Origin of the sequence: Mesorhizobium sp. B2-7-2 (assembly GCF_006440775.1) — a bacterium.
Taxonomy (GTDB): domain Bacteria; phylum Pseudomonadota; class Alphaproteobacteria; order Rhizobiales; family Rhizobiaceae; genus Mesorhizobium.
This window is the reverse complement of record NZ_VFTZ01000014.1, coordinates 113756-167950: the sequence shown is the minus strand read 5'-3', so window position 1 is coordinate 167950 and position 54195 is coordinate 113756. Positions and strand designations below refer to the sequence as shown.

Sequence of the window (54195 nt, the reverse complement as noted above, 5' to 3'; positions counted from 1 at the left end):
GACGGCGCAACTGGCGGCCGCGCGCGTGCCGGGCTTTCTCGATGCCGGCCTGCTCAAGGGCTCGCTCTATGAGGCGTTGGAGCGTCAGTACGGCATCGTGCCGGTCGAGGCGCGCGAGAACTACCGCGTCGGCGCGGTCAGCGCCGCCGATGCCGAGCTGCTCGACCTGCCCGCGGGCAGTCCCGCCTTCGTCGTCGAGCGCATCACCATCGACGAGCGCGGCCCGTTCGAATTCACCGTCTCGGTCATGCGCGGCGACCGCTACGAGATACGCTCGACGCTGCGCGCCGGCCGCCTTCCAAACACCAGAAGCTGACACGATCAACAGGAGTACCGAAGTGTCCGATCTCTACATTCCCCGTCTCGCCGCCCTCATCGAGCAGGCATCGAAGGCCAATGAAGAAGCCTTCGGCCAGGCGGCGAGCCGCTTTGCCGACACGCTGCAAAATGGCGGGCTGGTCCATCTCTACGGTTCGGGCCATTCGGTGCTGCCGGCGCAGGAGATGTTCCCGCGCTATGGCAGCTTCGTCGGCTTCAATCCGCTGACCGACCCGCGCGTGATGTGGCACAACGTGCTCGGCGCAGGCGGCGTGCGCGAGCTTTTGTGGCTGGAGCGGACCGAGAAATATGCCGAGAAGTTCCTCGACCATCAGCCGCTGAACAAGGGCGATTCCATCATCATCTTCGGCCATAGTGGCCGCAATTCCTCCGGCATCGACACCGCGCTCTATGCCAAGAAGCGCGGCATCTTCGTCGTCGCGGTCACCAGCAAGAACAATCTCGACAAGCCGGCCACGCATTCCTCCGGCAAGCGGCTGGCGGACGCCGCCGACCTCGTCATCGACACCTGCTCGCCGATCGAGGACGCGGTGGTGCCGATCGAAGGCTGGAGCCGCCCGGTGTCGGGCTCGTCGACGGTGCTGGCGATGATCATGGCGCATGAGCTGCTTGCCCGCACGGCCGAGCAATTGTCGAAGCGCGGCATCGAGCTGCCGGTCTTCGCCTCGCCGACCATTGCGGGCGTGACGCTGCATGACACCGACGTCATCTACGGCGTCTACCGCGAACGCATGATCGAGGCGCAGAAGAAGCACCTGCCGACCTTCCAGGCGACGATGCGCGGGGAATGATCAGGCGGCGGGAGGCGCATCAGGCGCCTCCCGCGAGCCGTTCAAATCCGGCGCCGCCTGGTTGCGGAATGCCTGGGCGGCGCGTCATTCTCATCGGGATTGGGGATCGGCTCCTCGTCGGGCAGCCGGTCCGGCTCCGGCTCGCGCACCGGTTTCGGTTCCGGGATGGGCGGCGGCGTGGGCACGGGCGTGGGAGATGGGTCCGGATTGGGGAGAATGGCCATCGCGTTTTCCTTCCGTTCGATGCCTTGGCAAGGCCTGCTGCGAATCCCAAAAACCGGGATGTCCTGCCCGACCTGAACTGATGGAGGTGACCGCTGCATTCGGAGGCTTCGTCTGGAGCGATCGGCGGCGCAAGCTGGCAGAACGGCCACGCCCGCGGATGGTTCCAACACGATCGCGGCGCGCGACGGCGGCAGACAATGATCAAATGATTCCACCTGCCTGTTTCGGCTCTTGCCGGCGTCGGTCGGCGCCTTAAATCCCGTTGTGGACGGGGGCCATCTGCCGACACAGGAGACGGCCGTGAAGCACCAAACCCTTGATCAGATCAACGCCGTTGCCGACGTTCATGCCGAAGCACCGGCTCTCATCGCCAATCGCGGCCAGCGCCTCGAGCGCTGGGCGCAGCTTCTTGAACAAAATCCCGGCCGCCGCCTCACGGCGCTGGCGGGCACCGAATACGCCTCTGCCGATGTGCGCCAAAGAATGCGTATCGACGGCTCGGCGATAACCATCGCTTTCGAGGACCCGATCTTCCGCGCGCAAGGCCTGCGGGACGACACTTACGGCGAAGCCAAGCGCTTCTTCGAAATGAGCGACTGGCAGCTGCATGAAGTCGTCTGCCATTGCCATGTCGGCGCCAACATGCCGGCCCGCTGGGCGGCCTCGCGCGTGCGCGCGGCGATCTCCCCGGGCGCCGGCATCTTTGCCTGGCTGAGGGCGGTGTTCATGCGTTAGAGCGGTTCCGTCGGCGGGATCGCGTCGGGCTCGACGGTTGGCGGAGACGAAGGAGAGGCGCCGGGCTCTCCTTCGCGTCAGCGATCGATCTCGCCGAAGACGATGTCGAGCGAGCCGATGATCGCCGCGACATCGGCCACCATATGCCCGCGCGACAGGAAATCGATCGCCTGGAGATGGGCGAAGGATGGCGCGCGTATCTTGCAGCGATAGGGAACGTTGCTGCCGTCCGAGACCAGATAGACGCCGAACTCGCCTTTCGGCGCCTCGACCGCGGCATAGACCTCTCCGGGCGGCACGCGGTGGCCTTCGGTATAAAGCTTGAAATGATGGATGGTCGCTTCCATCGAGCGCTTCATGGTGGCGCGCGGCGGCGGCGTGATCTTCTGGTTCGGCACGGCGACAGGACCCTGGCCATCGGATGAGCGCAGCTTTTCCAGGCACTGCCGCATGATCCGCACCGACTGCCGCATCTCTTCCATCCGCACCAGATAGCGATCGTAACAGTCGCCGTGCTTGCCGATGGGGATGTCGAAATCCATTTCGGGATAGCATTCATAGGGCTGCGCCTTGCGCAGGTCCCAGGCGGCGCCCGAGCCGCGTACCATGGGGCCGGAGAAGCCCATGGCCCAGGCGTCGTCGAGCGAGATCACGCCGACATCGACATTGCGCTGCTTGAAGATGCGGTTGTCGGTGAGCAGGCCCTCGAGATTGTCGCAGGCCTTCAGGAACGGATCGCAGAAATCCCAGATGTCGTCGAGCAGCTTTTCCGGCAGGTCCTGATGGACGCCGCCGACGCGGAAATAGTTCGCGTGCATACGCGCGCCTGAGGCGCGTTCATAAAACACCATCAACTTCTCGCGTTCGGCGAAACCCCATAGCGGCGGCGTCAGGGCACCGATATCCATGGCCTGCGTGGTGACGTTGAGAAGATGCGACAGGAGCCGCCCGATCTCGCAAAACAGCACGCGGATCAGTTGGCCGCGCCGGGGGACGGACAGCTCGAGCAGCTTTTCAGCGGCAAGGCAGAAGGCATGCTCCTGATTCATCGGCGCGACGTAGTCGAGCCGATCGAAATAAGGCAGGGCCTGCAGATAGTTCTTGTATTCGATCAGCTTTTCGGTGCCGCGATGGAGCAGGCCGATATGCGGATCGGCGCGGTCGACGATCTCGCCGTCCAGTTCCAGCACCAGCCTGAGCACGCCATGCGCCGACGGGTGCTGCGGCCCGAAGTTGAGCATGAAGTTGCGGACCGCGGCTTCGGTCATGACGGCCTCCGCAAGAGTGAGGATCGAAGGCGAACCGCGGCCCGTCGGCCGCCGTTCGGCTGGGTCATGCCCCCAAAGGTCAGGCCGTCGTCTGGATGATCAGCGTCAGGGTGCCGTCACCGTCGATGTTGGCGGCAACGACCTGCGAGGAATTCAGTCCGTTCGCATGCAGAACCGACGTCGCCTCGGGCGAGGCGTCGACCGAGTTCTGCAGCTTGGCCAGTTCCTTGGCGGTCGTCCTGGTGACTATGGCTTCGGCCTGCGCCTTCACTTCCGAGGGCAGGTCCTCCATCGCCACCACGACGATGTTGGTGACGTTCTGGGCGGCATCGTCTTGGCCGGGTTGGGACTGGCCGGGCTGCGGCTGGCCGGGGATGGGCTCCTGGGCTGGCGGCGTCGCTTGCGGCGGCTGCGGATCGGCGCGTTGAGCGGAAGCGGGTTGCGCCAATGCCATTGCCGACAGCGTCAGGACCATCGTCAACATGCGCATCGTCTTTCCTTTCCATCTGGAAAACCTGACGACACAACCCTGGCGCCCCGCGATGGTTCCCGGATAATCGCCGGCGCGGCTGCTTAAAGAGCCCGCATTGTCCGCAACGTCACCGAATAGCGATGGCGTTCGACTGGCGGGATGCTGTGCTCCCACTCGTTCCTGGCCGGCCCTGCCATGAGGTAGAGCGATCTGGGCTCGACCTCGATCGTTTCACGGTCCCATGCCGCGCCGTTCTTGCGGCGCAGCCGGAAGCTGCAGGGCGCGAGCAGGGAAACGCCGGCGACCAGCTCGAAATGCGGCTTGTCCTGATGCCAGCCTATGCCGGCGCCCGGGCGATATTCGTTGATCAGCATTTGCGCGAACTCTGTTGCGGGGATGCACGCGAAAGCGGCGACCTTGGCGCGAAGCGGCAGCAGGAAGTCCGGTATGGGCGGCGCCTCCACGACCTGGCGGCGTTCGTAATCGTAGCGCAAGCCGAAGCCGACGATTTGCCTGTTGGCAAGATGGCCGTGAAAATCGAACGGCTTGAAGGGCAGGCCCCGGATATGACTGACCAGCTCGTGTTCCTCGTCGCGGGTAATCAGGTCCGGCAGGTAGGAGAAGCCTACGGGCATGGGCGGCTGGCTTTCAGGCGCACCGAAGAGATCGCCCTGGAAAGCGTCGCCGGCAGCTCGGTTTTTCAATGATGTCATGCGGCTCAGATAGGCAATCGGGCCCCTTGTGCAAGCCGGCATGGCGGAACCTCGCGGCGCAGGAAGGATTAAGCGTTGGAAGCAGGAGACGGCACATGCCTTCCACCGCGATCCGGACTATCCATTACGATCCGTCGAGGCGGGTCCTCTCGGTATGGTTCGTCCCGACCGGCAAGCGCTATGACTATGAGGACGTAGGACCCGAGGTCTACACCGCTTTCAAGGCGGCCTTCTCAAAAGGACAGTTCTTCAACGAATTCGTGCGCGACCGTTTCAGATATCACCTGGTCGAGCATGAAGGCTCGGCCTGCTCCGAAAAAATATAGAAATCAATCAAGTTGGCTGGCGGAGAGAGCGGGATTCGAACCCGCGTTACGGTTTCCCGTAAACACACTTTCCAGGCGTGCGCCTTCAACCACTCGGCCACCTCTCCGTCTTGGCATCTCGCGTCGGTCGGTTTCGCCGCGCGGGTTGGGGAGATGCTCCCTTGGGAAGTCCTCAACGGATGTCTGGTGTGCCTTCAACCGGCAGGCAACCCTTCCCGGCACCGCTAGCCGTCTAGGCAAACAGGCGCGGGGCTCATCTAGTCGATCCTAAAGCGAATGCCAAGCCATATTGGCATTGCCGCGGCTTTTGCCGTGTATGGGCGCAAAGACAGGGTCAGGGGCGATGCGTTCGAATGATGTGCACAGGCCGATCGCGACGCGCCGGTGATGCTTGACTTCGCCTCCGCCCGGCTGTCGACTGCGCCAAATCTTTGTTTTCATGCAGTCCCGGTGGACGGTTGCGAGCTTTCCCTGGATTGCCGGTTCGGTTTTTTGCAATTCCCGCCGGAAAGCCGCGAGGTGGCTTTCCCGGAATTGCCTGGGCGAGGGGCATCGTCCCGACATGGCATCGATCGACCAGCAACCCGCAGGGCGGCCGGACGGCGGGCTTTCCCTCATCCCGGTGGCGTGGCTCGTCATCGTCATGGGGCTGTCGGCCTACGGGCTGATCTCCTCCTGGCGGCTGATCGGCGACTTCAGCCTGCCCGACAGCGTGTTCTTCCTGGTCTATGGCGGCCTTACCGGCGGCGTCATCACCATCCTGTGGGGGCTGTACCTGCTTGGCCTTGCCTTCAACCGCTCGGCCCGCTTCCCGCGCCATTACACGATCTGGCAGATCGCCATCATCATCTGGCTCCTGGTGCGCCAGGCCTATGTGTTGCTCGTGTCCGACTTCGTCTTCTCGGCCGAGGCGCTGGGCTTCACCGTCGCCGAGATCGCCATCGGCCTGCTCTGCATCTACCTGCTGCGCAACGGGGCCGGTGCCGAGACGATCTACGCCAATCCGGAGACCGAACGGCCGCCGGTCTTCGTCTCGATCCTTGCCGCGCTGCTCGGCATCATCCTTGGCGGCGCGATCGGCGCCTGCGCCGGTTTCTTCGCCGGTTCGCTGATAGCGGACCTGACGCATATGAGCTGCTTCGAGGGCGCCTGCGGATTTTTCGCGGCTTTTGTCGGCCTGGGAGGCCTGATCGTCGGCGCGATCGCCGGCGGTATTTTGGCCGTCTGGCGGGTGAATCGGCGCAGACCGGCGCGGGCTCGCTAATTTCACAGGTCGCGATTGCGCGGGAACCACGCAGGCTCTATGTCGATTGCGGGGTAGACGGGAGCTTTCCCGGGGAGAGCGTCGATGTTGCGTTTCATCTTTCGGCTGGCAGCCATGGTTGCGCTGTCGATCTCCGTGATCATGGCGGTGATTGACACGACACGCTCGGTCGCAGCCTCCTCACTGGTGATGACGCCGCTCAATGCAAGCTGGCTCGCGGTCTCGCCCGATACCCGTGCGGCCTTCGAGACTTTCGTGCGCGCCAAGGCAAGCCCGCTGGTCTGGGACGGCGCCGTCGCCTGGGTGCTCGCGCAACCAGGGTTTGCTGTTTTCGCGGTGCTGGCCTTCCTGCTCTACGCCATCGGCTACCGGCGCAAGCGCCGCGGCGCGGAATTCGCCCCAAGTCCCTGAAGGCCCTTGTTTTGATGCTGTTGCGGCCGGTCGGCCACGGCGAAACCGCCGAGCCCTGCGCCGGTAACCGCTTTTTCCAACAGGTCAAAATTCCACGTGAATTTTGTTTCGCGCCGTGCCAGATTGACCGCGAGCGGGAGGGGCAAAACACTTCCTGCCTGGCGCCGCAAGCCTGCCGGAGAACCGGGCGGGCAGGCGGCGCATAACGGAAAAATAACCGACAGGGTGTGGATCACATGAAACGTATCGTTCTCGGCCTTCTGGCCGCAACTGCAATGGTTCTTCCGGCTTTCGCCGCGGACGTGCAGCCCGCCATTCTCTACGATCTGGGCGGCAAGTTCGACAAATCCTTCAACGAGGCCGCCTATAACGGCGCCGAGAAGTTCAAGAAGGAAACCGGCATCGCCTATGTCGAATTCGAAGTCTCCAACGCCTCGCAGCGCGAGCAGGCGCTGCGCCGCTTCGCCGAGGACGGCCGCAACCCGATCGTCATGGCCGGCTTTTCCTGGGAAGATGCGCTGAAGAAAGTCGCAGCCGAATATACCGACCTCAACTTCGCCATCATCGACGATGCCGTCGACCTGCCCAATGTCCGCTCGCTGGTGTTCAAGGAGAACGAAGGCTCCTATCTCGTCGGCATCCTGGCGGCGATGGCTTCGAAATCGAAGAAGGTCGGCTTCGTTGGCGGCATGGACATCCCGCTGATCCGCAAGTTCGAATGTGGCTATGTCGGCGGCGCCAAGTCGGCCGGCGCGACGGACGTCATCCAGAACATGACCGGCGACACGCCGGCCGCCTGGAACGACCCGGCCAAGGGCGGCGAGATCGCCAAGACGCAGATCGACCAGGGCGCCGACGTGGTCTACGCCGCTGCCGGCGGCACCGGCGTCGGCGTGCTGCAGGCGGCAGCGGATGCCGGCAAGCTCGGCATCGGCGTCGATTCCAACCAGAACGGCCTGCAGCCGGGCAAGGTGCTGACCTCGATGATGAAGCGGGTCGACGTCGCCGTCTACAACACCTTCATGGATGGCAAGAACGGCACCTTCAAAGGCGGCCTCGAAAATCTCGGCCTCAAGGAAGGCGGCGTCGATTACGCCATGGACGACAACAACAAGGCGCTGGTCACCGACGAGATGAAGGCGGCCGTCGAAAAGGCCAAGGCCGACATCATCTTGGGCAAGGTCCAGGTGCACGACTACACCACCGACAACGCCTGCCCGTATTGATCTGCGGCTGAAGCAAGGTTTGAACCGCCGGGCCAACGCCCGGCGGTTTCGCTTTGGAGATGGAACTATGCGGCCGACGATCGAGGCCATGGCGGAAGGCGACGTCGAAGCAATCGCGAGGCTTCGCCTAGCGGCTTTCTTCGAAGGCACGGATCGGACACTCGACGAGGACATGGCCGGGTTGCGCGGGCTGATCGCCGGCGACGGCTCCGAGGCAGCCTTCGTTGCGCGCGACCGTGGCCGGCTGATCGGGAGCTGCCTGCTCGTCCGCAGCGAAATCAGTTCGCCGCACGACTTCTCGCCATGGCTGGCTGGGCTGATCGTCGAGGATGGATATCGCGGCAGCGGCGTCGGCACGGCGCTGGTCAGAACCGTCGAAGCTCGTGCCGTCTCGGCCGGTGTCGGCAAGCTCTATCTCTACACCTGGCAGGCGCGCGGCTTCTACGAGGCGCTTGGATGGACGGCGGTCGAGACCTTCGAGCAGGACGGCGCGCCGATGCTTCTGATGTCGCGTGAGCTATAGCGTGCCGGCGAGATAGCCGAGCGCAAAGGCGGCCAGCAGGGCAAGCGCAATAACAAAGCCAAGCCTGCCGCCACGCGAATGCAGGCCGACGCCGTAGGACTTGCGCTCAAGCCGATGGATCATCACCGGCGGCGGTTCCGTCTCGGAGGCGGCGACGCCGGCAAGGCGTGTCTGCATCTGCGGCAATTCGGCAAGGCGCCGCGTGACCAGCTCCCAGCGATTGTCGCGCCCTTCAGGTGCCGCGGGATCGAATGCGCGCAAGCGCTCGGCCAGCCGCAGCACCGTGTCGCGAAAGGCGGGATCGATCTCGAGGTCGCGCTCGGCGCGAGCGCGTTCCCTGTCGTTCATCAGGCCAAAGACATAGTCGCCGGCCCTGGCGACACGGTCGCTTTCACCGGACATGGCCGTTTTTTCCCATGCTCCTCACCAGTGGGGCGGCTTGGTCACCGGAACATCGGAGGCGGTCTGCTCCTCCAACTCCAGGAACCGGTCGGTAAGCGCTGCGAGCTTGCGCTCCATGCGCTCGATCACCTTCCACTGTTCGGCGATCTGCCCGGACAGTTCCTCGATGGTGTTCTCCTGCTCGGCGGCGCGGATTTCCAACGCCGTCAGCCGATCGTCAGGCATGGTCATGCAAACCGACCCCTTGCGAGTGTGAAGCCTCCGCCTCAGCAGATGTTCGTGGATGCCCGAATATATCTGCTTAGGCCCTATTGGTTCCCGCAGGTCTGATCGCAAAACCGTGGACAGTTTTGCGGAACCTGCTCAGGTTCGAAATTGACAAGGGCGCTGCGATTTGTCGAGAGTGCACCGCCGATTGGCATAAGCGGGGCATCATGCTAGGCCTTTTGACCAAGCGATAAAAAATAACAGTGGGAACAGGCTGCATGGCGCAAGCCGCAATCGAGCTCATAGGCATCAACAAGAGCTTTGGCGCAGTGCGCGCCAACCGCGACATCAACCTGGAAGTGGCGCGCGGCACCATCCACGGCATCGTCGGCGAGAACGGCGCCGGCAAGTCGACGCTGATGTCGATCCTTTATGGTTTCTATCAGGCCGACAGCGGCGAGATCCACGTCGGCGGCAAGCCGGTGTCGATCAACACCTCCAACGACGCCATCGCGCTCGGCATCGGCATGGTGCACCAGCACTTCATGCTGGTCGACAATTTCACGGTGCTGGAAAACATCATCCTCGGCGCCGAAAACGATGTGTTGTTGAAGAGCAGCATCGCCAAGGCACGCTCGGAACTCGACCGGCTGGAGCGCGAGTACGGCCTCGAGGTCGATCCGGATGCCGTCATCGAAGAGCTGCCGGTCGGCCTGCAGCAGCGTGTCGAAATCCTCAAGGCGCTTTACCGCGGCGCCGAGATCCTGATCCTCGACGAGCCGACGGGGGTGTTGACGCCGGCCGAGGCCGACCACCTTTTCCGCATTCTCAAGCAATTGAAGGAGCAGGGAAAAACCATCGTCCTCATCACGCACAAGCTGCGCGAGATCATGGCGATCACCGACACGGTCTCGGTGATGCGCCAGGGCACGATGGTGGCAACCCGGGTGACCAAGGAAACCACGGTCGGCGAACTGGCCGAGCTGATGGTCGGCAGGCGCGTGCTTCTCAGGGTCGAAAAGGGCCAGTCGGAAGCCGGCGCGATAAAACTCTCGGTCAAGAACCTGACGGTCAAGGATTCGCGCGGCGTCACCATGGTCGACAATGTCTCCTTCGACGTGCGCGGCGGCGAGATCGTCGGCATCGCCGGCGTTGCCGGCAACGGCCAGTCCGAGCTGCTGGAGGCAATCTCCGGCATCCGGCATGCGGTTTCCGGCGAGGTGATGCTGGAAGGCAAGCCGATCGATCTCACCGGCAAGGCCGATCCCGGCGAATTGCGCGACCGTGGGCTTGCCCACGTGCCCGAGGACCGCCACCATGTCGGGCTGGTGCTCGCCTTCGAGGAAAACGAGAATTCGATCCTCGGCTATCACGACGACGAGCGCTACCTGAAGGGGCCGTTCCTCGACGTCGATGCCATCATGGCCGACGCGAAGGACAAGATCGAGAAATACGACATCCGCCCCGGCAATCCGCGGCTGAAGACGGCGAACTTCTCCGGCGGCAACCAGCAGAAGATCGTGCTGGCCAGGGAGATGGAACAAGATCCCGGCGTGCTGATCGTCGGCCAGCCGACGCGCGGCGTCGACGTCGGCGCCATCGAATTCATCCACAAGCGGCTGATCGCCATGCGCGACCAGGGCAAGGCCGTGCTGGTGGTATCGGTCGAGCTCGACGAGATCCGCTCGCTGTCCGACCGCATCCTGGTGATGTTTGCCGGCCGTGTCGTCGGCGAGCGCGGCCCGGACGCGACCGAAGGCGAGCTCGGGCTGCTGATGGCCGGCGTCGAGCACCAGGAGGCCGCCGAATGAGCACGCCCTACACCAAGCTGCCGGCCTGGGCCGACTATGGGTTGATTCCGCTGATCAATCTGTCGGTCGCCTTCATCGTTGCCGGCTTCGTCGTCATGCTGGTCGGCGAAAACCCGTTCCGCGCCGCCGTCATCCTGGTCGACGGCGCCTTCGGCAAGGGCACGGGCATCGCGTTCACCCTGTTCTATGCCACGACCTTCATCTTCACCGGGCTGTCGGTGGCGGTGGCGGCGCATTGCAGCCTGTTCAACATCGGCACCGAGGGCCAGGCCTATATAGGCGGCCTCGGCATCGCGCTCGTTTGCCTGAGCCTCGACAGCGTGCTGCCCTGGTGGGCGATCTTTCCGATCGCGATCGTGGCCGCGGCGGCATTCGGCGCGCTGTGGGGGCTGATCCCGGCCTATCTGCAGGCTAAGCGCGGCTCGCACATCGTCATCACCACCATCATGTTCAACTTCATCGCCGCCTCGGTGATGGTCTATCTCTTGGTCGGTGCGCTGAAGCCGGCCGGGTCGCAGGCGCCGCAGACGCGCAATTTCCTCGCCGGCGCCGAACTGCCGAAGCTCAACTGGATCATCGAATTGTTCGGCGCCAAGATCCGCTCGGCGCCGCTCAACATCTGCTTTCTGCTGGCGCTCGTCATGGCCTTCCTGGTCTGGCTTTTGATCTGGCGCACCAGGCTCGGCTACGAAATGCGCACCTATGGCCACAGCCCGAAGGCGGCGCGCTATGCCGGCATTTCGGAAACCCGCATCATCATCACCGCGATGATGATCTCGGGCGCGCTTGCCGGCATGATGGCGCTCAACCCGGTGATGGGCGACCAGCACAATGTCGCGATCGATTTCGTGTCCGGCGCCGGCTATGTCGGCATCGCGGTCGCGTTGATGGGCAGGCTGCATCCGGTCGGCATCGTCCTGGCGGCGATCCTGTTCGGCATGCTCTACCAGGGCGGCGCGGAGCTTGCCTTCGAGATGCCGGCGATCAGCCGCGACATGATCGTCATCATCCAGGGGTTGGTCATCCTGTTCGCCGGCGCGCTCGAACACATGTTCAGGCCCTACATCCAGGCGCTGTTCGCCTCGGTCAGTCCGAAATCGGTCGGCATGCAGGCAGTGAACGGTAAGGGGGCCTGAGATGGATATGTTCAACGCCATCATCCAGGTGCTGGATTCGACCATCCGCCTTTCGGTGCCGCTGCTGCTCGCTTGCCTGGCGGGTCTTTATTCGGAACGGGCCGGCATCTTCGACATCGGCCTGGAAGGCAAGATGCTGGTCGGCGCCTTTGCCGGCGCTTCGGCCGCCGCCGTCTTCCATTCGGCGCTGATCGGCCTCGGCACGGCCGTGCTGATCTCGGTCGCTTTCGCCCTGGTGCACGGCTTCGCCTCGATCACGCATCGCGGCAACCAGATCGTGTCCGGCGTGGCGATCAATTTCATCGCTGCCGGATCGACCATCATCCTCGGCCAGGCGTGGTTCCAACAGGGCGGACGCACGCCGGCCCTGCAGCCGGCCGAACGCTTCGAGGCGATCATCTGGCCCGGCGCCGAGGCGATCAAGGACGTGCCGATCATCGGCCCGATCTATGCCGAGCTGATCTCCGGCCATTCGATCTTGGTCTATTTCGCCTTCGCCATGGTGCCGTTCACCTGGTGGGTGCTGTTTCGTACCCGCTTCGGGCTCAGGATGCGCGCCGTAGGCGAAAATCCGGCAGCGGTCGACACCGCCGGCATCTCGGTCGCCTGGCTGCGCTACCGCGCGCTGATCTGCACCGGCATCCTCACGGGCGTTGCCGGCGCGTATCTTTCCATGGTGCAGAATGGCGGCTTCGTGAAGGACATGACTGCGGGCAAGGGCTATATCGCGCTGGCAGCGCTCATCTTCGCCAAATGGAAGCCGGTCAACGCCATGTTCGCCTGCCTGTTGTTCGGTTTCCTCGATGCTGCGGCGATCCGCCTGCAGGGCTCGCCGCTGCCGATCATCGGCAAGGTGCCGGTGCAATTCATGCAGGCGCTGCCCTATGTGCTGACCGTCATTCTGCTCGCAGGCTTCATCGGCAAGGCCATCCCGCCGCGTGCCGGCGGCGTGCCCTATGTGAAGGAACGCTGAGGTCGGAGAATGCAGCGGCGGGATTTTCGTGCGGCGGCGACCGGTATTTGAACAAGATCGTGGGAGAGAAGAACCGGATGTCGCATGATCTTTTCGAGGCGGCGAAGACGGCGATGGCAAAGGCCTATGCGCCCTATTCGAAGTTCCCAGTAGGAGCAGCGCTGCGCACCGAGGACGGGCGCGTCTTCACCGGCGCCAATATCGAAGTGGCGTCCTATCCGGAAGGCTGGTGCGCCGAGACCACGGCGCTCGGCCATTACATCATGGGCGGCGGCGGCAGGATCATTGAGATCGCGGTGATCGCCGAACGCATGGCCAAATGCTCGCCATGCGGCGGCTGCCGGCAGCGGCTGGCGGAATTCTGCCGGCCGGACACGAAGCTCTATCTCTGCGACAACGCCGGCGTGGCCGAAACGGTGACCATGGGCGACATGCTGCCCTACGGCTTCAGGGGCGACATCTTGAAATGAGGAGCGGGTTGAAATGAAGGAAGCGCTGGATCATCTGGTCGAGAAGCTGGACGGACTGGCGCCGGCCGCGGCGCTCGTGCTGGGCTCGGGCCTGGGCGGGCTGGTCGACCAGGTCAAGGATGCCAGGCGCATCTCCTATGCCGAACTGCCGGGCTTCCCGCGCAGCGGTGTTTCCGGCCACGCCGGCGAGGTGGTTGCCGGCCATTTCGCCGGCACGCCGGTGCTGATGCTGTCCGGACGCGCGCATTATTACGAGCATGGCAATGCCGCGGCGATGCGGCCGGCGCTGGAGGTGCTTGCCGGCATCGGCATCTCGCATTTGATCCTCACCAATGCCGCCGGCTCCGTCGATCCTGAAATGGGGCCGGGTTCGGTGATGCTGATCACCGACCACATCAATTTCGCCGGCTCCAACCCGCTGATCGGCGAGCCGAGCGACCGCCGCTTCGTCGGCCTCACCGAGGCCTATGACGCCGGCTTGCGCGGCGCGATCGAGAAAGCGGCGAAGGCAACGGGAACTGCGCTGCATCAGGGCGTCTATATGTGGTTTTCCGGACCATGCTTCGAGACGCCGGCCGAGATCCGCATGGCCCGCGTCATGGGGGCGACGGCGGTCGGCATGTCGACCGTGCCGGAAGTCATCCTCGCCCGCTTCCTCGGGCTCAAGGTCGCCGCCTGCTCGGTCATCACCAACCTGGCGGCCGGCATGACCGGAGCGGAGCTCTCGCACCAGGAAACCAAGGATATGGCGCCAATCGGCGGCGCGCGGCTGGCGACGATCCTGCGGCGCGTCTTCCAGGACGGCTTGCCCGACTGATGCTGCCGCAGGAGATCATCCGCCGCAAGCGCGACGGCCACAAACTCTCGGCCGACGAGATCGGGGCCTTCGTCGCGGGGCTGACGGCCGGCACCATCTCCGAGGGCCAGGTCGGCGCTTTCGCGATGGCCGTGTTCCTCAACGGCATGAGCCGCGAGGAAGCGGTGGCGCTGACGATTGCGATGCGCGATTCCGGCGATGTGCTCGACTGGTCCGACCTGCCGGGCCCGGTCACCGACAAGCATTCCACGGGCGGTGTCGGCGACAATGTCTCGCTGATGCTGGCGCCGATCGTCGCGGCCTGCGGCGCCTGTGTGCCGATGATCTCGGGCCGCGGGCTCGGCCACACCGGCGGCACGCTGGACAAGATGGATGCCATCCCCGGCTATGCCAGTCAGCCGGATGTGGCGCTTTTCCGCAAGACGGTGCTCGAGACCGGTTGCGCCATTATCGGCCAGACCGCCGATCTCGCGCCGGCCGACCACAGGCTCTATGCGATCCGCGACGTGACCGGAACGGTCGAATCGGTGCCGCTGATCACCGCGTCGATCCTGTCGAAGAAGCTTGCCGCGGGCCTGGGCTCGCTGGTGCTCGACGTCAAGGTCGGCAACGGCGCCTTCATGGAGAAGTCGCGCGATGCCGTCGCCCTGGCGAACAGCCTGGTCGAGGTCGCCAATGGCGCCGGCTTGAAGGCCTCAGCGCTGGTGACCGGCATGAGCGAGCCGCTGGCCTCGGCCGCCGGCAACGCGGTCGAGGTGAAGAATGCCGTCGATTTCCTCACCGGGCGATATCGTGACCGGCGGCTGGAGGAGGTGACGCTGGCGCTGGCGGCCGAGATGCTGCAGTCGGCGGGGCTCGTATCGTCCAACCAGGACGGCATCAGGCGCGCCACCGAAGCGCTTGCCGGAGGCCGTGCGGCGGCCGTCTTCGCGCGAATGGTGTCGGCGCTTGGCGGTCCCGGCGATTTCATCGAGAATGCGGAAAAATATTTGCCGACTACGCCGGTCGAACTGGCCGTGAAGGCGGAACAGGACGGGTTCGTGACCGGCATCGCGACGCGCGATATCGGGCTTGCCGTCGTCACGCTCGGTGGCGGGCGTACCCGTCCGGACGACAAGATCGATTATGCCGTCGGCTTGACCGGGCTGTTGCCGGTCGGCGCCGAGCTGCGCCCGGGCGAGGCACTGGCGCTGGTGCATGCCCGCACCGACGCACAGGCTGCGGCAGCAGCTGCCGCTGTGCGTGCCGCCTATACGATCGGCGCGTCGAAGCCGCCTGCCGAGAAGACCGTGTTGAGGCGGATACTGCCGCGCTGATCGGACTTACTGCACGAGCAGCAGCGAGCCGTCCTGGACCTGGTATTTCTGCAGCCGCTGCAGGAAGCTCATGCCGATCAGATTGGTCTGCAGCGCCCTGTCGTCGAGCACCATCGCCTGGACGTTGTCGACCGAGATCTTGCCGATCTGCAGGCGGTCGACCGTCACCACGGCGGCCTTGATCGCGCCGTTGGCGGTGTTCACCGGTCGATTGAAGTCGGACGGATTGAGCGAGATGCCGATCCTGCGCGCCGTCGAGGTGTTGATGGCGACCAGCGTCGCGCCGGTGTCGATCATGCCGTCGATCTGGCGGCCATTGAGCTTGAACTGCGACGTGAAGTGGCCGCGCCCATCGGCATTGACCAGCACCTGACGGCCGAGCGGCACCGGCGTCGCCGGCTTGTCCGGAACCGAGGCGAGATTGACCTGCGGTTCTATCTCCGGGGCAGCCGGTTGCGGGGCGACGGTCGATTTCAGCAGGCCGTCCATCAGATGCGGGTTAGCCTGATAGACGATCGGAATAGAAGCCGAGGTTCCGGCAAAGATGCCGAGGATGAGAATTTTGCGCAGCATGGATGCCCCTGGAGCGTTTCACCGTTTCAAGGAAACGTCGACCCGCTCTATCCCTTGTCTTGGAGCAATTCCGAACGAAAAACCGCTTCACACTTTCCTGGAATTGCTCGCGAAGCAGCCTCCTTAAGCCCGACATGGTGTGTACGACTTTAACGCGTGCGGGAACCGCAAGCTTGCGTAAACGGCCAGTTAAGAACGGCGCTCACTTTGTGCCGTACATGCGGTCGCCGGCGTCGCCGAGGCCGGGCATGATGTAGCCCTTGTCGTTCAACTGCCGGTCTATCGAGGCGGTGAAGATCGGCACGTCCGGATGCGCCTTGGTGAACCGCTCGATGCCTTCGGGGGCGGCAAGCAGGCAGAGGAAGCGGATGTTGGTGGCGCCGCGCCCCTTAAGCTTGTCGATCGCGGCGATCGCGGAATTGGCGGTCGCCAGCATCGGATCGACGACGATCACCAGACGGTCGGCAAGATCGCTCGGCGCCTTGAAGAAATACTCGACCGCTTCAAGCGTCTCGTGGTCGCGGTAGAGGCCGATATGGGCGACGCGTGCCGCCGGCACCAGGTCGAGCAGGCCCTCGAGCAGGCCGTTGCCGGCGCGCAGCACCGAAGCAAAGACCAGCTTCTTGCCTTCCAGCGTCGGCGCTTCCATCTCCTCGATCGGCGTCTCGATCATGGTCGTGGTCAGTTCGAGATTGCGGGTCACCTCATAGCCGAGCAGCAGCGAAATCTCGCGCAGCAGCCGCCGGAAGCCGGCCGTCGAGGTCTCCTTCTTGCGCATGATGGTCAGCTTGTGCTGGACGAGGGGATGGTCGACGACGGTGACGCCCTGCATGATGTGCTCCAGTGAGTGGTGAATAGTGAATAGTGAATAGTAAGCAGGTTTGCGAGTCCTGACGGTTCTACGATTGCCTTGACATGCCGAAGCGCGCCGGCAGACCAACCATTCACCATTCACCATTCACGATTCACCATTCACCGGCCTCTGGCGTCGAGGCGGCCTAGCAGCATCGCCTTGGTCTTCTTGTCCACGAAGGCCGCTTCGATGGCCGTTCTGGTGATCCCGGCGAGCGCCTTGTCGTTCAAGGCGAAATGCTCGGCGGCGATATCGTATTCGCGCTTCAGCGAGGTCCAGAAGTAGGGCGGGTCGTCGGAGTTGAGCGTCACCTTGCAGCCGGCTGCGCGCAGCGCCGGAAAGGGATGGTCGGCGAAGCTGTCGAACACTTTCAGCGCGATATTGGAGCCCGGGCAGCATTCCAGCACCACGCCTTCGGCGGCGATGCGGCGGACCAGGTCCGGATTCTCGATGGCGCGAACGCCGTGACCGATGCGGGAGGGGCGGATGTGGTCGAGCGCCGCCGCCACACTTTCCCAGCCCATCAGCTCGCCGGCATGGATGGTGATGCCGAGGCCCGCTTCGCGCGCGATCTCGACGGCGCGCACATAGTCCTCGAAATCGCCGATGCGCTCGTCGCCGGCGACGCCGAAACCGGTCACCAGCGGATGGCCGCAGCGCGCCGCGAAGCGCGCCGCCTGCTCGATCGCCTCGACCCCGACATGGCGCACGCCGGTGACGATCATGCGGCCCTCGATACCGGTCTTGGCCTTGGCGCGGGTCATGCCTTCGCCCAGCGCATCCGTATAGGCTTTTGGCGACAGGCCGGCCTTTTTGGCATGGTCCGGGGAGGTGAATATCTCGGAATAGATGGCGCCGTCGCGGGCGAGGCTGGTCAGATAATAATCGGCGAGACGGGCATAGTCCTCTTCCGTGCGAAACAGGTCGGATGCGAAATCGTAAGCCGCGAGAAACGAGGTGAAGTCCTGCCAGACGAATGAGCCGTCCTGGATGTAGGGCGAAGGGTCCTTGCCGTATTTGCGGGCCTGGGCGACGACGAGCTCGGGCGCCGCCGCCCCTTCGATGTGGCAGTGCAGTTCGGCCTTCAAAATCATGCGGTCATCCCGTCCGATTTGCTGCTCTCGCGCAGATTCTGGCCGGAAAATCATGCGTGGCCTTTCCCTGCCGGGTTTTGAAGGCGCGGCCGAAAACCGCGCCTTGGACAATAGCGTCGGCACCATCGATCGGCTATGGTCCCGCCGGTTTTATGGCGGATCAAAATAATGTCAGTTGAGAGAACCACGGCCGCGGGCGGCATGGAAACCTCCTATGGTTTCAGGAAGGTCGGGGAAGGCGAGAAGCAGCCCCTGGTCAACGACGTCTTCCATAAGGTGGCCAATCGATACGACCTGATGAACGACCTGATGTCGGCTGGGTTGCATCGGTTGTGGAAGGACGCGATGGTCGCCTGGCTGAACCCTCCCAAAAAGGTGGGCTGGAAGGTGCTCGACGTTGCCGGCGGCACCGGCGATGTCGCCTTCCGCATCGTGGAGGCCAGCCAGCGCCAGGCCCATGCCACGGTGCTCGACATCAACGGCTCGATGCTGACCGTCGGCCGCGACCGCGCCGAAAAGCTGGGGCTTGCCGCGAACACCGACTTCGTCGAGGCCAATGCCGAGGAATTGCCTTTCGAGGATGACAGCTTCGATGCCTATACGATCGCTTTCGGTATCCGCAACGTGCCACGCATCGAGGTCGCTCTTGCCGAAGCATATCGGGTGCTGAAGCGGGGCGGTCGGTTGCTCTGCCTCGAATTCTCCGAGGTCGACATGCCGCTGCTCGACAAGGCCTATGAGGCCTGGTCGTTCAACGCCATCCCCAAAATCGGCAAGGCGGTGACCGGCGATGGCGAGCCCTATTCCTATCTCGTGGAATCGATCCGCAAGTTCCCCAACCAGCAGAATTTCGCGGCGATGATCACCCGCGCCGGCTTCGACCGCGTCACCTTCCGCAACTATTCGGGCGGCATCGCCGCCCTTCATTCCGGCTGGAAGCTTTGAGGCGCGGCCCCTTGCAGCAGGCGGCTTTGAAACAGGCAGGGCTATGACCAGCGTCGGCGCAGCCTTCAGGCTCGCCAGGGCCGGCTGGGTGCTGGTCCGCGAGGGCGTCGTCGCGGCGCTGCCGGGCGAAGAACTCTCCGGCATGCCGAAATTCGGCTGGCGCGTGGCGCGGCTTTTCACCCGCCGCCGGGCGCTGAGCTATCAGCGGGGCGACAGGCTGGCACGGGCGGTGGTGCGGCTCGGACCTTCCTACGTCAAGCTCGGCCAGTTCCTGGCAACACGCCCGGATGTCGTCGGCAACGACATGGCGCTGGACCTCGCGCTCTTGCAGGACAAGATGCATACCTTCCCGAAAGCGGCGGCGGTCCATGCGATCGAAGCCTCGCTCGGGCGCAGGATCGACGATCTCTATGCCAGCTTCGGGGACCCCGTCGCCGCCGCTTCGATCGCGCAGGTGCACGGCGCCGATGTGGCACGTGATGGAACGACGTCGCGTGTCGCGGTGAAAGTTATCCGGCCCGGCGTGCGGCACCGCTTCTTCCAGGATCTCGAAAGCTATTTCCTTGCCGCCCGCCTGCAGGAGAAATACATCCCCTCGTCGCGCCGGCTGCGTCCGGTCGAGGTGACCCAGACGCTGGCGCAGACCACCAAGATCGAGATGGACCTGAGGCTCGAGGCAGCCGCGCTTTCCGAACTCGGCGAGAACACCAAGGACGATCCGGGTTTTCGCGTGCCGGCGGTCGACTGGGAGCGGACCGGCCGCGACGTGCTCACCATGGAGTGGATCGACGGCATCAAGATGAACGATCTCGCCGGTCTTGCCGATGCCGGCCACGACCTCAAGGCGATCGCCGCCAATCTGGTCCAATCGTTCCTGCGGCACACGTTGCGCGACGGCTTCTTCCATGCCGACATGCATCCTGGAAATCTGTTCGTCGAGGCGAACGGCACAATCGTCGCGGTCGATCTCGGCATTGCCGGCCGGCTCGGCAAGAAGGAGCGCCGCTTCCTGGCAGAGATCCTCTACGGCTTCATCGTGCGCGACTATCAGCGCGTCGCCGAAGTGCATTTCGAGGCGGGCTACGTGCCGCGCCAACACAATGTCTCGGCCTTCGCGCAGGCGATCCGCGCCATCGGCGAGCCGATCCACGGCCAGTCGGCCGAGACCATCTCGATGGCGAAGCTGTTGACGCTGCTATTCGAAGTCACCGAGCTCTTCGATATGGCGACGCGGACCGAGCTGGTGCTTTTGCAGAAGACCATGGTGGTGGTCGAAGGCGTCGCCCGCACGCTCGATCCGGCCTTCAACATGTGGAAGACGTCCGAGCCTGTGGTCAGCGACTGGATCGCGGGCAATCTCGGCCCGCGCGGCATGCTCACCGACGCGCGCGACGGCGCCAAGGCGCTGCTGGCGCTCGCGCGCCAGGCACCGGACCTCGCCGCCCGCACCGACCGACTGTCGCGTGAGATCGACCTGATGGCCGAGAAAGGTCTGCGCTTCGACGAAGCGACCGCGCGCGCGATCGGCAAGGCCGAAGCGCGCCATACCCGTTCCGGCCGCGTGGCGCTCTGGGTGATCGCGCTGACGCTGGTCTACATTGCGTGGAAATTGCTCTGACCGCCATGCGGCTTGTCGCCGATTGATTGCATTGCTATCATTGCAAGCGCCACCTGAAGTGAGTGCAATCACATGGCCAGCATCACGATCCGCAATCTGGATGACGAGGTCAAGGACCTGCTCCGGCAACTCGCGGCCGAGAATGGCTGCTCGATGGAGGAGCAGGCGCGGGCGATGATACGCGCCGCGGTCGAAGGCCGGGCAGGGCAGGCCGACCGCATCGGTCAGATCGAAGAAAGGCTGCGTGCGCTGACGGGCTCAAAGGTGCAGGCGGCGCCGGTTGTCGCTGCATCCGCCAAATCAGTTTCGCGAGGTTCTCTCTCCGGCAAGCGCATCCTGCTCATCATCGGCGGCGGCATCGCCGCCTACAAGGCGCTCGACCTGATCCGGCGGTTGCGCGAGCGGGGCGCCTCGGTGCGGGTGGTGATGACGTCGGCCGCGCAGGAATTCGTCACCACGCTGTCGGTCGGCGCGCTTTCGGCCGATCATGTCTTCACCGGGCTGTTCGACCGCAAGGACGAGCACGATGTCGGCCATATCAGGCTGTCGCGCGAGGCCGACCTGCTGGTCGTTGCGCCAGCAACCGCGGACCTGATGGCGAAGCTCGCCAACGGTCATGCCAACGACCTTGCCTCGACGGTGCTTCTGGCCACCGACAAGAAGGTGCTGATGGCGCCGGCGATGAACCCGAAGATGTGGGCGCATCCGGCAACGCGGCGCAATCGGGCTACCTTGCAGAAGGACGGCGTCGCCTTTGTCGGTCCCGCCAAGGGCGAAATGGCCGAGAGCAACGAAGCGGGCGAGGGCCGCATGGCCGAGCCGCTGGAGATCGTCGCCGCAATCGAGGCCATGCTCGACCAGAAGCCGAAGCCGCTTGCCGGGCGCCGGATCATCGTCACCTCCGGTCCGACGCATGAGCCGATCGATCCGGTGCGCTACATCGCCAACCGCTCCTCGGGCAAGCAGGGCCATGCCATCGCCGCCGCGCTGGCTAAGCTCGGCGCCGATGTCAGGCTTGTCTCCGGCCCGGTCACCCTCGCCGATCCGGCCGGTGTCGCGACCACCCACGTCGAAACGGCCGCGCAGATGAAGCAAGCGGTCGAGAGCCTGTTGCCGGCGGATGCCGCCGTATTTGTTGCCGCCGTCGCCGACTGGCGCACGGAAAACGCCGCCGGCGAGAAGATCAAGAAGGTGGCGGGCAAGGGACCGCCTTCGCTGCGGATGGTCGAGAACCCCGACATCCTCGCGGGCATCGGCCATCACGTGCAGCGGCCGGGCCTCGTCGTCGGCTTTGCCGCCGAGACACAGGACCTCATCGCCAATGCCGAGGCGAAGCTCAAGAAAAAGGGCGCGGACTTCATCGTTGCCAACGATGTCTCGCACGAAAGCGGCATCGGTCCATCCGGCGTGATGGGCGGCGACCGCAACAAGGTGCGCATCGTCTCCAGGACCGGCGTCGAGGAATGGCCGGAAATGGGCAAGGACGAGGTGGCGGCGCGGCTCGCCGCGCTGATTGCGGAGCGGCTGCAGCAGACTATTGAGGTCTGACCCGAGCGGCAAGCCGGCGCCTCGGCCGCGGCCGCCATGACATCCCCGTCAACCCGCTGCCAATCTCGGCCGGTTTGTCGCCGAAAATATCCTCAATGCCGCCAGGCAGCCGAACACGCCGAGGGGCACGAAGGCCAGAAACAGCCAGCCGGCGACGCCTGCGGCCGCTTCACGGTTCAGGCCTTCCGAGAAGCCGCTGCCATTGGCGACGATGCCGGCGAGCGCTGCGCCTACCGCATAGCCGATGCGCTGCATGGTCGGCACGGCGGCTGAGGCGATGGTCTGCTCGCCGTCGCGGGCCGAGGCGACGATGACGCGCGTGAGGAAGGGCCAGCAAACGCCAAAGCCGCCGCCTTGCAAAAGGGCGCAGAGCAGGATCAGCGGGATCGAGCCTGCCGGGATTGTGTAAGCGAAACCGGCGAGGCCGGAGGCGATCATCAGCGCGCCGACGAGGATGATCAGCCTCTCGCGCTCCAGCGGCGCATTGGCGATGAGGATCGACAGGATCGACCAGGCGATCGATTCTGCGGCGATGATGTAGCCGGTGGTCAGGATCGGAATGCCGTGCAGCGTGGTCAGAAGCAGCGGCCCGTAAATGGTGAAGGTGCAGGTCGCCACGGAGAAAGCCGCAACCATGGTCATGCCGCTGCCAAGCGGCGAGCGCCATGAAAACAGAGGCGACGGGAAGAGCCGGGATTGCGGTCTAAGCGCGTCCACGCGGAAGAAAAGCGCCAGGCCGGTCAGGCCGAGGAAGAGGAGCAGCGACGAGCGCAACAGGGCGACGTCGATGCCGGCGGCGGCGATCAGCACGACGCTGAGGGCGAGACAGGCAAGCGCGGGATAGGGGAAGGGCGGTGCCTTGCCGCCGCTCGCCTGCGGCTTCCTCGCTTCGGGGGTGTCGAGCACGACGAAGCTTGCCAGCGCCATCGCCGCGCCACCCAAGGTGAAGACGCCGAAAGCCCAGCGCCACGACAGGAATTCGGTCATGAGAGCGCCAAGCATCGGGCCGCTGAAGGCTGCGACGCCCCAGATTGCGGACATGATGCCGAAGAGCTGCGGCCAGATGTTGCGTGGAAACAGACGCTCGACCGAGACGAAGGCCAGCGATACCAGCGCGCCGCCGCCAAGCCCTTCGACCAGACGCCCGATGAGGAACAACGGCATGGAAGGCGCCGTGGCGCAGATCAGCGCGCCGGTCGCGTAGAGCAGGGCGGCGACCATCATGTTGGAGCGTAGGGCGACATAACTGACCAGCCGGCCCGCAGCGGCGCCGGCGACGATTGCGCCGAGCTCATAGATCGCCAGCGACCAGCCGACCAGCTGCACGCCCGCCAGTTCGCCGACCATGGCCGGCATCACCGTCGCCACCATCGTCTCGTTGGTGGCATGCAGCAGGATGCCGAGGCTGACGAAGCAGAAGCGCGCCAGATCGCCGCTCGCCCACAGCGTCCGCCAATCCACCCTGTTGCTGGCCAGCCTGTTGCTGGCCAGCTTGTTGCCGCTCGCTGCCGTCACGCCGATCTCCTGCTTGTTTTGCGCACCTCATCCGCGTTGCGAACGAGGGGCAAGATCCAGTTCGGCAGGGCTTGTAGAACCTCAAGCGCAGTTGAGCTCAAGAGGCTTTTTCGCGGATTTCGAGGCAAGCCATTGGCGCCGAAGGGATCCGGCTTTCCAAAGCACTCGGCCCGGAACAGATGTTCCGGGCCGAGTGCGGCGCGATGAATTGAAAAGCCGAAGGCTCACTTGTAGGAGTGGACGAGGTCCAGCGACGCCACGGTGACGGCCAGGTTGAGGCCGGTCTGCGCCTGGACGCTGAGCGGCTCCAGCATGAAGGCGCTGTCCAAGCCGCCGACCAGGACGTTGGCGCCGCCGCCGGTCACCACGCTCGCCTCGGCATTGACGCCGTAATAGCTGCCGGCGAGATCGCCCGCATCATGGCTGCGGGTGGCGGCAAGCACCGCCCAGACGAGCTGGCCCTGATGCGTCTTGCCGACGTCGACGCCGAGCTTGGAGATCATCCCGGTATAAATTTCGGCCGGGCCCTGATGGGAGGGGCGGAAGACGCAGGAGACGCCCTTGTTCGACGTGATGACGTAGCCGACGCCGCCGTCGATCGTGCAATCGAGCGTGCCGAGCCGGAGCGTGCCGGCGCTGACCGGAGAAGCGAGCACCGTGGCGGCAAGCGCGGCAGCGGCACAGGCAAGTGTCTTGATCATTGGAAAGGTCCCTTTCGCGAAAATCTTGGCCCCGGCTTAAACGATCGAGGTGCACGGAGCGTTCCGCCGAAACTTTGACGCGAACATGGCAAGGGTTAACGCATTGTCCTGGGCGGTTAACGGATCGCTATCGGCGTCTCCGCAGCGCAACATCGCGGCCGCCGACGGCGACCGGGCGACCGTGAACGACGCTTAAGCGTCGTCCCTTCCGGCGTCGGATCAGCTGGCGTTGCCGCCTGTGCGCGACAGGCCGTCCTTGGCCGGCTGGTAGTTGGGGTCGAGGTGGATCGCCTCGCGGTAGGACTTGGCAGCCCTTCCCTTGTCGCCGCGCTTTTCGTAGATCAGTGCCTGGTTGGCCCAGGCCTCGGCGTTCTTGCCGTCGAGCTTGATGGCCATATTGAAGTCGGAGAAGGCGTTGTCCTCGTCGCCTGTCGCCAGGTAGGAGAGGCCGCGGCCGTTGTAGGGCTCGGCGGCGTCCGGCGCCAGCGAGATCGCGGTCGAGAAATCCTCGATGGCGAATTTGTGCTGGCCCTGGCTTTGATAGATCAGGCCGCGATTGTGGTAGGCGCGGGCATCGGTGGTGTCGAGTTGGATCGCCTTCTGGAAGTCGTTGAAGGCATCCTGGGTGCGGCCCGCCTTGCGGTAGAGATTGCCGCGGCCGATATAGGCTGCGTCGTAGTTGGCGTTGATCTGGATCGAGCGGTTGTAGTCGGCCAATGCAGCTTCCTGATTGCCGAGAAAGCGCTGGATCAGCGCGCGGTTCGAATAGGCCTGGTAGAAGTTCGGATTGAGCTGGATCGCCTGGTTGAAGTCCTTGAGCGCCGCCTGGTACTGGCCGCCGCGGCCATAGGCCGAGCCGCGCACGTTATAGCCGTCGGGATCCTGCGGATTTCGCTGGATGACCGCCGAAAGCGAGGAGATGTTCTCGCTCGACCCCTGCGCCTTGTCGATCGAGTTGAACTCACCCGTCGGGGTCGTCTGGCATGCTGCGAGTGTCAGACCCGAAAGCAGGGCCGCCGTCAGGGCGAAGCCGCGAAAAGCGGTTTTGCGCTCCACGGTAATTGCGTTCATCTTTGTTCCTCACTGCCGCAGCGCCGTCAGTCCGTTCCCTCTCCGAACCGGCTCTAATACATAAACAAAAGGGTGGCGGCGATTCCGCATCGCGCCACCCTCGGTATCCTTCGAAAAGGACGAAAAATAGGCGTTATGAGCGCGGCGAGCGCGATGCGCCGGCAGCACCAGCCGGAGCCGGGCGTGGGGTCATCGGCAGCAGGCCTTCGCGCTGGGCGCGCTTGCGGGCCAGCTTGCGGGCGCGGCGCACGGCCTCGGCCTTCTCGCGGGCACGCTTCTCCGACGGCTTCTCGTAGTGACCGCGCATCTTCATTTCGCGGAAAATACCTTCGCGCTGCATCTTCTTCTTCAGCGCGCGAAGCGCCTGATCAACGTTGTTGTCGCGGACGAGTACCTGCACGGGCAATCCTGTCTTCGGGTTTGAAATCATTAGGCAAACAGCCATAGCTGACATGCCTCCGCGGCGAATTGCACCGCGAATTGTGGCGGCTGATAGCAGAATCAGGCTGGGATGTCCACCTTTGATTGCGCGAAACGGCATCAAAAACCCGAGCACTGCGCCCGCATGTTTGCTCGCGCTACGCGGTCGTCAGATGGTGGCGCGCAAAGTCCTCGAAAAACTCACCATAATCGCAGGTGATTTCCTCGCCGGCAGCGATGTCGCGAATGGCCGTGGCGCCGCCATATTGCGAGAAATCGGTATTCGGCCGCTCGGAGTGATTCATGAAGCGGCCATTGTCCACCTCATAGACCATGAAGCCGGGCTTGTCCGGGCTCGGATAGGCGTAGCGGTCGAGCAGTTCCTTGAGATGCAGAGATGCGGCTTCATATTTCTCCAGCGGGATCAGCCGGTCGAAATCCGGATCGAGGCGCCAGATCGAAGCGCCCTTGCGGATCGGCTCGGCGGCGAAGACCCCGACCCCTTCGATGGCACTCTGGGCAACATAGGTTCTGATCAGCAGCATCGTTCCGGTCCGATTTCGACGGGAACGAAAATCGTCAAATCGGAGCGGATTGCAAGGCCGCCCCGCGACTTTTTCGGTTGGCCGGCAGCGGCATGCCCCGTCAAATCTCCTCACGTCCGGTTGATCGAGACACCGCCATCGGCAAACAGCGCGGTTCCGGTGGTGAAGCTCGACGCATCCGAGGCAAGGTAAAGCGCGGAGCGGGCGATCTCTTCCGGCTGCGCCATGCGCTTCAATGCATGAATGCCTTCGACGAAAGCGCGCGCCTCGGGCGTGGTCGTGGTTGCGCCGGGCGTGTCGGTGCCGCCGGGTAGCAGCGCGTTGACGCGCAGTCCTCGCGGACCGTATTCGGCAGCGAGCACCTGCGTCAGGCCGATCAGTCCGGCCTTGGCAGCGGCGTAGGCCGCCATGCCCGGCATGCCGGCGGTGTAGCCGACGAAGCTCGAGGTGAAGATCAGGGAGCCGCCGCCGCGCTCCAGCATGGCCGGTATCTGGTGCCTTGCGGCGAGGTAGGCGCTGGTCAGATTGGTGTCCATCGTCTCGTGCCAGGTGGCTGGCGCCATGTCGGTCACCGGCCCCATCACGCCGACGGCGCCGGCATTGTTGAAGGCGATGTCGAGGCCGCCAAATCTCGCGACGGCGAATTCGACGAGCGCCTTCGCGTAGGCCTCGTCCCTTACATCGCCGGCAAGCGCGGCTGCCGTGCCGCCGGCCGCTTCTATCTCGCCGACGAGCGCGTCGAGCTCGGCCTGACGCCGGGCCGCGACAACCAGGGTTGCGCCTTGCTCGGCAAACAGTTTGGCAGTGGCGCGGCCGATGCCGGAGCTCGCGCCGGTGACGATGGCGACCTGGTTTGTAAGCGTGAACATGTCTTTGCATCCTTCCTTTGTACCGGGCTTGCCGGCGGTTGGATGCTTGGTCGCAGATGAGGATTACGGCGGCCACCCGAAACCGGCAAAGGCGCCATTGCCTTACTGCCGCAACAGCCAAGCCAGCCGGTCCAGCGAGAAGGCGTAGCTGAAGGCAATCAGCAGAGCCATGACGATGCCAATGGCCGCGTGACCGGCCAGATAGAATCCCGCGGCGCCGCCGCACAGGATGACAAGTTCCAGCGCCAGCCTGAGGGCGCCGGGCACCGGCACCGGAGCTCGACCCGACCGGCTCGGATCATTGAGCACGGCGAAAGTGCCCCACAGCACCGCCGCGACGAGCGGCAAGGCGACGGCAAGAATCCAACGGCTGAACCCGACGGCAAAGCTCCAGCCGACCATGCCGAGTCCAAGCAGCGCTGCAAGTTCCAGCAGGAAGCGCAGGGTCAGATTCCACCAGGCATTACCCATTGTCATCCCCCCAGCATCACGCGGCAGGAGTGTCGCCGAACGGAGCCACGGAAGCCAGAGCAGACGCTTCGTTTTTGACCGTGGCGCAAAACGGCAAGCGCCGTCGCAAACAGCGCAAGGATGGCGACGCGGTTTCGCTAGTGATACACCTCGCAAGCCGGGGCAGGGATGCCCGGCCGCAAATCCGCGAAAGCTACTGGCGCGAGGCTTAACGTGAAGAAATACTCGGTATTCGCCATTGCCCGCGAGGCGATGCGCGGCCACAGAGGCTGGGAAGAGCAATGGACGTCGCCCGAGCCGAGGAAGGAATACGACGTCATCATCGTCGGCGCCGGCGGACACGGCCTGGCGACGGCCTATTATCTGGCGAGCGAGCACGGCATTACCAACATCGCGGTGCTGGAAAAGGGCTGGCTCGGCGGCGGCAACACCGGCCGCAACACCACCATCATCCGCTCCAACTACCTCTATGATGAGAGCGCCGGCATCTACGACCATGCGCTGAAGCTGTGGGACGGGCTCAGCCAGGAGCTCAACTACAACGTCATGTATTCGCCGCGCGGCGTCATGATGCTGGCGCACAACGTGCATGACATCCAGGTGTTCAAGCGCCACATCCATGCCAACCGCCTCAACGGCATCGACAATGAATGGCTGACGCCCGAACAGGCGAAGGAATTCTGCCCGCCGCTCAACATCTCCAGGGAGGCGCGCTATCCGGTGATGGGCGCCGCGCTGCAGCGCCGCGGCGGCACGGCGCGCCACGACGCGGTCGCCTGGGGCTATGCGCGCGGGGCTTCGGCGCGCGGCGTGCACATCATCCAGAACTGCGAGGTCACCGGCATCAAGCGCGCGGCCAATGGCGCGGTCAGCGGCGTGGAGACGACGCGCGGCTTCATCGGCGCCAAGAAGGTCGGCGTGGTCGCCGCCGGCCATTCCTCCGTCATCATGAACATGGCGGGCGTGCGCATGCCGCTCGAAAGCTATCCGCTGCAGGCGCTGGTGTCGGAGCCCGTCAAGCCGGTGGTGCCCTGCGTGGTGATGTCGAACACGGTGCACGCCTATATCTCGCAGTCCGACAAGGGTGAGCTGGTGATCGGCGCCGGCACCGACCAGTATGTCTCCTATTCGCAGACCGGCGGCCTGCACATATTGCAGCACACGCTCGACGCCATCTGCGAGATGTTCCCGATCTTCACCCGCATGAAGATGCTGCGCTCCTGGGGCGGCATCGTCGACGTGACCCCCGACCGCTCGCCCATCCTGGCGAAGACACCGGTCAAGGGGCTTTACGTCAATTGCGGCTGGGGCACGGGCGGCTTCAAGGCGACGCCCGGCTCGGGCAACGTCTTTGCGCACACGATCGCCAAGGACGAGCCGCATCCGATCAACGCGCCTTTCACGCTCGAGCGTTTCCGCACTGGACGTCTCATCGACGAGGCGGCCGCGGCGGCTGTGGCGCACTGATGATGGTTCAGCCGATTTGCTTTCACTTAGCCGGCGCGTGCGCCGGTCACGACAAGTTTTAGGATACCCAGATGCTTCTCATCCGCTGCCCCTATTGCGAGGAAGAGCGCCCGGAACTCGAATTCCGCAATGCCGGCGAGGCGCATATCGCGCGCCCGACCAACATTGCCGCCGAGAGCGACGACGATTTCGAGAAATTCTTCTTCATCCGCGCCAACCCCAAGGGCGTCATCTATGAGCGCTGGCGGCACATCCATGGCTGCGCGCGCTTCTTCAACGCGGTGCGCGACACGGTCACCGACAGGTTCGTCATGACCTACAAGGCCGGCGAGCCGAAGCCCGCGAAGCTGCCCGGAGCCTCGAAATGAACGCCGCCTTCCGCATTTCCGGTGCCGGTCGCCTCAGCCAGGCGAAGACCGCCTCGTTCAGCTTCGACGACAAGCCGTATATCGGCATCGAGGGCGACACGCTGGCCTCGGCGCTGCTCGCCAACGGCGTGCACCTGGTCGGCCGCTCGTTCAAATATCACCGTCCGCGCGGCTTCCTGTCGGCCGGCGCGGAAGAACCCAACGCGCTGGTGCAGATCGTGCGCGACGATGCGCGCAAGACGCCGAATGTGCGGGCGACAGTGCAGGAGCTCTATGACGGGCTGACGGCCAACTCGCAGAACCGCTGGCCGTCGCTTGCCTTTGATGTCGGGGCCCTCAACGACATTGCCTCGCCGCTGTTTTCGGCCGGCTTTTACTACAAGACCTTCATGTGGCCGAAATGGGCCTGGAAGGATCTCTACGAGCCGAAGATCCGCGCTGCCGCGGGTCTCGGCGTTTCGCCGGACAAGCCGGATCCCGACCACTATGCGGCGCGCTACGCGCATTGCGAGGTGCTGGTGCTGGGCGGCGGCGCCGCCGGCATCGCGGCCGCGCTCGCCGCGGCTGAAACCGGCGTGCGGGTGATCCTCGCCGACGAGCAAGCCGAGTTCGGCGGCAGCCTGCGCTTCGAGAGCGGGGCCAGGATCGACGGCCAAGGCGGCTATGCATGGGCGCAAGCGGCGATCGCGAAGCTCAAGGCGATGGACAATGTGCGCGTGCTGTCGCGCACGACTGCCTTCGGCTATTACGCGCAGAACTTCGTCGGACTGGTCGAGCGGGTCAGCGACCATCTCAAGAGCCCGGGCCGGGAGCTTGCGCGAGAACGCCTGTGGCAGGTTCGCGCCAAGCGCGTCGTGATCGCCACCGGCGCCATCGAGCGCCACATGGTGTTTGCCAACAACGACCGTCCGGGTGTGATGCTCGCTTCAGCGGCGCGCACCTACCTCAACCATTATGGCGTCGCGGTCGGCAGGAATATCGGCGTCTATACGGCGAATGACTCCGCTTACGCCGCCGCGATCGACCTCAAGAAGGCCGGCATCAACATCGCGGCGATCGTCGACCTGCGCGATAACCCGGCCGGTCCGGTGATCGACGAGGCAAGGGCGCTCGGCATCGAGATCAATTTCGGCCGTGCGGTGGTCAGCGCCGGCGGCAAATTGCGTGTGTCGTCAATGACCGTGCAGCCGAAGAATGGCGGCGGCGAGCGCACCATCCCGGTCGACGCGATCCTCATGTCGGCCGGCTGGACGCCGTCGGTGCATCTGTTCTCGCAATCGCGCGGCAAGGTCGCCTTCAACGACGCGACCAAGCGCTTCGTGCCCGGCACCTATGCGCAGGACTGCGTCTCGGTCGGCACCTGCTGCGGCACCGACGGGCTGGCCGCTTCAGTCGACGAGGCCTATGCGGCCGGCGCGAAGGCAGCGAAGGAGGCCGGCGGCAAGGCTGGCAAGGGCGCCAAGCCGAAGGTCGATGCCGGCGAGAGCTGGTCGCGCGGCATGCTGGGCGCCGCGCCTGGCGCCGGCCCGGGCACAACGGTCAAGGCCTTTGTCGATTTCCAGAACGACGTCACCGCCAAGGATATCCGCCAGGCGGTGCATGAAGGCATGCATTCGATCGAGCACGTCAAGCGCTTCACCACCAACGGCATGGCGACCGACCAGGGCAAGACGTCGAACATGCACGGCCTGGCGATCGCCGCCGAGACGCTCGGCAAGCCGATCCCGCAGGTCGGCCTCACCACCTTCCGCGCGCCCTACACGCCGGTGACGTTTGGCTCGATCGTCGGCCACGCGCGCGGCGCCTTGTTCGACCCGACCCGGCGCACGGCAACGCATGGCTGGGCGGCGTCGCATGGTGCCGTGTTCGAGGATGTCGGCCACTGGAAGCGCGCCTGGTATTTCCCCAAGGCGGGCGAGGACATGCATGCCGCCGTCGACCGCGAATGCGTCACGGTGCGCAAGGCCGCCGGCCTGTTCGACGCGTCAACGCTGGGCAAGATCGAGGTGGTCGGTCCGGACGCGGCGAAGTTCATGGAACTGCTTTACACCAATCCGTGGGAGAAGCTGGAAACCGGCCGCTGCCGCTATGGCATCATGCTGCGCGAAGACGGCTTCATCTATGACGACGGCGTCGTCGGCAGGCTGGCGCCCGATCGCTTCCACGTAACGACGACCACCGGCGGCGCGCCGCGCGTCATGAACCACATGGAGGACTACCTCCAGACCGAGTTCCCGCACTTGAATGTCTGGCTGACCTCGATCACCGAGCAATGGGCTGTCATTGCCGTGCAAGGTCCCAAGTCGCGCGACATCATCGCGCCGCTGGTCGACGGCATCGACATGTCGGACGAGGCGATGCCGCATATGTCGGTGCGCGAGGGCAAGATCTGTGGTGTGCCGACAAGGCTGTTCCGCATGTCCTTCACCGGCGAGCGCGGTTTCGAGGTCAACGTGCCGGCCGACTACGGCGAGGCTGTCTGGGAAGCGTTGTGGGCCGAAGGCCAGAAGCATGGCGCGACTGCTTACGGTACCGAGACGATGCACGTGCTGCGCGCCGAAAAGGGCTACATCATCGTCGGCCAGGATACTGACGGCACGGTGACGCCGAACGATGCCGGGCTCGACTGGGCGGTCGGCAAGAAGAAGACCGATTTCGTCGGCATCCGCGGCCTGACCCGGCCGGACCTTGTAGCCAAGGGCCGCAAGCAGTTGGTCGGCTTAAAGACCAAGGACCCGAAGGTCGTGCTGGAAGAGGGCGCGCAGATCGTCGCGGACCCGAAGCAGGCGATCCCGATGAAGATGATCGGCCACGTCACCTCCAGCTACTGGTCGGAGAATTGCGGCCGCTCGATCGCGCTGGCGCTCGTCGCCGGCGGCCGCGACCGCATGGGCCAGACGCTCTACGTGCCGATGCCGAACGGCACGATCGAGGTGGAAGTCACCGGCATGGTGTTCGTCGACGAGAAGGGAGAACGCCTCAATGGCTAAGGCCGCCGCCAAGACAAAAGCCGCTGCTGTGTCCGCCTCCGTCGAGCGTCGGCCGGCGCTTGCCGGCCGCACGCTGTCGGCATCGGGCGTCAAGGTCGAGGTGCTGCCGCCGGCCGAACGCATCTCGCTGCGCGCGCCGCAAGCTTCGCTTGCCGCGCTTTCCAAGGCGCTCGGCCTCACGCTGCCGACAAAGCCCAAGACTTCGGCGACCAAGGACGGGCGCACGGCGCTGTGGCTCGGGCCCGACGAATGGATGATCATCGACGAGGCGCGCAAGGATCCGCTCGCCGACTGCGCCAAGGTGACGGTGCTGCATTCGGCGGTCGGCATCTCGCACCGCAATGTCGCGATCTCCGTTGTCGGGCCGGCGGCCGCGGCGACGGTCAATTCGGGTTGCCCGCAGGACCTATCGCTCGAGGCGTTCCCGGTCGGTGCTGCCTCGCGCACCATTCTCGGCAAATCCGAGATCGTGCTGCTGCGCAGCGCGGCCGATGCGTTCCGGGTGGAATGCTGGCGTTCCTTCTCGGACTATGTTTTTACTCTGCTGTCGGAAGCGGCAGGCGACGCGGCGAACTGAGCTTCGCGGCGTCGGTTCCAAGGAACCATCGCCAGTCCATGCCGTTTCTGCGGCTTGCGAGGGAGATTGCCGATGCCGTCCAAATCCGCGCCGAAGTCATCCAAGAAGACAGCTGCAGTCCGTTCGCTGGAGCACGAGCGGCGCCACGAGGTCGAGGAAGAGGAACTCGAGGAAGGCCTCGAGGACACATTTCCAGCCAGCGATCCGGTATCGATCACCGGCACTTCCATCCCCGGCGGGCCGGCAAAGCAGAGTAAGGCCAAGACTGCCGCAGGAACGAAACCGCGCAAGAAATAGGCTCGAGCAGGTCCTCAGGGGCGCGGGCAGAAACGAAAAAGGGCGGCCAAATGCCGCCCGTTTTCGTTCGAAGTCTTGCCAACAGTGCTCTAGAGGCCGGGCACGAACCAGGGGCTGACATCGATGCCGAGCCGCGGGCTCTTCGTCGTCTTGGCGGCGTCGGCCTTTTCGACCGAACCGGTCGAGGTGCAGTCGAGCTTCACGCTGGCGTTGGTCTGAGCGCAAGCCGCGGGGGCGTGCTTGGCCGGCTGGCTTGCGCCAGCGAAAGCGGTACCCGAGAAAGCCAGCACGGTGGCGAGTGCAAGGATGGTCTTCTTCATTTTCCGTCTCCAGTCAATCTTTTTCGTACACGTACGATACAGCGTACAAATACGGTTAATGAAGTCGGAATTCAAGGAGGAATCTGTACGCGTACGACAAATTTTTTTGAACACAGCAATTCGCCGCCGCAAATCAGGCGAAGCGATGCGAGCCGATGATCAAAGAGATCAGCAGTTGATGGGCGTTGCGGTCAGTGGCGGAATATCCTGCGCCTGCAACCCCGCCAGCGTGAAATCGCACATGCGCCTCACATACGCCTGGGCGTCGCCGAATGGATAGAAGGGAAAGGTGATCAAGAGCGAAATCGTGCCGTGGCCCACGGTCCACAGCATGGTGGCAATGGCGCGCGGGTCGCCCTTGAGCCTGCCGGCGGCAACGCAGGCCTCGACGCGTTTGATCAGCACCTTCATGGCCGGATTGCCTTCTTCCATCTCCTCGTAGCTGCGTCCTTCGGGCAGCTTGGTCTTCTCGGTCATGAAGACGGTGCGGTATTCATTTGGGTTGCCGAGCCCGAAGGCGGCATATTCGGTCATCACCGCCTTGAGCGCCTCGATCGGATCGTCGGCGGGATGCTCCTCAATGCGGCGGGCGAGCGTTTCGAAGGCGTCTTCGGCGAGCGCGAACAGGATGTCCTGCTTGTCGGCGAAATAGGAATAGACCGACATCGGCGCGTAGCCGACCCGCTTGGCGAGCTTGCGGATGGTCAGGCCCTCATAGCCTTCTTCCTGGACCAGCTTGTGAGCCGCCGCGACCAGTTCGGAGCGAAGCTCCGCCTTCTGTTTTTCGCGGCGTTTCTGAACGCTCAACGCCAATATGCGCCTGCCTTTGTGATTGGTTGCCTGACGAAATTATATACGCTGTACGGAAACGGACAAGAGCGCCCCCGATTCCCTTGCGTACGCTCTCCGTTTTAACGCAATCCGGATGGAAAACCGCCAAGGCACTTTTCCTGGAATTGCTCAGATGGCGCCAATGCCGCCGTCGAGCGCCAGAGCGTGGCCGGTCATGAAGGAATTGGCCGGGTCGGCGAGGAACAGGATGCCGGTGATGATCTCGTCGACCTCGCCGACACGCTTCATCGGTACGCCGCGCGCGAGCTCGGCCAGCGCTTCAGCTTCGGGCGCTCCGGTGAAACGCACGAAGCCGTCGACCATCGCCGTGCGGGTGTGGGCCGGGCAGACCGCGTTGATGCGTATGCCCTTGCTGGCATATTCCACGGCAGCCGAGCGCGTCAGCCCGACGACGCCGTGCTTGGCGGCGGCATAGACCGACAGCTTCGGCGCGCCTGAGAGGCCGGCGACCGAGGCGATGTTGACGATGACGCCGCCCTTGCCGCTTTCCCTGAATTGCCGTTCCAACTGAGGAATCTGATGTTTCATGGCATAGAAGACGCCGAGCAGGTCGACCTCCACCACGCGGCGCGCTTCCTCCGAGGTGACCTGCGGCAGGCGTACGAAGGAGTGCACAATGCCGGCATTGTTGACGGCGATATCGAGCCGGCCGAATTTTTTTGCACGGCAAGCTCCACCAAACCCTCCGAGAGTTTTTCGTCGGCAATGTTGCCGGCAAGGTGAGCCGTCTCGGCGTCGAGCGTTGCGGCGAAATCGCCAAGCGCAGACTTGTCGAGGTCGGACAGCACGAGCCGTGCCCCTTCCGCGGCGAAGGCCTTTGCCGCGCCGCTGCCGAGACCACCGGTCGCGCCGGTGATCAGCACCGTCATCCCATCGAAACGGCCCATTGCCCGGCTCCTCCGCGTTCAGCTGTTCTCGTCAATCAGTTCCACCGCGAGCGCGGCGAGCAGTTTTACCGCCTGGCCGTAGGTCCTTGCCTTTTCCGGATTGGAGGCGTTGCCGTCCAGCGCGCGGCGGTAGACGCCCTGGCAGATCGCCGCCAGCCGGAAGAAGGAGAAGGCGAGGAAGAAGGTCCAGTTGTCGATCTTCTCGATGTCGCGTCGTTTGCGGTAGGCCGCGACATAGGCCTCCTCGGAAGGCAGGCCGGCAGCGGCGCGGTCGATGCCGCCGAGGCCGCGAAAGCCCGAGGCGTGCGGCAGCCGCCATTGCATGCATTGATAGGCAAGGTCGGCGAAGGGATGCCCGAGCGTCGACAGCTCCCAGTCGAGCAGCGCGATGATCTTCGGCGCGCCCGGCGCGAACATCATGTTGTCCAGCCGGTAGTCGCCATGGACAAGCGAGACACGGCCGTCATCGGCCGGCATATGCGTTTCGAGCCAGGCAATCAGCCTGTCCATGTCGGTTATGGTTTCGGTTTCGGAGGCCTTGTACTGGCTGGTCCAGCGCGCGAGCTGGCGCTCGAAGTAGCTGCCGGGCCGGCCGAAATCGCCAAGACCGACGGCGTCCACATCGATATCGTGCAAGGCGGCGAGCGTCGCATTCATCGCATCGTAGATCGCGGCGCGCTCGTCATTGCCGGATGCGTCCGGCAGTGATGGATCCCAGAAGATGCGGCCCTCGAGGAACTCCATGACGTAGAACATGCGGCCGATCGGGGAGTCCTCGCGCGAAAGATGCAGCATGCGCGGCACCGGCACCGCCGTGCCGGCGAGCGCCTGCATCACCCGGAATTCCCGGTCGACCTGATGCGCGGATTTCAGCAACTGTCCCGACGGCTTGGCGCGCAACACATAGCGGCCGCTGGCGGCGGTCAAAAGATAGGTCGGATTGGACTGCCCGGACTTGAATTTTTCAATCGCGGACAGGCCGGCAAAACCCGGAATATGCGCCTCGAGGTAGGGCGCAAGCGCCGCCTGGTCTATGGCACCGGCCTCGCCGCTCATGCGTTCTCGGGTTGGCGCTCGATCAGCGTCAAGGTCAGCCAGCGCGCCGTCAGCGCCGGCTTCTTCGAGCCCTCGATCTCGATGGTCACGTCATGTGCCGTCTGCACCCAGCCGGACGGCCGCACCTTGACGTCCGCCAGCACGAAGCGGGTGCGGATGCGCGAACCCGTCTTCACCGGCGCCAGGAAACGCAGCGTGTCGAAGCCGTGGTTGACGCCCATCTTGGTGTTTTCCAGTGGCGGCATGGTCTCGAAGGTCATTGCCGACAAAAGCGACAGCGACAGGAAGCCATGCGCGATGGTGCCGCCGAACGGCGTCTCGCGCTCGGCGCGCTCCGGATCGCAATGGATGAACTGGTGGTCGTCGGTCGCATCGGCGAACTGATCGATCATGCGCTGCGTCACCGTTCGCCAGGGCGAGACGCCGACCTCCTTGCCGACGCTTGCCAGAAGCGTATCGAGACTGATCGGTTCCACACTGATGTCCTCCGCACCCCGCCCGGATCGCGATTCCTCGAACCGGGCACCTTATTCCTTGAACAAAGTCATGCCATGCTGCACCGACTGGCCGCCGTCGATAGGCAGGATGGCGCCGGTGACAAAGCTTCCGGCTCGGCTGCACAAATAAAGCGTTGCGCCGGCAATGTCATCCGCCACGCCGATGCGGCCGAGCGGAACATGGTTACCAACATGTTTCGTCTGCTCCGCGGTCGCGGTGGCAAACGCGGTCATCCGGCTCTGGAAAGGCCCAGGCGCAAAGGCGTTGACGGTGATGCGGCGGGCGGCGAACTCGATCGCCAGCGTGCGCGTCAAATGATGCACCGCCGCTTTCGAGGCGGCGTAAGAATAGGCGTCGTCGGCCAGCGGCTGGGTGCCTATCACCGAGCCAAGATTGATGACGCGGGCAGGATCCTCGTCGCTCGCGGCGGCATCGAGAAGCGGCAAGAGCTCCCGCGTCAAATGGAAGACGGCGGTGACGTTGACGCCGAACACCTTGGCCCAGGCGTGGTAGGGGAAATCCTGCAGCGGCGCGCCCCAGGAAATGCCGGCATTGTTGACCAGGATGTGCAGGCGCTCCGTGCGCGCCTTGACCTCGGCGACCAAGGCGGCGATGCCCGTTTCGCTGGACACGTCGCCGGCAAAGCCCTCGGCATGGCCGGAGCCGCCAAGCGCGTTCAATTCATTGGCGACTTTCGCGCAATCCTCGCCCTTGCGCGAGGCGATCATCACCTGCGCGCCGGCGCGTACCAGCCCGGTCGCCACCATGCGGCCGATGCCGGTCGCCGCACCGGTCACCAGCGCGGTCTTGCCGGCGACCGAGAACAGCTTGTCCAGATAGCTCATCGTGTTTCTCCGCATCCGGCCGGCCGGGACTCGCCCAAGGACTCGCGTTGACAAGGCTAGCCGAAGTACGGTCATCCTTGCCACGCGTAAAGATTTATCTTCGGAAAGGCCGGAAGCGATGACCGACATGAATCTCGGCATGACCGAGCGGCTGAAGCCAATCCATCAGCGCGTGGCGGCGATGGTGAGCGACGAGATCGCGCCGCTCGGCGAAGAGTTCCTCGCCGAAGTCGGCAAGAATGGCGACCGCTGGGCCTATACGGCTAGGCAGACGGAAATCCTGGACGGCTTGAAGAAGACAGCGCGCGAGCGCGGCCTGTGGAACTTCTGGCTCACCGATTCCAAGCGCGGCTACGGCCTTTCCACCGTCGAATACGCCTATCTGGCCGAAGAGATGGGCAAGGCACATCTCGGCGCCGAGACCTTCAACTGCTCGGCGCCCGACACCGGCAACATGGAGGTGCTGGAGCGTTACGGATCGGAAGCGCACAAGCGCGACTGGCTGGAGCCGCTGCTCGAGGGGAAAATCCGCTCGGCCTATTTGATGACCGAGCCGGACGTCGCGTCCTCTGACGCGACGAATATTTCGATGCGCTGCCAGCGGCAAGGCGACGACTATGTGCTGAACGGCGAGAAATGGTGGGCTTCCGGAGCCGGCGATCCGCGCTGCGCCATCTATATCGTCATGGTCAGGACCGGCTCGGACGAGGAGTCGCAACATCGCCGTCATTCGATGATCCTGGTGCCCTCCGACAGCAAGGGCATCGCCAAGCTGCGGCCCATGCAGGTCTATGGCGATGACGACGCGCCGCACGGCCACATGCATCTGAGATTCGACAATGTTCGGGTGCCGACGGCGAACCTGATCCTCGGCGAGGGCAGAGGGTTCGAGATCGCGCAGGGGCGGCTGGGGCCTGGCCGCATCCATCACTGCATGCGCGCGATCGGCCAGGCCGAGATGGCGCTGGAGATGCTGTGCCAACGCTCGGTGCGGCGCGAGGCCTTCGGCCAGCCGCTGGCAAAGCTCGGCGGCAATTTCGACATCATCGCCGAATGCCGGATGGAGATCGAGATGGCGAGGCTCTTATGCCTCAAGGCTGCCTGGATGATTGATCAGGGGGACGCTCGCGCCGCCGCGCCCTGGATCAGCCAGATCAAGGTGGTGGCGCCGCGCGTCGCGCTGAAAGTCACCGACGAGGCGGTGCAGATGTTCGGCGCGCAAGGCATCAGCCAGGACACGCCGCTCGCCCGCTCGTGGACGCATTTGAGGACGCTGCGGCTGGCCGACGGGCCGGACGCGGTGCACCGGCGGCAGGTGGCGCGCACGGAACTGAAGAAATACACGCAGGAGAAGGTCTGACGGCCATGACGCTTCCTTCGCAAATGCAGGGCTTGCTGCTTGTCGGCGACAGTTACACCAGGACGCCCTCGGCGGCCGCGTTGGAGGCGATGGAGCCTTACCTCCAGCCCGGCAGCATCGCGGTGCCGGCACCCGGTCCGTCGCAGGCGCTGATCAAGGTCAGCCTCGCCTCGATCAACCCGTCCGACATCGCCTTCATCAAGGGCCAGTACGGCCAGCCGCGGGTAAAGGGCCGGCCGGCGGGCTTCGAAGGCGTCGGCATCGTCGTCGCCACGGGTGACGATCCCTATGCAAGGAGCCTTGCAGGGAAACGCGTCGCCTTCGCCACCGGCGTGTCGAACTGGGGCGCATGGGCGGATTATGCGGTTGCCGAGGCCGCGTCCTGCATTCCGCTTCTCGACACCGTGCGCGATGAGGACGGCGCCGCGATGATCGTCAATCCGCTGACGGCCTTGGCCATGTTCGACATCGTCAAGGAGGAGGGCGAAAAATCCTTCATCATGACCGCGGGCGCCAGCCAGCTCAGCAAGCTGATCATCGGGTTGGCGAAGGAGGAAGGTTTCCGGCCGATCGTCACCGTGCGTCGCGACGAGCAGATCCCGCTTTTGAAGGAGCTCGGCGCCGCTCGTGTGCTCAACGAGAAAGCGGCGGATTTCGAGGCGGCGTTGCGCGAGGCGATGAAGGCCGAGCAGCCGCGCATGTTCCTCGACGCGGTCACCGGCCCGCTGGCTTCGACCATCTTCAATGCCATGCCGAAACGCGCGCGCTGGATCGTCTATGGAAGGCTCGACGCCGAGCCGACGGTGATCCGCGAGCCCGGCCAACTGATCTTCCAGCACAAGCGCGTCGAAGGGTTCTGGCTGGCCGAATGGATGCGCCAGTTCCGCGACAGGCTGGGCCCGGCGGTGCTGGAAGCGCAGAAGCGCTTTTCCGATGGACGCTGGTCGACCGACGTCACCGCGGTCGTGCCGCTCGACGAAGCGATGGCGAGGCTGCCGGCCGAGCTCGCCAAGCCAAACGGAAAGGTGTTCATCAGGCCGTGAGGCAATCCGAGCGCCGACCGCAGCCGTTCAGACCAGACCAATGCCTTGAACACAAAGCTGTGATCGACCAGACGGCGGCGGAAAAAAGCCGCTGTTGCGCCGTCCTTGCCTTGCGCCGGTAACAGCCACGTTCGGATGTTTTATTCCATTCGATGTGATATCTCGCCGGCGGTGGAAAACCAGGCGGCGATGGGAAAGCCGTCCTGGTCGGAACGCGGGGTGCGCTATGATGGTAACCAAGCCGGTTTTCGACCGTTTGGGGCTTTGGCTTTGGGCCGGGTCGTTTCTGCTTGTGCTTGGTCTGGCGCTATGGTCGCCCGATGCGCGTTCGGTGGTCCATATCTACAGGCATGGCAGTGAAGCTTTTCTGGATCGCCAGCCGCTGTATCAGGTCGAAGTTGCCATGGGGTATCTATACGCTCCCGCCTTCGCCGTCCTCTATGTTCCTCTGCTGAAGCTCGGGCCCTATCTGGGCAATATTTTGTGGCACATGCTGGGCTTCGGCGTCCTGACCGTTGCCGCGATGCGTCAGGTGCGCAAGCTTGGCGGCGAGGAGCAGACATGGCTGCTGTCCTTCGGTCTCTTCCTCGCCTTGCCGGTGGCGCTGGCAGCGCTTCGCAATGGCCAGGCGACGATCCTGCTCACAGGGGCGTGCTGGTTTCTCACGCGGTCGACAGTTGAGGGGCGCCGGGCCGAAACCTTCTTCTGGGCCATGCTTGCGATCATTGCCAAGCCGACCGCGATCATCATGCTGCTTCTGGCGGGGGCGCTGCGTCCCCGGCTGATACCGGTGCTGGTGCTGGCGGTGCTCGTTGCGCTCGCCATACCCTATGGCTTTGCGTCGACCGACTACGTCAACGCGCAATATCATGATTTCTTCCGGCTTCTGACTTCGATGACGGTGGACCCGACCGGCCCCTTCGTTCCGGCCGACTTCACGGCGCCTTTCATGCGATTTGGCATCCCGATTTCCGAGTTTGACGCGACGATCATGCGCGTCGTCGCGGGTTTGCTCACGCTTTGGCTGGTGCTCCAGCTCGATCGCAGGCTGGACGCCAACATCAGCGGACTCGCCATCTTCCTCGCCGCGGCATTCTACATGTGCGTCTTCAATCCGCGGGTCGAGCAGAACACCTACGCCATGGTGGCGGTGCCTGCCGGTCTCTCCATCGCCTTGCTTTGGCGGGAGAAGGGAGCCAGGGCCATGTGCTGGTTTTTGGCCACGCTTCTCTTCGTCACCGGACTGACCAGTGTCGACCTGCGACTGCACGATTTCTTCCACCTATGGTTCCGGCCGATCAGCATCAGCATAATTGCCTGCGTGCTCGTCGGCTGGTTCTGGACGCAAGACAAACAGAAGGCGCCTGTCGCCGGAGCCGTCGCGCATGGCTGAGATGCTCGACATCATCGCGCCGTTCTTCAACGAGGCCGAATCCGCCATCGCGTTTGTTGGGCTGCTCGACAGGCTGGAAGTGGCTGTGGCGGAGCGCTTCGGCATGACGGTCCGCAAGATACTCGTCGACGACGGCAGCCGCGACGGCAGCGCCGAGACGTTCGCGGCCGCGCTCTCCGGCTCCTGGGAGATCGTGCGGCTCAGCCGCAATTTCGGCAAGGAAGCGGCGGTGCTCGCCGGGCTCGATCATTCCCGTGGCGACATGGTCCTGATCATGGATTCCGACCTCCAGCATTCCATGGATATCAGCCTGAGGATGATCGGCGAGCTGGTCGAGCATCCGCAGATCGATGTCGTCTACGCGCAGAACGACCGGCGCGAGGGGAGCTGGCGGCGCAGCCAGCTGGCGCGGCTTTTCTACAGGCTGATCAACAGCAGCCAGCGCTTCGATATTCCCGAGAATGCCGGAGATTTCCGTGTCATGCGCGGCGCGGTGGCGCGTGCCTTGACCAGCGTGCGCGACAAGCGCCGCTTCAACAAGGGTCTGTTCGCCTGGGCCGGCTTCCGCCAGAAGGCTGTGCTTTACTCGCCGGAAAACCGCGCAAGCGGCAGGTCGAAATGGACAAGGTTCAACCTGATCGCGTTCTCGCTTGAAGGGTTCACCTCGTTTTCCGTGATCCCGCTGCGCGTCATCAGCCTGATCGGATTGCTCGCGGCATTCGCAGGCCTGGCCTATGGCGTGAAGGTGCTCTTCGAGGTGCTGTTCTATGGCATCGCCGTGCCTGGCTACCCCAGCATCATGGTCGCCGTCGTGCTTTTTGGAGGCCTCAACCTGGCGCTGCTCGGCCTGATCGGAGAGTATGTCTGGGTCACGCTCAGCGAAAGCAAGGACCGGCCCGTCTATATCGTGCGCGACGTGCTGCATGGCAATGCCGCCGAGCAGGTTGCTCCCGGCAAATGACCCGGCCGATCCGCCTGATCGCCGATGATTACGGGCTTGCGCCGGGGGTATCGAGCGCGATCCTCGACCTCATCGAGCGCGGCCGCCTGACCGGGACCAGTTGCATGACCGGGTTTGCCGAATGGGAAGAGGCGGCGGCGCGTATCAAGCCGTTGCGTCGACGGGCCGCCATCGGGCTGCACCTGACCCTCACCGATCAGATAGCCGCAACCGGTTCGTCCAGCCTGGCGCCGGAAGGCAAGTTGCCCGGGCTTGCCTCTCTTGCGCTGCCGGTGCGGCGCGGGCGCATCGATGAGCGGGACGTTCATGCCGAGCTCGACGCCCAGTACGACCGCTTCACCGAAGCGCTCGCCGGCCCGCCCGATCACATCGACGGGCACCAGCACGTGCATTTTCTTCCCGTGGTACGGAATTGGTTGCTCGCCCGGTTTGGAGGCAGCGCACACAAGCCGGCGCTGCGCGGCGCGCCCAGCCTTGCCGGCCTGGACGCGGCGGCCAAGATCGCGGCGATCGCCGCTCTGGCCGCGGGCTTCAACAGGTCGATGCAACGGGCGGGCTTCAGCGTCATGACGCCGCTCTGCGGCATCTATGACTGGCGGCAGCCGCAAAAATTCGGTCCGACGCTGCGCGCCGCGGTCGACACCTTGCCCGAACACGGGGTGTTCATGTGCCATCCGGGTCAAGTCGATGACATTTTACGGGCGCGAGACCCGATGCAGGGCGCGCGTGAGGTCGAGTTCACGGTTCTGAGTTCTGAGGATTTCGGCGCCAGCCTCGTACGGGCCGGAATGCGCGTCAGGGACGGCAAAGCATGAGCGCAGGCCAGCCGCGTCGTTCGACCGGCAACAAGATCGTCCGTTTCGCCTTGGTCGGGCTGGTCAACACCGGCATCGATCTCACCGCATTCTTCGTGCTGCTCAAGCTCGCGGTGCCGGCTTTGGCCGCCAATGTCGGCGCATGGTTCGTCGCGGTGCTCTTCTCCTTCGTGGCGAACGGCTTCTGGTCGTTCGAGCGGGACCCGGACATCCGGCTGCACCATTCCTTCCTGCGCTTCGTCTCGCTCGGAGCGCTGATTTCGCTCGGCGTTTCCAGTCTCTCGATCGCCGCCCTTGCGGGGGCTGTCGGCGTCTGGCCGGCCAAGATCATCGGCGTCGTGGTCGCCGCCGTGCTGAACTTTTTGGCAGCACGCTGGTCGATCGAGGGCAGGATCGTAAAGTAGCTGCTCGGCTGGTCCCGCGTTGATTTAGGCGGCTTAGAGACGGATTCAGATTTCAGGTTTGTCCGACCTGAAATCATCCCGCTCTAGCGCAAGCTCTCCAGGTCTCGCATGCGCTTGGCGCCGGCGGCTTCCAATTGCCTCGTCACGGCGCCGATCAGCGTTTCTACGACGACGAAGAGTGCGGCGGACGAATCCCAGGCCGAGGGCACGGCGGTGCGCCCGGCGATCACGTGGCGGGCGAAGCGGGCGATCGGCGAAAGCCACTGGTCGGTAAAGAGAATGATCTGCACGCCGCGGTGATGGGCCTTCTCGGCGAAGCGGACGAGACTTTCCTGGTAGCGGCGGATGTCGAAGATCACCAGGACGTCGCGCTTGCCCATGTCGATCAGCCGGTCGCGCCAGATGCTCTCCTGGCCGGCGAGGTGATAGACATCCGGCTGGATGATGGCCAGGTGAGCGGCCATGTAGCGCGCCAGCGGATCGGTGAAACGGCCGCCGATCAGGAAGGTCTTGCCGCGCCGCTCGGCAAGTCTCGTGGCAATGTCTGCCAGTTGTCTGTCGGTGAGGTGCCGGAAGGTCTCGCGCATGTTGTCGAGCGTTGCCTCGAGCATCGGCGAGACGGCGCCGCCGGCCGAGCTTGGATTGAGCGTGCGCGAAGCGGGCGACTGCAATTGCGCCGCCAACTCATCCTGCAGCGCCGACTGGAATTCAGGGTAGTTCTGGAAGCCGAGCCTGGCGACGAAGCGCAGGATCGTCGGCGAGGACACGCCGGCCGCGGCCGAGAATTCGGCGACTGTCTTCAGCCCGGTCAAGGGATAGTTGGCAATCAGCGTCTGGGCGGCGCGGCGCTCGCCGGCCGGCATCGTCCCGATGCGGTCCGAGATCAGTTCGGCAATGCTGGAAACCATGGTTTTCCCCCGCCTGTTCGCCCGTCGCCGCCGTTTTCCCGAATTCGCGTTTGACAAAGCCGGTCAAACTGTATGAAATCATTCATAGGGACGCAATGAGACAAAATACGTAACATTCGATACAGCGCCCCCCCCAGGGGACGGCAGTATGGAGAGAGCACGGCCCACCAGCCTTGCACCGTCTGAAACCGTAAGGGTGACGAACCCCGGCGGTTCAAGCCCCTTCGTCTTCACCTGCGACCACGCTTCCAACGTCCTGCCCGCCGAATTCGGGACGCTCGGCCTGCCGGCTGAGGACCTTTCGCGCCACATCGCCTGGGACCCCGGCGCGCTTCCCGTCGCCCGCCGTATGGCCGAAGCGCTCGATGCCACCTTGATCGAGACCCGCGTGTCGCGGCTCGTCATCGATTGCAACCGGCCGCTCGACGCGCCGGACCTCGTGCCGCCGATTAGCGAGACGACAGCCATCCCGGGCAACACAGATCTATCCGACAAGCAGCGCGCCGCGCGCGTCGACCTGGCCTGGCGCCCTTTCCACGATACGATCGCCCAGATCATCGACGAGCGGTTGGCGCGCGGCCAGGAGACGCGGCTGGTGTCGGTGCACTCCTTCACGCCGGTCTATAAGGGCAAGAGCCGGCCATGGCATATCGGCATCATCCATGACGAGGATCGCCGGTTGGCGGCGCCGCTGATATCGGCGCTGCAGCGGCTCTCCGGCGTCACCGTCGGCGTCAACGAACCCTATTCGCCGGCCGACCGCGTCTATTTCACGCTGGAGCGGCACGCGCGTTCGCGCGGCCTTGCCTGCGCGATGATCGAAATCCGCAACGACGAAATCTCCGGCGAGACCGGGCAGCGGAAATGGGCGGATCTGCTCACCGGCATATTCTCGAATCTGGAGCCCGACGAGGCCAGGGGCTCCCGACAACGCGCAATGGGAAAGTCAGTACAATCGGCCAGCTAAGAACCAGATAGGGGACTTCCAAAATGAGACCTGAAGAATTCGACAAGTCCGAGGACGTAAAAGTCCTTCACAGCATGGGATACGCCCAGGAATTGGCTCGCCGCATGAGCGGCTTCTCCAACTTTGCCATTTCCTTCTCGATCATTTGCATCCTGGCGGGTGGCATCACCTCGTTCCCGCTGGCCATGGCCACCGGCAGCGGTTTCGAGGCGACTATCGGCTGGGCCATCGGCGGCGTCTTCGCGCTCGTCGTCGCCGCCTCCCTCGGCCAGATCGGCTCAGCCTATCCGACCGCGGGCGGTCTTTACCACTGGTCCTCAATCCTTGGCGGGCGTGGCTGGGGCTGGGCCACGGCATGGATCAACCTGCTTGGCCTGATCTTCGTTGTTGCCTCGGTCAATGTCGGCGTCTATGCGCTCTTTAAGGACCTCGTCTGGGCCGGTGTGTTCGGCCACGATGTGTCGGCCTGGGGTTATCAGGAGCAGGTGATCGGGGTCGTGATCATCACGGTGACGCAGGCGCTATTCAACCATTTCGGCATCAAGTTGACCACCGCGTTGACCGACTTTTCGGGCTATCTCATCCTGGTCGTCGCGGTGGTGTTGACCGCGATGTTCCTGATCTGGGGCGCGAGCTGGGATTTCTCGCGACTGACCACCTTCGTCAACAACACGGGCGATGCGGGTGGCGGCTATGTGCCGACTGCACGGACGGCGCTGGTCGCCTTCCTGATCGGTCTTCTCTATCCACTATACACCATCACCGGTTTTGACGCCTCCGCCCATACCTCGGAGGAGACCCACAACGCCCGGGTGGCAGTGCCGCGCGGCATGATCCATTCGGTTCTCTGGTCATTGATCTTCGGCTTCGTCATGGCCGTCTCCTTCGTGCTGGCAAGCCGGGACCTGGCCGCTACCGCCAAGGATGGTGGCAACGCCTGGTTCAACCTCTTCAACAACCTGCCGGCGCCGTTTTGGTTGAAGAGCATCATCGCCATCGCGATCGTGGTAGCAAACTACATCTGCGCGCTGGCCGGACTGACCTCCACCTCGCGCATGATATTCGCCTTCGCGCGTGATGGCGGCTTGCCCGGCTCCTCCATGTGGAAAACCGTCAGCCCGACATGGCGCACGCCGGTGGCGGCGATCTGGCTTGGAGCCGTCCTCTCGATCGCAGCGACGCTTTACTCGCCGGCTTTCGCGGCTTTGGCGGCCGGCTGCGCGCTGTTCCTCTATGTGTCCTATGCGATGCCGGTGGCGGCCGGCCTTTTTGCGGAAGGCAAGAGCTGGACCGAATTCGGTCCGTTCCGTCTGGGCATGTGGTCCAAGCCGTTCGCGATCATCACCATCCTCGGCGTGCTGATCCTGATGTATGCCGGTATCCAGCCGCCCTTCGATATCTTGATCAACTATGCCATCGGCTTGATCATCCTTCTCGCGGTGCTGTGGTTCGGCATAGAATCCAAACGGTTCAAAGGCCCGCCGATCGGGGCCGATATTGCTCGCCGTCAGGCGGAAATTGCGGCAGCCGAAGTGGCGGTCGGCGAGACCGGCCACTGACACTTCGCTTCATGATCATGGCCGGCGCAATGCCGGCCATGGTTTTGTTTCTCCCTTTCAATCGACAAGCGCTGGAGTGCCAAAGGAATGGCCGGGAATTTCTCGTTCGATCAATTGAAGAAAGCGGTCTCGAACGGCGAGATCGACACGGTGCTGGCCTGCATCGTCGACATGCAGGGCCGGCTCTCGGGCAAACGCTTCCTGGCTCAGTATTTCGTCGATTCCGCGTATGGCGAGACGCATGGCTGCAACTATCTCTTGGCCTGCGACATCGATATGGAGCCGGTGCCGGGTTACAAGGCGGCGAGCTGGTCGAAGGGCTATGGCGACTTCGTCATGAAGCCGGACCTGTCGACGCTGCGGCGCATTCCGTGGCTGGAGAAGACGGCGCTGGTCATCTGCGACGTGCTCGACCATCACGACCACGAGGATTTGGCGCACTCGCCGCGCGCGATCCTGAAGAAGCAGGTCAAGCGCCTGCAGGAGCGCGGCTATATCGGCTATTTCGCCTCCGAGCTCGAATTCTACCTGTTCAGCGAAACCTACGATTCCGCGCGCAAGAAGCACTGGCAGGGGCTCGACAGCGCCTCGCCCTATATCGGCGACTACCAGATCGGCATCACCAGCAAGGAAGAAGGCGTCATGCGCCGGCTTCGCAACGAGATGGAAGCGGCGGGCATTCCGATCGAGAATTCCAAGGGCGAGTGGGGTCCCGGCCAGGAAGAGATCAATGTGCGCTATGCCGAGGCGCTCGAGATGGCCGACCGCCACGTCATCCTGAAGAACGGCGCCAAGGAGATCGCCGATTCCGAGGGCAAGGCCATCTCCTTCATGGCCAAGTACAATTACGGGCTGGCCGGCAATTCCAGCCACATCCACAATTCGCTGTGGAGCGCGGACGGCAAGACGCCGCTGTTCTTCGACAAGAAGGCCGACTGGACGCTGTCGAGCCTCGGCCAGCAATGGGCGGCCGGCCAGCTCAAATACGCGAAGGAATTCACCTGGTTCCTGGCGCCCTACATCAATTCCTACAAGCGCTTCCAGGCCGGAACCTTCGCGCCGACCAAGATCATGTGGAGCGAGGACAACCGCACCGCCGGCTTCCGGCTGTGCGGCGAGGGCACCAAGGGCATCCGCATGGAATGCCGCATCGGCGGCGCCGATCTCAATCCGTATCTCGCCTTCGCCGCTCTGATCGCGTCCGGCCTCGCCGGCATCGACGAGAAGCTGGAGCTGCAGAAGCCGTTCGTCGGCGACGCCTATCAGGCCTCGCGCCTGCCCGAGATTCCGAAGACTTTGCGCGACGCCACCGAAACGCTGGCCAAGTCGAAGATGCTGAAGCACGCCTTCGGCGACGACGTGATCGAGCACTATGTGCACACCGCCCGCTGGGAGCAGTTCGAATATGACCGCCGCATCACGGATTGGGAGCTGCACAGGGGCTTTGAGAGGTATTGACGTTGTTGTGATTTTCGCAATATGTCGCGGTTATAGTACCGCAACATGGAGGCGACGTTGTCGGAAAGCAGGCCTGGCATCGACAAGGCGTGGTTCATGAGCAGGATGAGGGAGCGCAAACTAACGGTTCGCAGCATGGCCGTCCGCTTGGGCATGCACTACAGCGCGCTGTCGCGAACCTTCAACGGCGAACGGCGTATGCAAGTCGATGAAATACGCAAGATCGCGGAAGTTTTCGATCGGCCCGTCAGCGAGATATTGGTCCACCTGGGTTCTTCATCCGACCCTGCGGACGCAAAGCCTCGCCCTGCGCTGGAAAGCGAACCGGGTTTCATGGAGGGGCATGTGGATTTCAACAACGATACCGACGTGAAGGAAAACTATGTCGTGCCGCCTCCAGGCGCAGACCCTTTGTTTGGATGCATGGCCGGAACGCTGAAGCTGCTTCCCGAAGTTGACTACACCGCCCCCGCGGATCCCGACTGGGGCAAAGTGTATGACAGATGACGGGCTGCTGCTTGATACCTGCTTCGTGCTTTGGTCGTCGGCGCGGCAGCCGGTCACCAAAACGGCGATTGAAGCGGTGAACCGTGCACGAAAGAACGCCTGTACGATCGCTGTCTCGGTCATGTCGGCTTGGGAAATCGGAATGCTGGTCTCAAAAGGCAGGCTGCCCTCCATCAGGACTCCCGAACGCTGGTTCGAAGAGTTCGTGGAGACGGCGGCCGTTACGGTGGAAGGCGTCACTCCCCGCATCCTTGTGGCTGCGTCCCATCTTCCTGGCACGGTGCACAACGATCCCGTCGACCGGATGCTCATAGCCACTGCAAGAGAGCGCGATCAGACGATCATAACGCGAGACCGGGCCATTCTGGCTTATGCAGCCCAGGGCCACGTTCGAGCCATTGCCTGCTGACAAACTGGAGAGCGTTTAATTGGAAACCGTGAAACTCAAATCCCCCATCGACGGCTCGATCTATGCCGAGCGGCCGGTCGCGAGCTACCAGGCGATCAACGCGGCGGTCGAGCGCGCGAGGGCGGCGCAAGAAAAATGGGCCGAGACGCCGGTCGTCGAGCGCGGCAAATACATGTTGGCGATGCTGGAAGCCCTGGTTGCGATGACAGACGAGATCGTGCCCGAGATCGCCTGGCAGATGGGCCGGCCGGTGCGCTATGGCGGCGAGTTCGGCGGCGTCAAGGAACGCACCAACTATATGGTCGAGATCGCCGAAGCCGCGCTGAAGCCGGTGCTGGCTTCCAACCCGAAGGACGGCTTCCGCCGCTATGTGAAGAAGGTGCCGCTCGGGGTCGTCCTGGTGATCGCGCCTTGGAACTATCCGTATCTCACCGCGGTCAACACGATCGTGCCGGCCTTGATGGCGGGCAGTGCCGTTATCCTCAAGCATGCCGCGCAGACGTTGCTGGTCGGCGAGCGCTTCCAGCAGGCTTTCGATAAGGCCGGCCTGCCAAAGGGGCTGTTCCAGAACCTGGTCATGAACCACGCCCAGACCGAGAAGCTGCTCAGCTCCGGCAAGATCGACCATGTCAATTTCACCGGCTCGGTCGGCGGCGGCCGCTCCATCGAGAAGGCCGCGGCCGGCACCTTCATGACGCTCGGTCTCGAGCTCGGCGGCAAGGACCCCGCCTATGTGCTGCCCGACGCCAAGATGGATCATGCGGTCGCCAATCTGGTCGACGGCGCCTTCTTCAATTCCGGCCAGTGCTGCTGCGGTATCGAGCGCGTCTATGTGCACGAAAAGATCTATGACGAGTTCGTCGAGGGTTTTGTCGCCGAGACCAGGAATTATGTCGTCGGCAATCCGCTGGAACAGGCGACGACCATGGGGCCGATGGCGCAGCCACGCTTCGCCGACCTGATCCGCGAGCAGAAAGCCGAGGCGCTGCGCAAGGGCGCCAAGGCGCATATCAACATGAAGGTCGAGAACGACAGGCCAGGCTCGCCCTATCTGGCGCCGGAAGTGCTGACCGGGGTCGACCACCAGATGAGCGTCATGCGCGAGGAAAGTTTTGGGCCGATCGTCGGCATCATGAAGGTGCGCAATGACGAGGAGGCGATCGCGCTGATGAACGACAGCCCATACGGGCTGACCGCCTCGATCTGGACGCGAGACACGGAGCGCGCGGTGGCCATCGGCGACCGCGTTGAGACCGGCACGGTGTTCATGAACCGCTGCGACTATCTCGACCCGGCGCTGGTCTGGACCGGCGTCAAGGACACCGGCAAGGGCGCCGCGCTCTCGGCCATCGGCTATGACAATCTGACCCGGCCGAAATCCTATCACCTGCGCGAAGCAATCTGACTTTTGAAAGACAAGACATGTCCAAGCTGATCTCCAAATGGAACTACCCCACCACCGTCCGTTTCGGCGCCGGGCGTATCAAGGAACTGCCGGACGTGCTGGCTGCCACGGGCATCAAGCGCCCGCTCTTCGTCACCGACCCGGGCCTGGCAAAACTTCCGGTCGTCGCATCGACGCTGAAAATCCTCGACGAGGCCAAGGTCCCCTACGGCGTGTTTTCGGAGGTAAAGCCGAACCCGGTCGAGTCCAATCTCACCGCCGGCATCGCGGTGTTCAAGAAGGGCAAGCATGACGGCGTCATCGCCTTCGGCGGCGGCTCGGCGCTCGACCTCGGCAAGCTGATCGCCTTCCAGGCCGGGCAAACGCGCCCGGTATGGGATTTCGAGGATGTCGGCGACTGGTGGACCAGGGCCAACTCGGACGCGATCGCGCCGATCATAGCGGTGCCGACCACGGCGGGAACCGGCTCCGAGGTCGGCCGCGCCGGCGTCATCACCAATGAGGAGACCCACACCAAGAAGGTCATCTTCCATCCGAAGCTTCTGCCGGCGATCGTCATTGCCGATCCGGAGCTGTCGGTCGGCATGCCGGCCTTCATCACCGCCGGCACCGGCATGGATGCGCTCGCGCATTGCCTAGAGGCCTATTGCGCGCCGGGCTACCATCCGATGGCCGACGGCATCGCGGTGGAAGGTATAAGGCTGGTGTTCGAGAACCTGCCCAAGGCTTTCGCCAACGGCAAGGATCTGGTTGCCCGCGCCCATATGATGAGCGCCGCCGCCATGGGCGCCGCCGCCTTCCAGAAAGGGCTGGGCGCAATCCATTCGCTGTCGCATCCGATCGGCGCGCTCTACGACACCCATCACGGCATGACCAATGCCGTGTTCATGCCTTATGTGCTGGCCTTCAACCGCGAGGCGATCGACGAGCGTATCGCCAGGCTCGCCGCCTATTGCGGCATCAAGGGCGGCTTCGACGGCTTCGCCAAGGCGATCGTCAAGCTGCGCAAGGAGCTCAAGGTGCCGCATGCGCTGCCCGGCCTGATCAAGGGCCTCGACATGGACAAGAAGCGCAAGACGCTGATCGCCGACATGGCGGTAGTCGACCCGACCGCCGGCGGCAACCCGGTCAAGCTCACCAAGAAGGCGGCGCTGACGCTGCTCGACAATGCGATCGCCGGCTCCGTCTGAGAGCCGGCTTTCAATGCCGAAGAGTTGACTGAAGAGGCGTTCCAAAGGGGAAGGGAGAAGGCAAAGGGCAAGGTGAATAACCATTAGCCGGAAAATTAAGCGCGGGCTAATTGCTACAGTCCGTTAAAAAGAGTTAACTTTTTTCGCCGCGGGGATCGGGTTTCAAAAAGCCTTCATCCGGCTGTCACACGAAAACGATACCCGCATCGCAGGCGCTTAAACGCGCCAGTTCAACGGAGAGAACACATGTTCAAGTTCACGGGGAAAGTGCTTTCCCTCTCGGCCGCGGCGCTCTTTGCGTCGACGGTGATTTCGTCCGCGGATTCGCTGGACGATCTCGTCAAGGCCGCGAAGGCTGAAGGCCAGCTCACCACCATCGCGCTTCCGCATGACTGGTGTGGCTACGGGGCAGTGATCGACGGTTTCAAGGCTAAGTATCCGGGGATCACCATCAACGAGCTCAATCCCGACGCCGGCTCGGGCGACGAGGTCGAGGCGATCAAGGCCAATAAGGACAACAAGGGCCCGCAGGCGCCCGACGTCATCGACGTCGGCCTGTCCTTCGGCCCGACCGCCAAGGCCGACGGCCTGCTGATGCCTTACAAGGTGTCGACCTGGGACTCGATCCCGGACAGCGCCAAGGATGCCGATGGTGCCTGGTATGGCGATTATTACGGCGTGCTGTCGTTCATGGTGAACAAGGACCTGGTTAAGGAATCGCCGACCGACTGGGCCGACCTGCAGAAGCCGGAATTCGCCAATTCGGTCGCGCTCGCCGGTGATCCGCGCGCGTCGAACCAGGCCATCCAGGCGGTCTATGCCTCCGGCCTGTCGTCGGGTGCCGCCGCTGGCGAAGCTGCCGGGAAAGCCGGCCTCGAGTTCTTCAAGAAGCTCAACGCCGCCGGCAACTTCGTTCCGGTCGTCGGCAAGCCGGCGACGCTGGCCCAGGGCCAGACGCCGATCCTGATCAACTGGGACTACAACGCGCTCGCCGGCCGCGACACGCTGAAGGGCAACCCGCCCGTCGACGTGATCGTGCCTAAGACCGGCGTCGTCGCCGGCGTCTATGTGCAGGCGATCAGCGCCTTCGCGCCGCATCCGAATGCCGCGAAGCTGTGGATGGAGTACCTCTATTCCGACGAAGGCCAGGTCGGCTGGCTGAAGGGCTATTGCCACCCGATCCGTTTCAACGATCTCGCCAAGAACGGCAAGATCCCGGCGGACGTGCTGGCCAAGCTGCCGCCGGCTGAGTCCTATGCCTCGGCGGCTTTCCCGACGCTCGACGAGCAGGGCAAGGCCAAGGAAGCCATCAGCAAGAACTGGGACGCCACTGTCGGCGCCAACGTCAAGTAGGACTTGAAATGCACCGGGCGGCCGCCTGGCCGCCCGGGTTTCCCTCGAAGACGGTGCCCGGGCATGACCGATCTATCGCTTTCAAATCAGTCTATTGCCACCAAGCCCGCGCCGCCGACCGAAGCGACTGCTTTCCGCCTGCCGACGCAATGGATCGGCGTGGCGCCGTTCTTCGTCTTCGCCCTGATGTTCCTGATCATGCCGACGCTGTATCTCGTCATCGGCGCGTTTCAGACCGGGGAAGGCGGGTTCACGCTCGACAACGTCCTGCAGTTGGTCAGCGATCCTTCGATCGCCAATTCCTATTGGGTTTCGATCAAGATCAGCTTCTGGTCGGCCATCGTCGGCGCCTTCGCCGGACTGGCGATTGCCGTGGCCATCGTGCGCGGCGGCCTGCCCAGCTGGGTTCGCTCCGCGACGCTGACCTTCTCGGGCGTCGCCTCGAATTTTGCCGGCTTGCCGCTTGCCTTCGCGTTCATCGCAACGCTCGGCCGCGTCGGCATCGTGACGGTGCTGCTGCGCGACATATTCAACCTCAACATCTATGCGCTGGGATTCAATTTCCTGACCACGTGGGGGCTGATCGTGGTCTATCTCTTCTTTCAGATCCCGCTGATGGTGGTGATCATCGTGCCGGCGATCGACGGCTTGAAGAAGG

The 54195-nt window shown here is 64.0% G+C and carries 61 protein-coding genes and 1 tRNA gene (2 of these 62 only partly in view); 37 read left to right on the top strand and 25 right to left on the bottom strand.

Annotated elements, in window-relative coordinates:
- Nucleotides 1–316: the 3' end of a GntR family transcriptional regulator gene (locus FJ425_RS19925; RefSeq protein ID WP_140632631.1), read on the top strand. Its footprint begins 452 nt before the window's first position; only the last 316 of its 768 coding nucleotides appear in the window; the start codon falls outside the window, past its left edge; it ends in the stop codon at nt 314–316.
- 22 nt (nt 317–338) lie between these two features.
- On the top strand, nt 339–1130 hold the full coding sequence (locus FJ425_RS19920; protein ID WP_095766248.1) for an SIS domain-containing protein: 792 nt from the start codon (nt 339–341) through the stop codon (nt 1128–1130).
- Between the two features lie 41 nt (nt 1131–1171).
- Here the strand turns inward: FJ425_RS19920 and FJ425_RS19915 are convergent, their stop codons facing one another.
- Nucleotides 1172–1354, bottom strand: coding sequence for a hypothetical protein (locus FJ425_RS19915; RefSeq protein ID WP_095766249.1), 183 nt, complete (start codon nt 1352–1354; stop codon nt 1172–1174).
- Nucleotides 1355–1655: 301 nt separating this feature from the next.
- Between FJ425_RS19915 and FJ425_RS19910 the strand changes: the two genes are divergently transcribed.
- Complete coding sequence (locus FJ425_RS19910) at nt 1656–2090, top strand: hypothetical protein (RefSeq protein ID WP_140546328.1); 435 nt, start codon at nt 1656–1658, stop codon at nt 2088–2090.
- A 77-nt stretch (nt 2091–2167) separates the two neighbouring features.
- Here the strand turns inward: FJ425_RS19910 and FJ425_RS19905 are convergent, their stop codons facing one another.
- The 3 genes from FJ425_RS19905 to FJ425_RS19895 form a co-directional block, all read right to left on the bottom strand.
- Nucleotides 2168–3358, bottom strand: a complete 1191-nt coding sequence (locus FJ425_RS19905) for an NADH-quinone oxidoreductase subunit D (protein ID WP_140725533.1) — start codon at nt 3356–3358, stop codon at nt 2168–2170.
- A 79-nt stretch (nt 3359–3437) separates the two neighbouring features.
- Nucleotides 3438–3848 carry a hypothetical protein gene (locus FJ425_RS19900; RefSeq protein WP_140546330.1) on the bottom strand — a complete coding sequence of 137 codons (411 nt, stop codon included), beginning with the start codon at nt 3846–3848 and terminating at the stop codon, nt 3438–3440.
- An 83-nt stretch (nt 3849–3931) separates the two neighbouring features.
- Nucleotides 3932–4543 carry an alpha-ketoglutarate-dependent dioxygenase AlkB gene (locus tag FJ425_RS19895; protein WP_181164933.1) on the bottom strand — a complete coding sequence of 204 codons (612 nt, stop codon included), beginning with the start codon at nt 4541–4543 and terminating at the stop codon, nt 3932–3934.
- 95 nt (nt 4544–4638) lie between these two features.
- Here FJ425_RS19895 and FJ425_RS19890 point away from each other — a divergent pair, with 95 nt between their 5' ends.
- Nucleotides 4639–4869, top strand: coding sequence for a KTSC domain-containing protein (locus FJ425_RS19890; protein WP_140546332.1), 231 nt, complete (start codon nt 4639–4641; stop codon nt 4867–4869).
- Between the two features lie 17 nt (nt 4870–4886).
- Here FJ425_RS19890 and FJ425_RS19885 read toward each other — a convergent pair.
- Nucleotides 4887–4976: transfer RNA gene (locus FJ425_RS19885), tRNA-Ser, on the bottom strand.
- A 455-nt stretch (nt 4977–5431) separates the two neighbouring features.
- Here FJ425_RS19885 and FJ425_RS19880 point away from each other — a divergent pair.
- The 4 genes from FJ425_RS19880 (at nt 5432) to FJ425_RS19865 (ending at nt 8293) form a co-directional block, all read left to right on the top strand.
- A complete protein-coding gene (locus FJ425_RS19880) occupies nt 5432–6133 on the top strand; it encodes a DUF2569 family protein (protein ID WP_140632625.1) in 702 nt (233 codons plus the stop codon).
- Nucleotides 6134–6217: 84 nt separating this feature from the next.
- Complete coding sequence (locus tag FJ425_RS19875) at nt 6218–6544, top strand: hypothetical protein (RefSeq protein ID WP_140632622.1); 327 nt, start codon at nt 6218–6220, stop codon at nt 6542–6544.
- Nucleotides 6545–6780: 236 nt separating this feature from the next.
- Nucleotides 6781–7770 carry a BMP family ABC transporter substrate-binding protein gene (locus tag FJ425_RS19870; protein WP_140632619.1) on the top strand — a complete coding sequence of 330 codons (990 nt, stop codon included), beginning with the start codon at nt 6781–6783 and terminating at the stop codon, nt 7768–7770.
- A gap of 67 nt (nt 7771–7837) precedes the next feature.
- Nucleotides 7838–8293 (top strand): GNAT family N-acetyltransferase, encoded by a 456-nt coding sequence (locus tag FJ425_RS19865; RefSeq protein ID WP_140632616.1) that lies wholly within the window; start codon nt 7838–7840, stop codon nt 8291–8293.
- Here the strand turns inward: FJ425_RS19865 and FJ425_RS19860 are convergent.
- Entirely contained in the window at nt 8288–8695 is a 408-nt protein-coding gene (locus tag FJ425_RS19860; RefSeq protein WP_140632613.1) for a hypothetical protein, read from the bottom strand. The genes FJ425_RS19865 and FJ425_RS19860 overlap by 6 nt on opposite strands.
- A gap of 21 nt (nt 8696–8716) precedes the next feature.
- Nucleotides 8717–8926 (bottom strand): SlyX family protein, encoded by a 210-nt coding sequence (locus tag FJ425_RS19855; RefSeq protein WP_140546338.1) that lies wholly within the window; start codon nt 8924–8926, stop codon nt 8717–8719.
- A gap of 254 nt (nt 8927–9180) precedes the next feature.
- Here FJ425_RS19855 and FJ425_RS19850 point away from each other — a divergent pair, with 254 nt between their 5' ends.
- From FJ425_RS19850 to deoA, 6 genes are all read left to right on the top strand, one after another.
- Complete coding sequence (locus tag FJ425_RS19850) at nt 9181–10713, top strand: ABC transporter ATP-binding protein (protein ID WP_140632610.1); 1533 nt, start codon at nt 9181–9183, stop codon at nt 10711–10713.
- Entirely contained in the window at nt 10710–11849 is a 1140-nt protein-coding gene (locus FJ425_RS19845) for an ABC transporter permease (protein WP_140632607.1), read from the top strand. Before FJ425_RS19850 ends, FJ425_RS19845 begins: the two co-directional genes overlap by 4 nt.
- 1 nt (nt 11850) lies before the next feature.
- Nucleotides 11851–12822, top strand: coding sequence for an ABC transporter permease (locus tag FJ425_RS19840; RefSeq protein WP_095766261.1), 972 nt, complete (start codon nt 11851–11853; stop codon nt 12820–12822).
- A 77-nt stretch (nt 12823–12899) separates the two neighbouring features.
- The gene (gene cdd / locus FJ425_RS19835; protein ID WP_140632601.1) at nt 12900–13292 is read left to right on the top strand and encodes a cytidine deaminase; all 393 of its coding nucleotides are present in this window, start codon (nt 12900–12902) and stop codon (nt 13290–13292) included.
- A gap of 13 nt (nt 13293–13305) precedes the next feature.
- The gene (locus FJ425_RS19830) at nt 13306–14109 is read left to right on the top strand and encodes a purine-nucleoside phosphorylase (RefSeq protein WP_140632598.1); all 804 of its coding nucleotides are present in this window, start codon (nt 13306–13308) and stop codon (nt 14107–14109) included.
- Nucleotides 14109–15425: a thymidine phosphorylase gene (gene deoA / locus FJ425_RS19825; RefSeq protein WP_140632595.1), complete on the top strand. Its 1317-nt coding sequence runs from the start codon at nt 14109–14111 to the stop codon at nt 15423–15425. The genes FJ425_RS19830 and deoA overlap by 1 nt, the downstream gene beginning before the upstream one ends.
- A gap of 6 nt (nt 15426–15431) precedes the next feature.
- On the opposite strand, the gene FJ425_RS19820 is transcribed toward deoA, so the two are convergent.
- From FJ425_RS19820 to FJ425_RS19810, 3 genes are all read right to left on the bottom strand, one after another.
- Nucleotides 15432–15998: a TIGR02281 family clan AA aspartic protease gene (locus FJ425_RS19820; protein WP_140725530.1), complete on the bottom strand. Its 567-nt coding sequence runs from the start codon at nt 15996–15998 to the stop codon at nt 15432–15434.
- A 202-nt stretch (nt 15999–16200) separates the two neighbouring features.
- Nucleotides 16201–16830, bottom strand: coding sequence for a uracil phosphoribosyltransferase (gene upp / locus FJ425_RS19815; protein WP_027165262.1), 630 nt, complete (start codon nt 16828–16830; stop codon nt 16201–16203).
- A gap of 140 nt (nt 16831–16970) precedes the next feature.
- The gene (locus tag FJ425_RS19810) at nt 16971–17945 is read right to left on the bottom strand and encodes an adenosine deaminase (RefSeq protein ID WP_140725527.1); all 975 of its coding nucleotides are present in this window, start codon (nt 17943–17945) and stop codon (nt 16971–16973) included.
- A 168-nt stretch (nt 17946–18113) separates the two neighbouring features.
- On the opposite strand from FJ425_RS19810, the gene ubiE reads away from it, so the two are divergent.
- From ubiE to coaBC, 3 genes are all read left to right on the top strand, one after another.
- Complete coding sequence (ubiE, locus tag FJ425_RS19805; RefSeq protein WP_140725525.1) at nt 18114–18890, top strand: bifunctional demethylmenaquinone methyltransferase/2-methoxy-6-polyprenyl-1,4-benzoquinol methylase UbiE; 777 nt, start codon at nt 18114–18116, stop codon at nt 18888–18890.
- Between the two features lie 43 nt (nt 18891–18933).
- Nucleotides 18934–20508, top strand: coding sequence for a 2-polyprenylphenol 6-hydroxylase (gene ubiB / locus FJ425_RS19800; RefSeq protein ID WP_140725522.1), 1575 nt, complete (start codon nt 18934–18936; stop codon nt 20506–20508).
- 72 nt (nt 20509–20580) lie between these two features.
- On the top strand, nt 20581–22056 hold the full coding sequence (gene coaBC / locus FJ425_RS19795) for a bifunctional phosphopantothenoylcysteine decarboxylase/phosphopantothenate--cysteine ligase CoaBC (protein WP_210241697.1): 1476 nt from the start codon (nt 20581–20583) through the stop codon (nt 22054–22056).
- Between the two features lie 48 nt (nt 22057–22104).
- On the opposite strand, the gene FJ425_RS19790 is transcribed toward coaBC, so the two are convergent.
- From FJ425_RS19790 to FJ425_RS19760, 7 genes are all read right to left on the bottom strand, one after another.
- Complete coding sequence (locus tag FJ425_RS19790) at nt 22105–23571, bottom strand: MFS transporter (RefSeq protein WP_246677961.1); 1467 nt, start codon at nt 23569–23571, stop codon at nt 22105–22107.
- Between the two features lie 224 nt (nt 23572–23795).
- On the bottom strand, nt 23796–24272 hold the full coding sequence (locus FJ425_RS19785; protein WP_140632580.1) for a DUF992 domain-containing protein: 477 nt from the start codon (nt 24270–24272) through the stop codon (nt 23796–23798).
- Nucleotides 24273–24491: 219 nt separating this feature from the next.
- Nucleotides 24492–25343, bottom strand: coding sequence for a tetratricopeptide repeat protein (locus FJ425_RS19780; protein WP_140541918.1), 852 nt, complete (start codon nt 25341–25343; stop codon nt 24492–24494).
- A gap of 133 nt (nt 25344–25476) precedes the next feature.
- Nucleotides 25477–25743: a 30S ribosomal protein S21 gene (rpsU, locus tag FJ425_RS19775; RefSeq protein WP_027165252.1), complete on the bottom strand. Its 267-nt coding sequence runs from the start codon at nt 25741–25743 to the stop codon at nt 25477–25479.
- A gap of 178 nt (nt 25744–25921) precedes the next feature.
- On the bottom strand, nt 25922–26308 hold the full coding sequence (locus FJ425_RS19770) for an SET domain-containing protein-lysine N-methyltransferase (RefSeq protein WP_140632577.1): 387 nt from the start codon (nt 26306–26308) through the stop codon (nt 25922–25924).
- Nucleotides 26309–26418: 110 nt separating this feature from the next.
- Entirely contained in the window at nt 26419–27177 is a 759-nt protein-coding gene (locus FJ425_RS19765; RefSeq protein WP_140541916.1) for an SDR family oxidoreductase, read from the bottom strand.
- Between the two features lie 102 nt (nt 27178–27279).
- A complete protein-coding gene (locus FJ425_RS19760) occupies nt 27280–27648 on the bottom strand; it encodes a YrdB family protein (protein ID WP_140725519.1) in 369 nt (122 codons plus the stop codon).
- A gap of 213 nt (nt 27649–27861) precedes the next feature.
- On the opposite strand from FJ425_RS19760, the gene FJ425_RS19755 reads away from it, so the two are divergent.
- The 5 genes from FJ425_RS19755 to FJ425_RS19735 all read left to right on the top strand — a co-directional run bounded on the left by FJ425_RS19755 (nt 27862) and on the right by FJ425_RS19735 (nt 33347).
- Nucleotides 27862–29115: a sarcosine oxidase subunit beta gene (locus tag FJ425_RS19755; RefSeq protein ID WP_140725516.1), complete on the top strand. Its 1254-nt coding sequence runs from the start codon at nt 27862–27864 to the stop codon at nt 29113–29115.
- Between the two features lie 71 nt (nt 29116–29186).
- Nucleotides 29187–29483: a sarcosine oxidase subunit delta gene (locus FJ425_RS19750; RefSeq protein ID WP_140541913.1), complete on the top strand. Its 297-nt coding sequence runs from the start codon at nt 29187–29189 to the stop codon at nt 29481–29483.
- Nucleotides 29480–32473, top strand: coding sequence for a sarcosine oxidase subunit alpha (locus FJ425_RS19745; RefSeq protein WP_140725513.1), 2994 nt, complete (start codon nt 29480–29482; stop codon nt 32471–32473). The genes FJ425_RS19750 and FJ425_RS19745 overlap by 4 nt, the downstream gene beginning before the upstream one ends.
- Complete coding sequence (locus FJ425_RS19740) at nt 32466–33050, top strand: sarcosine oxidase subunit gamma (protein ID WP_140632568.1); 585 nt, start codon at nt 32466–32468, stop codon at nt 33048–33050. The genes FJ425_RS19745 and FJ425_RS19740 overlap by 8 nt, the downstream gene beginning before the upstream one ends.
- A gap of 72 nt (nt 33051–33122) precedes the next feature.
- The gene (locus tag FJ425_RS19735; protein ID WP_140632565.1) at nt 33123–33347 is read left to right on the top strand and encodes a hypothetical protein; all 225 of its coding nucleotides are present in this window, start codon (nt 33123–33125) and stop codon (nt 33345–33347) included.
- Nucleotides 33348–33436: 89 nt separating this feature from the next.
- On the opposite strand, the gene FJ425_RS19730 is transcribed toward FJ425_RS19735, so the two are convergent.
- From FJ425_RS19730 to FJ425_RS19705, 7 genes are all read right to left on the bottom strand, one after another.
- Entirely contained in the window at nt 33437–33667 is a 231-nt protein-coding gene (locus FJ425_RS19730; protein WP_140632562.1) for a DUF680 domain-containing protein, read from the bottom strand.
- A 168-nt stretch (nt 33668–33835) separates the two neighbouring features.
- Nucleotides 33836–34480 (bottom strand): TetR/AcrR family transcriptional regulator, encoded by a 645-nt coding sequence (locus FJ425_RS19725; RefSeq protein ID WP_140632559.1) that lies wholly within the window; start codon nt 34478–34480, stop codon nt 33836–33838.
- A 147-nt stretch (nt 34481–34627) separates the two neighbouring features.
- Nucleotides 34628–35134 (bottom strand): SDR family oxidoreductase, encoded by a 507-nt coding sequence (locus FJ425_RS19720; RefSeq protein WP_281405774.1) that lies wholly within the window; start codon nt 35132–35134, stop codon nt 34628–34630.
- On the bottom strand, nt 35044–35406 hold the full coding sequence (locus FJ425_RS32365) for an SDR family NAD(P)-dependent oxidoreductase (protein WP_281405773.1): 363 nt from the start codon (nt 35404–35406) through the stop codon (nt 35044–35046). The genes FJ425_RS19720 and FJ425_RS32365 overlap by 91 nt, the downstream gene beginning before the upstream one ends.
- A gap of 18 nt (nt 35407–35424) precedes the next feature.
- Nucleotides 35425–36462: a phosphotransferase family protein gene (locus tag FJ425_RS19715; RefSeq protein ID WP_140725510.1), complete on the bottom strand. Its 1038-nt coding sequence runs from the start codon at nt 36460–36462 to the stop codon at nt 35425–35427.
- Entirely contained in the window at nt 36459–36944 is a 486-nt protein-coding gene (locus tag FJ425_RS19710) for a MaoC family dehydratase (protein ID WP_281405777.1), read from the bottom strand. Before FJ425_RS19710 ends, FJ425_RS19715 begins: the two co-directional genes overlap by 4 nt.
- Nucleotides 36945–36989: 45 nt before the next feature.
- Nucleotides 36990–37805, bottom strand: coding sequence for an SDR family oxidoreductase (locus tag FJ425_RS19705; protein WP_140725508.1), 816 nt, complete (start codon nt 37803–37805; stop codon nt 36990–36992).
- A gap of 118 nt (nt 37806–37923) precedes the next feature.
- Between FJ425_RS19705 and FJ425_RS19700 the strand changes: the two genes are divergently transcribed.
- From FJ425_RS19700 to FJ425_RS19675, 6 genes are all read left to right on the top strand, one after another.
- On the top strand, nt 37924–39165 hold the full coding sequence (locus FJ425_RS19700) for an acyl-CoA dehydrogenase family protein (protein ID WP_140632549.1): 1242 nt from the start codon (nt 37924–37926) through the stop codon (nt 39163–39165).
- A 5-nt stretch (nt 39166–39170) separates the two neighbouring features.
- A complete protein-coding gene (locus FJ425_RS19695; protein ID WP_140632545.1) occupies nt 39171–40208 on the top strand; it encodes a zinc-binding dehydrogenase in 1038 nt (345 codons plus the stop codon).
- A gap of 226 nt (nt 40209–40434) precedes the next feature.
- The gene (locus FJ425_RS19690) at nt 40435–41601 is read left to right on the top strand and encodes a glycosyltransferase 87 family protein (RefSeq protein WP_140632727.1); all 1167 of its coding nucleotides are present in this window, start codon (nt 40435–40437) and stop codon (nt 41599–41601) included.
- Nucleotides 41594–42562 (top strand): glycosyltransferase family 2 protein, encoded by a 969-nt coding sequence (locus FJ425_RS19685; RefSeq protein WP_140632542.1) that lies wholly within the window; start codon nt 41594–41596, stop codon nt 42560–42562. Before FJ425_RS19690 ends, FJ425_RS19685 begins: the two co-directional genes overlap by 8 nt.
- Nucleotides 42559–43377 (top strand): ChbG/HpnK family deacetylase, encoded by an 819-nt coding sequence (locus FJ425_RS19680; protein ID WP_140632539.1) that lies wholly within the window; start codon nt 42559–42561, stop codon nt 43375–43377. Before FJ425_RS19685 ends, FJ425_RS19680 begins: the two co-directional genes overlap by 4 nt.
- Nucleotides 43374–43781: a GtrA family protein gene (locus FJ425_RS19675; protein ID WP_140632536.1), complete on the top strand. Its 408-nt coding sequence runs from the start codon at nt 43374–43376 to the stop codon at nt 43779–43781. The genes FJ425_RS19680 and FJ425_RS19675 overlap by 4 nt, the downstream gene beginning before the upstream one ends.
- Before the next feature lie 83 nt (nt 43782–43864).
- Here FJ425_RS19675 and FJ425_RS19670 read toward each other — a convergent pair whose 3' ends face one another.
- Nucleotides 43865–44689, bottom strand: coding sequence for a MurR/RpiR family transcriptional regulator (locus FJ425_RS19670; RefSeq protein WP_140632533.1), 825 nt, complete (start codon nt 44687–44689; stop codon nt 43865–43867).
- 148 nt (nt 44690–44837) lie between these two features.
- Between FJ425_RS19670 and FJ425_RS19665 the strand changes: the two genes are divergently transcribed.
- The 9 genes from FJ425_RS19665 to FJ425_RS19625 form a co-directional block, all read left to right on the top strand.
- On the top strand, nt 44838–45656 hold the full coding sequence (locus FJ425_RS19665; protein WP_140632530.1) for an N-formylglutamate amidohydrolase: 819 nt from the start codon (nt 44838–44840) through the stop codon (nt 45654–45656).
- Between the two features lie 23 nt (nt 45657–45679).
- The gene (locus tag FJ425_RS19660; protein WP_140632527.1) at nt 45680–47215 is read left to right on the top strand and encodes an amino acid permease; all 1536 of its coding nucleotides are present in this window, start codon (nt 45680–45682) and stop codon (nt 47213–47215) included.
- An 87-nt stretch (nt 47216–47302) separates the two neighbouring features.
- On the top strand, nt 47303–48673 hold the full coding sequence (locus FJ425_RS19655; RefSeq protein WP_140632524.1) for a glutamine synthetase family protein: 1371 nt from the start codon (nt 47303–47305) through the stop codon (nt 48671–48673).
- A 57-nt stretch (nt 48674–48730) separates the two neighbouring features.
- Complete coding sequence (locus tag FJ425_RS19650; protein ID WP_181164932.1) at nt 48731–49180, top strand: helix-turn-helix transcriptional regulator; 450 nt, start codon at nt 48731–48733, stop codon at nt 49178–49180.
- Nucleotides 49170–49589 (top strand): type II toxin-antitoxin system VapC family toxin, encoded by a 420-nt coding sequence (locus FJ425_RS19645; RefSeq protein WP_140632518.1) that lies wholly within the window; start codon nt 49170–49172, stop codon nt 49587–49589. Before FJ425_RS19650 ends, FJ425_RS19645 begins: the two co-directional genes overlap by 11 nt.
- 19 nt (nt 49590–49608) lie before the next feature.
- The gene (locus FJ425_RS19640) at nt 49609–50994 is read left to right on the top strand and encodes an aldehyde dehydrogenase family protein (protein ID WP_140632515.1); all 1386 of its coding nucleotides are present in this window, start codon (nt 49609–49611) and stop codon (nt 50992–50994) included.
- Between the two features lie 17 nt (nt 50995–51011).
- A complete protein-coding gene (locus tag FJ425_RS19635) occupies nt 51012–52184 on the top strand; it encodes an iron-containing alcohol dehydrogenase (protein WP_140725505.1) in 1173 nt (390 codons plus the stop codon).
- Nucleotides 52185–52430: 246 nt separating this feature from the next.
- Complete coding sequence (locus FJ425_RS19630) at nt 52431–53537, top strand: ABC transporter substrate-binding protein (RefSeq protein WP_140541890.1); 1107 nt, start codon at nt 52431–52433, stop codon at nt 53535–53537.
- A gap of 186 nt (nt 53538–53723) precedes the next feature.
- Nucleotides 53724–54195, top strand: partial view of an ABC transporter permease subunit gene (locus FJ425_RS19625; RefSeq protein ID WP_224524636.1) — the 5' portion only. The gene runs 323 nt beyond the window's last position; only the first 472 of its 795 coding nucleotides appear in the window; it begins with the start codon at nt 53724–53726; its stop codon lies off the right edge, out of view.

Bases quoted from the DNA above. Each gene is read 5' to 3' on its own strand.
- FJ425_RS19895 (WP_181164933.1), bottom strand. From the start codon at position 4,543: ATGACATCATTGAAAAACCGAGCTGCCGGCGACGCTTTCCAGGGCGAT.
- FJ425_RS19695 (WP_140632545.1), top strand. From the start codon at position 39,171: ATGACGCTTCCTTCGCAAATGCAGGGCTTGCTGCTTGTCGGCGACAGT.
- FJ425_RS19770 (WP_140632577.1), bottom strand. From the start codon at position 26,308: ATGCTGCTGATCAGAACCTATGTTGCCCAGAGTGCCATCGAAGGGGTC.
- FJ425_RS19860 (WP_140632613.1), bottom strand. From the start codon at position 8,695: ATGTCCGGTGAAAGCGACCGTGTCGCCAGGGCCGGCGACTATGTCTTT.
- FJ425_RS19905 (WP_140725533.1), bottom strand. From the start codon at position 3,358: ATGACCGAAGCCGCGGTCCGCAACTTCATGCTCAACTTCGGGCCGCAG.
- FJ425_RS19665 (WP_140632530.1), top strand. From the start codon at position 44,838: ATGGAGAGAGCACGGCCCACCAGCCTTGCACCGTCTGAAACCGTAAGG.
- FJ425_RS19745 (WP_140725513.1), top strand. From the start codon at position 29,480: ATGAACGCCGCCTTCCGCATTTCCGGTGCCGGTCGCCTCAGCCAGGCG.
- FJ425_RS19810 (WP_140725527.1), bottom strand. From the start codon at position 17,945: ATGATTTTGAAGGCCGAACTGCACTGCCACATCGAAGGGGCGGCGGCG.
- FJ425_RS19865 (WP_140632616.1), top strand. From the start codon at position 7,838: ATGCGGCCGACGATCGAGGCCATGGCGGAAGGCGACGTCGAAGCAATC.
- FJ425_RS19700 (WP_140632549.1), top strand. From the start codon at position 37,924: ATGACCGACATGAATCTCGGCATGACCGAGCGGCTGAAGCCAATCCAT.
- FJ425_RS19670 (WP_140632533.1), bottom strand. From the start codon at position 44,689: ATGGTTTCCAGCATTGCCGAACTGATCTCGGACCGCATCGGGACGATG.
- FJ425_RS19630 (WP_140541890.1), top strand. From the start codon at position 52,431: ATGTTCAAGTTCACGGGGAAAGTGCTTTCCCTCTCGGCCGCGGCGCTC.
- upp (WP_027165262.1), bottom strand. From the start codon at position 16,830: ATGCAGGGCGTCACCGTCGTCGACCATCCCCTCGTCCAGCACAAGCTG.
- FJ425_RS19635 (WP_140725505.1), top strand. From the start codon at position 51,012: ATGTCCAAGCTGATCTCCAAATGGAACTACCCCACCACCGTCCGTTTC.
- FJ425_RS19890 (WP_140546332.1), top strand. From the start codon at position 4,639: ATGCCTTCCACCGCGATCCGGACTATCCATTACGATCCGTCGAGGCGG.
- FJ425_RS19690 (WP_140632727.1), top strand. From the start codon at position 40,435: ATGATGGTAACCAAGCCGGTTTTCGACCGTTTGGGGCTTTGGCTTTGG.
- FJ425_RS19740 (WP_140632568.1), top strand. From the start codon at position 32,466: ATGGCTAAGGCCGCCGCCAAGACAAAAGCCGCTGCTGTGTCCGCCTCC.
- FJ425_RS19870 (WP_140632619.1), top strand. From the start codon at position 6,781: ATGAAACGTATCGTTCTCGGCCTTCTGGCCGCAACTGCAATGGTTCTT.
- FJ425_RS19840 (WP_095766261.1), top strand. From the start codon at position 11,851: ATGGATATGTTCAACGCCATCATCCAGGTGCTGGATTCGACCATCCGC.
- FJ425_RS19780 (WP_140541918.1), bottom strand. From the start codon at position 25,343: ATGAACGCAATTACCGTGGAGCGCAAAACCGCTTTTCGCGGCTTCGCC.
- FJ425_RS19760 (WP_140725519.1), bottom strand. From the start codon at position 27,648: ATGGGTAATGCCTGGTGGAATCTGACCCTGCGCTTCCTGCTGGAACTT.
- FJ425_RS19730 (WP_140632562.1), bottom strand. From the start codon at position 33,667: ATGAAGAAGACCATCCTTGCACTCGCCACCGTGCTGGCTTTCTCGGGT.
- FJ425_RS19660 (WP_140632527.1), top strand. From the start codon at position 45,680: ATGAGACCTGAAGAATTCGACAAGTCCGAGGACGTAAAAGTCCTTCAC.
- FJ425_RS19715 (WP_140725510.1), bottom strand. From the start codon at position 36,462: ATGAGCGGCGAGGCCGGTGCCATAGACCAGGCGGCGCTTGCGCCCTAC.
- FJ425_RS19685 (WP_140632542.1), top strand. From the start codon at position 41,594: ATGGCTGAGATGCTCGACATCATCGCGCCGTTCTTCAACGAGGCCGAA.
- FJ425_RS19735 (WP_140632565.1), top strand. From the start codon at position 33,123: ATGCCGTCCAAATCCGCGCCGAAGTCATCCAAGAAGACAGCTGCAGTC.
- FJ425_RS19915 (WP_095766249.1), bottom strand. From the start codon at position 1,354: ATGGCCATTCTCCCCAATCCGGACCCATCTCCCACGCCCGTGCCCACG.
- deoA (WP_140632595.1), top strand. From the start codon at position 14,109: ATGCTGCCGCAGGAGATCATCCGCCGCAAGCGCGACGGCCACAAACTC.
- FJ425_RS32365 (WP_281405773.1), bottom strand. From the start codon at position 35,406: ATGGGCCGTTTCGATGGGATGACGGTGCTGATCACCGGCGCGACCGGT.
- ubiB (WP_140725522.1), top strand. From the start codon at position 18,934: ATGACCAGCGTCGGCGCAGCCTTCAGGCTCGCCAGGGCCGGCTGGGTG.
- FJ425_RS19655 (WP_140632524.1), top strand. From the start codon at position 47,303: ATGGCCGGGAATTTCTCGTTCGATCAATTGAAGAAAGCGGTCTCGAAC.
- FJ425_RS19880 (WP_140632625.1), top strand. From the start codon at position 5,432: ATGGCATCGATCGACCAGCAACCCGCAGGGCGGCCGGACGGCGGGCTT.
- ubiE (WP_140725525.1), top strand. From the start codon at position 18,114: ATGTCAGTTGAGAGAACCACGGCCGCGGGCGGCATGGAAACCTCCTAT.
- FJ425_RS19675 (WP_140632536.1), top strand. From the start codon at position 43,374: ATGAGCGCAGGCCAGCCGCGTCGTTCGACCGGCAACAAGATCGTCCGT.
- FJ425_RS19785 (WP_140632580.1), bottom strand. From the start codon at position 24,272: ATGATCAAGACACTTGCCTGTGCCGCTGCCGCGCTTGCCGCCACGGTG.
- FJ425_RS19750 (WP_140541913.1), top strand. From the start codon at position 29,187: ATGCTTCTCATCCGCTGCCCCTATTGCGAGGAAGAGCGCCCGGAACTC.
- FJ425_RS19830 (WP_140632598.1), top strand. From the start codon at position 13,306: ATGAAGGAAGCGCTGGATCATCTGGTCGAGAAGCTGGACGGACTGGCG.
- FJ425_RS19765 (WP_140541916.1), bottom strand. From the start codon at position 27,177: ATGTTCACGCTTACAAACCAGGTCGCCATCGTCACCGGCGCGAGCTCC.
- coaBC (WP_210241697.1), top strand. From the start codon at position 20,581: ATGGCCAGCATCACGATCCGCAATCTGGATGACGAGGTCAAGGACCTG.
- FJ425_RS19845 (WP_140632607.1), top strand. From the start codon at position 10,710: ATGAGCACGCCCTACACCAAGCTGCCGGCCTGGGCCGACTATGGGTTG.
- FJ425_RS19855 (WP_140546338.1), bottom strand. From the start codon at position 8,926: ATGACCATGCCTGACGATCGGCTGACGGCGTTGGAAATCCGCGCCGCC.
- FJ425_RS19900 (WP_140546330.1), bottom strand. From the start codon at position 3,848: ATGCGCATGTTGACGATGGTCCTGACGCTGTCGGCAATGGCATTGGCG.
- cdd (WP_140632601.1), top strand. From the start codon at position 12,900: ATGTCGCATGATCTTTTCGAGGCGGCGAAGACGGCGATGGCAAAGGCC.
- FJ425_RS19850 (WP_140632610.1), top strand. From the start codon at position 9,181: ATGGCGCAAGCCGCAATCGAGCTCATAGGCATCAACAAGAGCTTTGGC.
- FJ425_RS19875 (WP_140632622.1), top strand. From the start codon at position 6,218: ATGTTGCGTTTCATCTTTCGGCTGGCAGCCATGGTTGCGCTGTCGATC.
- FJ425_RS19820 (WP_140725530.1), bottom strand. From the start codon at position 15,998: ATGCTGCGCAAAATTCTCATCCTCGGCATCTTTGCCGGAACCTCGGCT.
- FJ425_RS19705 (WP_140725508.1), bottom strand. From the start codon at position 37,805: ATGAGCTATCTGGACAAGCTGTTCTCGGTCGCCGGCAAGACCGCGCTG.
- FJ425_RS19645 (WP_140632518.1), top strand. From the start codon at position 49,170: ATGACAGATGACGGGCTGCTGCTTGATACCTGCTTCGTGCTTTGGTCG.
- FJ425_RS19680 (WP_140632539.1), top strand. From the start codon at position 42,559: ATGACCCGGCCGATCCGCCTGATCGCCGATGATTACGGGCTTGCGCCG.